General features: G+C 71.4%; 50 protein-coding genes and 4 pseudogenes (1 of these 54 running past the window's edge). 29 read left to right on the forward strand and 25 right to left on the reverse strand.

The window, feature by feature from the left end:
* The first annotated feature begins 139 nt into the window (after positions 1-139).
* The 4 genes from AB0J57_RS33625 to AB0J57_RS33640 all read left to right on the forward strand — a co-directional run bounded on the left by AB0J57_RS33625 (position 140) and on the right by AB0J57_RS33640 (position 3,668).
* The gene (locus tag AB0J57_RS33625) at positions 140-562 is read left to right on the forward strand and encodes a cobalamin B12-binding domain-containing protein (protein ID WP_366132193.1); all 423 of its coding nucleotides are present in this window, start codon (positions 140-142) and stop codon (positions 560-562) included.
* Positions 563-645: 83 nt separating this feature from the next.
* Positions 646-1,257, forward strand: coding sequence for an HD domain-containing protein (locus AB0J57_RS33630; RefSeq protein ID WP_366132194.1), 612 nt, complete (start codon positions 646-648; stop codon positions 1,255-1,257).
* Positions 1,258-1,417: 160 nt separating this feature from the next.
* Positions 1,418-3,220 carry a hypothetical protein gene (locus AB0J57_RS33635; RefSeq protein ID WP_366132195.1) on the forward strand — a complete coding sequence of 601 codons (1,803 nt, stop codon included), beginning with the start codon at positions 1,418-1,420 and terminating at the stop codon, positions 3,218-3,220.
* A 16-nt stretch (positions 3,221-3,236) separates the two neighbouring features.
* Entirely contained in the window at positions 3,237-3,668 is a 432-nt protein-coding gene (locus AB0J57_RS33640) for a hypothetical protein (protein ID WP_366132196.1), read from the forward strand.
* A 31-nt stretch (positions 3,669-3,699) separates the two neighbouring features.
* On the opposite strand, the gene AB0J57_RS33645 is transcribed toward AB0J57_RS33640, so the two are convergent.
* A complete protein-coding gene (locus AB0J57_RS33645) occupies positions 3,700-6,216 on the reverse strand; it encodes a Helicase associated domain protein (protein ID WP_366132197.1) in 2,517 nt (838 codons plus the stop codon).
* A 32-nt stretch (positions 6,217-6,248) separates the two neighbouring features.
* On the opposite strand from AB0J57_RS33645, the gene AB0J57_RS33650 reads away from it, so the two are divergent.
* The gene (locus AB0J57_RS33650; protein ID WP_366132198.1) at positions 6,249-6,509 is read left to right on the forward strand and encodes a hypothetical protein; all 261 of its coding nucleotides are present in this window, start codon (positions 6,249-6,251) and stop codon (positions 6,507-6,509) included.
* A complete protein-coding gene (locus AB0J57_RS33655; RefSeq protein ID WP_366132199.1) occupies positions 6,509-6,886 on the forward strand; it encodes a fic family toxin-antitoxin system, toxin component in 378 nt (125 codons plus the stop codon). Before AB0J57_RS33650 ends, AB0J57_RS33655 begins: the two co-directional genes overlap by 1 nt.
* Here the strand turns inward: AB0J57_RS33655 and AB0J57_RS33660 are convergent.
* The 3 genes from AB0J57_RS33660 to AB0J57_RS33670 form a co-directional block, all read right to left on the reverse strand.
* Positions 6,883-7,947, reverse strand: coding sequence for a saccharopine dehydrogenase NADP-binding domain-containing protein (locus AB0J57_RS33660; RefSeq protein WP_366132200.1), 1,065 nt, complete (start codon positions 7,945-7,947; stop codon positions 6,883-6,885). The genes AB0J57_RS33655 and AB0J57_RS33660 overlap by 4 nt on opposite strands.
* Positions 7,948-8,266: 319 nt before the next feature.
* On the reverse strand, positions 8,267-8,905 hold the full coding sequence (locus tag AB0J57_RS33665) for a response regulator transcription factor (RefSeq protein WP_366132252.1): 639 nt from the start codon (positions 8,903-8,905) through the stop codon (positions 8,267-8,269).
* Positions 8,902-10,632 (reverse strand): sensor histidine kinase, encoded by a 1,731-nt coding sequence (locus AB0J57_RS33670; protein WP_366132201.1) that lies wholly within the window; start codon positions 10,630-10,632, stop codon positions 8,902-8,904. The genes AB0J57_RS33665 and AB0J57_RS33670 overlap by 4 nt, the downstream gene beginning before the upstream one ends.
* A gap of 668 nt (positions 10,633-11,300) precedes the next feature.
* Here AB0J57_RS33670 and AB0J57_RS33675 point away from each other — a divergent pair.
* Positions 11,301-12,071, forward strand: a complete 771-nt coding sequence (locus AB0J57_RS33675) for a DUF2637 domain-containing protein (protein ID WP_366132202.1) — start codon at positions 11,301-11,303, stop codon at positions 12,069-12,071.
* A 57-nt stretch (positions 12,072-12,128) separates the two neighbouring features.
* Here the strand turns inward: AB0J57_RS33675 and AB0J57_RS33680 are convergent, their stop codons facing one another.
* Complete coding sequence (locus AB0J57_RS33680; protein WP_366132203.1) at positions 12,129-12,362, reverse strand: hypothetical protein; 234 nt, start codon at positions 12,360-12,362, stop codon at positions 12,129-12,131.
* Positions 12,363-12,661: 299 nt separating this feature from the next.
* On the opposite strand from AB0J57_RS33680, the gene AB0J57_RS33685 reads away from it, so the two are divergent.
* Positions 12,662-13,432, forward strand: a complete 771-nt coding sequence (locus tag AB0J57_RS33685; protein ID WP_366132204.1) for a polysaccharide deacetylase family protein — start codon at positions 12,662-12,664, stop codon at positions 13,430-13,432.
* A 35-nt stretch (positions 13,433-13,467) separates the two neighbouring features.
* Here AB0J57_RS33685 and AB0J57_RS33690 read toward each other — a convergent pair whose 3' ends face one another.
* From AB0J57_RS33690 to AB0J57_RS33710, 5 genes are all read right to left on the reverse strand, one after another.
* A complete protein-coding gene (locus AB0J57_RS33690) occupies positions 13,468-14,667 on the reverse strand; it encodes a geranylgeranyl reductase family protein (RefSeq protein WP_366132205.1) in 1,200 nt (399 codons plus the stop codon).
* 44 nt (positions 14,668-14,711) lie between these two features.
* On the reverse strand, positions 14,712-21,194 hold the full coding sequence (locus tag AB0J57_RS33695; RefSeq protein WP_366132206.1) for a type I polyketide synthase: 6,483 nt from the start codon (positions 21,192-21,194) through the stop codon (positions 14,712-14,714).
* Between the two features lie 267 nt (positions 21,195-21,461).
* Complete coding sequence (locus AB0J57_RS33700) at positions 21,462-22,841, reverse strand: AarF/UbiB family protein (protein ID WP_366132208.1); 1,380 nt, start codon at positions 22,839-22,841, stop codon at positions 21,462-21,464.
* A gap of 94 nt (positions 22,842-22,935) precedes the next feature.
* Positions 22,936-23,391, reverse strand: coding sequence for a hypothetical protein (locus AB0J57_RS33705; protein ID WP_366132209.1), 456 nt, complete (start codon positions 23,389-23,391; stop codon positions 22,936-22,938).
* A gap of 41 nt (positions 23,392-23,432) precedes the next feature.
* Positions 23,433-23,861 carry a hypothetical protein gene (locus tag AB0J57_RS33710; RefSeq protein WP_366132210.1) on the reverse strand — a complete coding sequence of 143 codons (429 nt, stop codon included), beginning with the start codon at positions 23,859-23,861 and terminating at the stop codon, positions 23,433-23,435.
* A 264-nt stretch (positions 23,862-24,125) separates the two neighbouring features.
* Between AB0J57_RS33710 and AB0J57_RS33715 the strand changes: the two genes are divergently transcribed.
* On the forward strand, positions 24,126-25,721 hold the full coding sequence (locus AB0J57_RS33715) for a serine/threonine-protein kinase (RefSeq protein ID WP_366132211.1): 1,596 nt from the start codon (positions 24,126-24,128) through the stop codon (positions 25,719-25,721).
* A gap of 125 nt (positions 25,722-25,846) precedes the next feature.
* On the opposite strand, the gene AB0J57_RS33720 is transcribed toward AB0J57_RS33715, so the two are convergent.
* Positions 25,847-26,293 carry a hypothetical protein gene (locus AB0J57_RS33720; RefSeq protein WP_366132212.1) on the reverse strand — a complete coding sequence of 149 codons (447 nt, stop codon included), beginning with the start codon at positions 26,291-26,293 and terminating at the stop codon, positions 25,847-25,849.
* Between the two features lie 164 nt (positions 26,294-26,457).
* Here AB0J57_RS33720 and AB0J57_RS33725 point away from each other — a divergent pair, with 164 nt between their 5' ends.
* The 5 genes from AB0J57_RS33725 to AB0J57_RS33745 all read left to right on the forward strand — a co-directional run bounded on the left by AB0J57_RS33725 (position 26,458) and on the right by AB0J57_RS33745 (position 31,711).
* Complete coding sequence (locus tag AB0J57_RS33725) at positions 26,458-27,993, forward strand: hypothetical protein (RefSeq protein ID WP_366132213.1); 1,536 nt, start codon at positions 26,458-26,460, stop codon at positions 27,991-27,993.
* Positions 27,994-28,027: 34 nt separating this feature from the next.
* The gene (locus tag AB0J57_RS33730; protein WP_366132214.1) at positions 28,028-28,702 is read left to right on the forward strand and encodes a HEAT repeat domain-containing protein; all 675 of its coding nucleotides are present in this window, start codon (positions 28,028-28,030) and stop codon (positions 28,700-28,702) included.
* Between the two features lie 6 nt (positions 28,703-28,708).
* Positions 28,709-29,713 (forward strand): MerR family transcriptional regulator, encoded by a 1,005-nt coding sequence (locus AB0J57_RS33735; RefSeq protein ID WP_366132216.1) that lies wholly within the window; start codon positions 28,709-28,711, stop codon positions 29,711-29,713.
* Positions 29,714-29,894: 181 nt separating this feature from the next.
* A complete protein-coding gene (locus AB0J57_RS33740) occupies positions 29,895-30,824 on the forward strand; it encodes an ATP-binding cassette domain-containing protein (RefSeq protein ID WP_366132218.1) in 930 nt (309 codons plus the stop codon).
* Positions 30,825-30,889: 65 nt separating this feature from the next.
* Positions 30,890-31,711, forward strand: coding sequence for an ABC transporter permease (locus AB0J57_RS33745; RefSeq protein WP_366132219.1), 822 nt, complete (start codon positions 30,890-30,892; stop codon positions 31,709-31,711).
* A gap of 50 nt (positions 31,712-31,761) precedes the next feature.
* On the opposite strand, the gene AB0J57_RS33750 is transcribed toward AB0J57_RS33745, so the two are convergent.
* On the reverse strand, positions 31,762-32,415 hold the full coding sequence (locus AB0J57_RS33750) for a response regulator transcription factor (protein WP_366132220.1): 654 nt from the start codon (positions 32,413-32,415) through the stop codon (positions 31,762-31,764).
* Positions 32,412-33,554: a histidine kinase gene (locus AB0J57_RS33755; RefSeq protein WP_366132221.1), complete on the reverse strand. Its 1,143-nt coding sequence runs from the start codon at positions 33,552-33,554 to the stop codon at positions 32,412-32,414. Before AB0J57_RS33755 ends, AB0J57_RS33750 begins: the two co-directional genes overlap by 4 nt.
* Positions 33,555-33,775: 221 nt before the next feature.
* Between AB0J57_RS33755 and AB0J57_RS33760 the strand changes: the two genes are divergently transcribed.
* Positions 33,776-34,642 (forward strand): GNAT family N-acetyltransferase, encoded by an 867-nt coding sequence (locus AB0J57_RS33760; RefSeq protein ID WP_366132222.1) that lies wholly within the window; start codon positions 33,776-33,778, stop codon positions 34,640-34,642.
* 61 nt (positions 34,643-34,703) lie between these two features.
* Here AB0J57_RS33760 and AB0J57_RS33765 read toward each other — a convergent pair whose 3' ends face one another.
* Positions 34,704-34,937: a hypothetical protein gene (locus AB0J57_RS33765; RefSeq protein ID WP_366132224.1), complete on the reverse strand. Its 234-nt coding sequence runs from the start codon at positions 34,935-34,937 to the stop codon at positions 34,704-34,706.
* Here AB0J57_RS33765 and AB0J57_RS33770 point away from each other — a divergent pair.
* Positions 34,891-35,493 (forward strand): annotated as a pseudogene (locus AB0J57_RS33770) (AfsR/SARP family transcriptional regulator); the annotation flags it as partial. The gene AB0J57_RS33765 and the pseudogene AB0J57_RS33770 overlap by 47 nt on opposite strands.
* 4 nt (positions 35,494-35,497) lie before the next feature.
* Here the strand turns inward: AB0J57_RS33770 and thpR are convergent.
* Positions 35,498-36,151, reverse strand: coding sequence for an RNA 2',3'-cyclic phosphodiesterase (gene thpR / locus AB0J57_RS33775; protein ID WP_366132225.1), 654 nt, complete (start codon positions 36,149-36,151; stop codon positions 35,498-35,500).
* A 116-nt stretch (positions 36,152-36,267) separates the two neighbouring features.
* Positions 36,268-37,566 carry a guanine deaminase gene (guaD, locus tag AB0J57_RS33780; protein ID WP_366132226.1) on the reverse strand — a complete coding sequence of 433 codons (1,299 nt, stop codon included), beginning with the start codon at positions 37,564-37,566 and terminating at the stop codon, positions 36,268-36,270.
* Between the two features lie 609 nt (positions 37,567-38,175).
* On the opposite strand from guaD, the gene AB0J57_RS33785 reads away from it, so the two are divergent.
* The gene (locus AB0J57_RS33785) at positions 38,176-38,550 is read left to right on the forward strand and encodes a subtilase-type protease inhibitor (RefSeq protein WP_366132227.1); all 375 of its coding nucleotides are present in this window, start codon (positions 38,176-38,178) and stop codon (positions 38,548-38,550) included.
* 191 nt (positions 38,551-38,741) lie between these two features.
* On the opposite strand, the gene AB0J57_RS33790 is transcribed toward AB0J57_RS33785, so the two are convergent.
* A complete protein-coding gene (locus tag AB0J57_RS33790) occupies positions 38,742-38,981 on the reverse strand; it encodes a hypothetical protein (RefSeq protein WP_366132228.1) in 240 nt (79 codons plus the stop codon).
* A gap of 451 nt (positions 38,982-39,432) precedes the next feature.
* Here AB0J57_RS33790 and AB0J57_RS33795 point away from each other — a divergent pair, with 451 nt between their 5' ends.
* Positions 39,433-40,092 (forward strand): class I SAM-dependent methyltransferase, encoded by a 660-nt coding sequence (locus tag AB0J57_RS33795; RefSeq protein ID WP_366132229.1) that lies wholly within the window; start codon positions 39,433-39,435, stop codon positions 40,090-40,092.
* Between the two features lie 279 nt (positions 40,093-40,371).
* Here the strand turns inward: AB0J57_RS33795 and AB0J57_RS33800 are convergent, their stop codons facing one another.
* Complete coding sequence (locus tag AB0J57_RS33800; RefSeq protein WP_366132230.1) at positions 40,372-41,526, reverse strand: abortive phage infection protein; 1,155 nt, start codon at positions 41,524-41,526, stop codon at positions 40,372-40,374.
* A gap of 915 nt (positions 41,527-42,441) precedes the next feature.
* Between AB0J57_RS33800 and AB0J57_RS33805 the strand changes: the two genes are divergently transcribed.
* Positions 42,442-43,560, forward strand: coding sequence for a selina-4(15),7(11)-diene synthase (locus tag AB0J57_RS33805; protein WP_366132231.1), 1,119 nt, complete (start codon positions 42,442-42,444; stop codon positions 43,558-43,560).
* Positions 43,561-43,623: 63 nt separating this feature from the next.
* On the opposite strand, the gene AB0J57_RS33810 is transcribed toward AB0J57_RS33805, so the two are convergent.
* Positions 43,624-44,985: a cytochrome P450 gene (locus AB0J57_RS33810; protein WP_366132232.1), complete on the reverse strand. Its 1,362-nt coding sequence runs from the start codon at positions 44,983-44,985 to the stop codon at positions 43,624-43,626.
* A 260-nt stretch (positions 44,986-45,245) separates the two neighbouring features.
* Here AB0J57_RS33810 and AB0J57_RS33815 point away from each other — a divergent pair, with 260 nt between their 5' ends.
* From AB0J57_RS33815 to AB0J57_RS33825, 3 genes are all read left to right on the forward strand, one after another.
* Positions 45,246-46,586 carry a cytochrome P450 gene (locus tag AB0J57_RS33815; protein WP_366132234.1) on the forward strand — a complete coding sequence of 447 codons (1,341 nt, stop codon included), beginning with the start codon at positions 45,246-45,248 and terminating at the stop codon, positions 46,584-46,586.
* A 79-nt stretch (positions 46,587-46,665) separates the two neighbouring features.
* On the forward strand, positions 46,666-46,947 hold the full coding sequence (locus tag AB0J57_RS33820) for a hypothetical protein (RefSeq protein ID WP_366132235.1): 282 nt from the start codon (positions 46,666-46,668) through the stop codon (positions 46,945-46,947).
* 556 nt (positions 46,948-47,503) lie between these two features.
* A complete protein-coding gene (locus AB0J57_RS33825) occupies positions 47,504-47,698 on the forward strand; it encodes a hypothetical protein (protein ID WP_366132236.1) in 195 nt (64 codons plus the stop codon).
* 464 nt (positions 47,699-48,162) lie between these two features.
* Here the strand turns inward: AB0J57_RS33825 and AB0J57_RS33830 are convergent, their stop codons facing one another.
* Positions 48,163-48,645, reverse strand: a complete 483-nt coding sequence (locus AB0J57_RS33830; RefSeq protein WP_366132237.1) for a VTT domain-containing protein — start codon at positions 48,643-48,645, stop codon at positions 48,163-48,165.
* 439 nt (positions 48,646-49,084) lie between these two features.
* On the opposite strand from AB0J57_RS33830, the pseudogene AB0J57_RS33835 reads away from it, so the two are divergent.
* Together AB0J57_RS33835 and AB0J57_RS33840 are read left to right on the forward strand one after the other, a co-directional pair.
* Positions 49,085-49,198 (forward strand): annotated as a pseudogene (locus AB0J57_RS33835) (dihydrofolate reductase); the annotation flags it as partial.
* Positions 49,199-49,254: 56 nt separating this feature from the next.
* On the forward strand, positions 49,255-50,097 hold the full coding sequence (locus AB0J57_RS33840) for an alpha/beta hydrolase (protein ID WP_366132238.1): 843 nt from the start codon (positions 49,255-49,257) through the stop codon (positions 50,095-50,097).
* A gap of 118 nt (positions 50,098-50,215) precedes the next feature.
* Here the strand turns inward: AB0J57_RS33840 and AB0J57_RS33845 are convergent, their stop codons facing one another.
* Positions 50,216-50,968: a hypothetical protein gene (locus tag AB0J57_RS33845; RefSeq protein ID WP_366132239.1), complete on the reverse strand. Its 753-nt coding sequence runs from the start codon at positions 50,966-50,968 to the stop codon at positions 50,216-50,218.
* A 221-nt stretch (positions 50,969-51,189) separates the two neighbouring features.
* On the opposite strand from AB0J57_RS33845, the gene AB0J57_RS33850 reads away from it, so the two are divergent.
* The 3 genes from AB0J57_RS33850 to AB0J57_RS33860 all read left to right on the forward strand — a co-directional run bounded on the left by AB0J57_RS33850 (position 51,190) and on the right by AB0J57_RS33860 (position 52,357).
* Positions 51,190-51,651, forward strand: a complete 462-nt coding sequence (locus AB0J57_RS33850) for a DUF2199 domain-containing protein (RefSeq protein ID WP_366132253.1) — start codon at positions 51,190-51,192, stop codon at positions 51,649-51,651.
* A gap of 24 nt (positions 51,652-51,675) precedes the next feature.
* A complete protein-coding gene (locus AB0J57_RS33855) occupies positions 51,676-51,936 on the forward strand; it encodes a hypothetical protein (RefSeq protein WP_366132240.1) in 261 nt (86 codons plus the stop codon).
* Positions 51,937-52,129: 193 nt separating this feature from the next.
* Positions 52,130-52,357, forward strand: a complete 228-nt coding sequence (locus AB0J57_RS33860) for a hypothetical protein (RefSeq protein ID WP_366132241.1) — start codon at positions 52,130-52,132, stop codon at positions 52,355-52,357.
* Between the two features lie 28 nt (positions 52,358-52,385).
* On the opposite strand, the gene AB0J57_RS33865 is transcribed toward AB0J57_RS33860, so the two are convergent.
* Complete coding sequence (locus AB0J57_RS33865; protein ID WP_366132243.1) at positions 52,386-53,624, reverse strand: FAD-dependent monooxygenase; 1,239 nt, start codon at positions 53,622-53,624, stop codon at positions 52,386-52,388.
* Positions 53,625-53,721: 97 nt separating this feature from the next.
* On the opposite strand from AB0J57_RS33865, the gene AB0J57_RS33870 reads away from it, so the two are divergent.
* Complete coding sequence (locus AB0J57_RS33870; RefSeq protein ID WP_366132244.1) at positions 53,722-54,738, forward strand: WYL domain-containing protein; 1,017 nt, start codon at positions 53,722-53,724, stop codon at positions 54,736-54,738.
* Between the two features lie 17 nt (positions 54,739-54,755).
* Here AB0J57_RS33870 and AB0J57_RS33875 read toward each other — a convergent pair.
* Positions 54,756-55,087: pseudogene (locus AB0J57_RS33875) on the reverse strand (hypothetical protein); the annotation flags it as partial.
* Between the two features lie 110 nt (positions 55,088-55,197).
* On the opposite strand from AB0J57_RS33875, the pseudogene AB0J57_RS33880 reads away from it, so the two are divergent.
* Positions 55,198-55,380: pseudogene (locus AB0J57_RS33880) on the forward strand (transposase); the annotation flags it as partial.
* A 136-nt stretch (positions 55,381-55,516) separates the two neighbouring features.
* On the opposite strand, the gene AB0J57_RS33885 reads toward AB0J57_RS33880, so the two are convergent.
* Both AB0J57_RS33885 and AB0J57_RS33890 read right to left on the reverse strand, forming a co-directional pair.
* The gene (locus AB0J57_RS33885; protein WP_366132245.1) at positions 55,517-55,888 is read right to left on the reverse strand and encodes a MerR family transcriptional regulator; all 372 of its coding nucleotides are present in this window, start codon (positions 55,886-55,888) and stop codon (positions 55,517-55,519) included.
* Between the two features lie 26 nt (positions 55,889-55,914).
* Positions 55,915-56,117: the final stretch of an SDR family oxidoreductase gene (locus AB0J57_RS33890; RefSeq protein WP_366132246.1), read on the reverse strand. Its footprint extends 565 nt past the window's final position; only the last 203 of its 768 coding nucleotides appear in the window; its start codon lies beyond the right edge, outside the window; the stop codon is at positions 55,915-55,917.

Here is a 56,117-nt window from a genome sequence, read left to right on the forward strand (position 1 = left end):
GAAGGCACCGACAACGTCCTCTACCCCATGAAGGACGCCCTCAAGGCGCGGGCCACCGTCGGCGAGGTCTGCAACGCCCTGCGCGAGGTGTGGGGAGTCCACACCCCCAGCGACACCTACTGAAACACGAGGACGAACCATGCCGTCAGACACCCTCCCACCGCTCCGCGTGGTGATCGCCAAGCCAGGGCTCGACGGCCACGACCGAGGAGCCAAGGTCATCGCCCGCGCCCTGCGCGACGCGGGGGTCGAAGTCATCTACACCGGCCTGCACCAGACGCCACGGCAGATCGTCGACACGGCCGTCCAGGAGGACGCCGACGGCATCGGCCTGTCCGTACTCTCCGGCGCCCACATGACCCTCTTCGCCGAGGTCCTGTCGGTCCTCGCGGAGCAGGACGCCCGGGACATCACGGTGTTCGGCGGAGGGATCATCCCCGACACGGACATCCCGCAACTCCTGGACCTCGGCGTGGCCGCCCTGTTCACCCCCGGCACCCCCACGCGCGCCATCACGGAGTGGGTACGGAGCAACGTACGCTCCCTCTCCGCCCTGCCCTAGCCCCGCCCGGGGTCGGAGAACCGTTCCCGTACGCCACTCGACGCGCTGGTCACCGGCCCCGCCGGCAGGACAGACTCGCCGGCATGGACTTCGACGAACCGAACCTCGACGACCTGAAGACGCCCGACACCCCCGCCTGCGCCGCCGCCCTGGAAGTGGCCACCGCGTACTGCTCACCCGCGATCCTGAACCACTGCGTGCGCGCGTACATATGGGCGGCGGCCCACGGCACGGCGCACGGCATCCCCTACGACCCGGAGCTGCTGTACGTGGCGGCGATGCTCCACGACATCGCGCTGATGCCGGAGTTCGACAGCCACACTGTCGGCTTCGAACAGGCCGGTGGGCACGTCGCCTGGGTGTTCGCCGCCGGGGCGGGCTGGCCGGTGGCCCGCCGCCGACAGTTGGCGGAGGTCATCGTCGCGCACATGCTGGACGACGTCGACGTGCACCGGGACCCCGAAGGCCACCTGCTGGAGCGCTCCACGAGCCTGGACATCTCGGGCCGTCACATGGACGACTTCCCCGCCGCGTTCACGGCCGAGGTCCTCGGGCGCCACCCCCGCCTCGGCATCGCCGAGGAGTTCCTCGCCTGCTTCCGCGATCAGGCGGCGCGCAAGCCGGACAGCTCACCGGCGGCCGCGCTGCGCAACGACATCGCCGGCCGGATCCTCACCAACCCGCTGGATTCCTGAGCCACCCGTCCAAGGGGGCGGCTTTTACGCCCGTGCGCGCCCCCCACGCGCTCCCGCGCCACGAGCCGTCGGGCGGGGGCCCTCCGAAGCCGTTCACGTTCCTCTCGGCGGCTGCTAGCTTCGCGCCAACGCAGCGTGCGGCATCGGGGGAGGCGGCGGCATGGCCGAAGGCACGCGGGGCGACGGGGCATACGGCAGGTCCGCCGATCCGGCGGAGGACGCGGCCGAGCACCTCGCCGCGGCGATCGGGACACCGGCCTGGCCGCAGGCCCGGGACCGGGTGCTCGGCCTCCTCCCGGAGGACGACCCCCGGGTGAACGAGCGGATCGACGCCTGGGCGGCCGACGCGGCGCGTCACGAGGGCGAGGCCCTGACGGAGTACCTCACGCAATCGCTGCCGGGATGGCGCGAGAAGATCGAGGCGTACCTCGCCGACGACCCCGACCGGGCGGAGGAGGCCCGCCGGTTCGCCGACTCCGTGCAGTCGCTCCTGCCACCGCCGGACGGCGCCACGACCCAGAACGTCACGGCGACGGGCCACGGCACCGTCAACGCCGTGCAGAACGGCAACATTTACTACCAGGTCGTGCTGGGCCTCGCCCCACGGCCCCGGATGAGTCGCGGCAAGGCGGCCGGCATCACGGTCACCACGATCGCGGCGTCCACGGGCGGCGGCCTCGCCGCCGCCGACCGTCTCGCCACCGACGCCGTGAACCAGGCCGGTGAGGGCGCGCTGCCGCAGGCGCCGCTCGCCGACCCGGTCCACGCGTCCACCGCGGCCGCGCAGACCACCGGCTCGGCGTCGACCGCCGGCTCCGCTGCCGGCTCCGCTGCCGGAGCGTCGACGACGGGCGCCGCGACCGGACTCGCCAAGGCCGGCGGCGCCGTCACCAAGGCGCTCGGCCTCGGTGGTGCCGCCGGCGTCAGTGGGCCCGTCGTGGCCGTCGTGGTCTCGGTCGTGGCGGTCGTGGTCACCACCGCGAGCGTCCTCCTGCCCCGTATCGCGAACCAGACGTCGTGCGACACGGCCGCCGAAGGGCGCTCGCCCGCCGCGGTCCTGGCGGAGGCCGCCCGGCGCGTGGAGCTGACGAGCTTCCGCTACGACGTCACCCGCGGCCGGCACCAGGTCACCGGAGCGGCGGACCCGCACGCCCGTACGGCCTGGTTCCGGCAGGGGCTCACGGGCGGCCCGGTCACGACCGGCACGATCGACCGGGGCAAGGTCGTGCTGCCCACCGGTACGGCGGCGCCGTCCGGCGCGGACCCCCGGTGGGTACGGGCCGACGGCGCCTTCACCGACGCCGTCGACCCGGCGGGCCCGGCGCGGGAGCTGCGGTCGGTGACGGGTGCCCGGCGCGACGGCTGCGCGTTCACCGGAACGCTGGCCGCCGCCGCCGAGCCCGCGGTCGCGCGGTCGGGCCCCGGCTCGGCCCGGCCGGTCGCGGCCACCTCCGCGCCGCCTCCTGCCGGCACCTCCGCCGTGGACTTCACGGCACGTATCGACGACCGGGGCAGGCTCGTCCACCTCACCACCGAAGGGTCCGCCGGCCGGCCCCCCGTCACCGCCCGCTACGGGAACTTCGGACTGGCCGTCACCCCGTCCGCGCCACCGTCCGGCGGCGCACCGGCACCGTCCGCACCGACGCGGTCCGAAACCGCCACCCTGGACGGCCGGTGGAGGGGGGAGTGGTCCACGGGTTTCGGCGTCGGCGGGTTCACGGCCACCCTGACCCAGGACGGGAACCGCATCAGCGGAGACCTGACGGTCGAAGGGGTGCCCTGCTCCCTCAGCGGGCCCCTCAGCGGCACGCTCGAGGGCGATCGCATCACCTTCGGCACCGTGAACAGCGCGCGGAAGATCACGTTCAGCGGGAGCGTGGACGGCGACACCATGCGCGGCACCTATGAGACCGACTGCTACGACGCCTCCGGCCCCTGGACCGCGCGGCGCGAAGGCCCCTGACCGAGGAGGCACGCTCGTGAACCCCGACTGGCTCACAACCCTCGCCGCGGCCGGCTCGGCGGCCCTGGTCAACGCCGCCTCCACCGACCTCTGGCAGTCCGCCCGGGACCGCTTCGCCCTGCTGCTGGGCCGCGGCGACGCCCACCGCACCGAAGCGGCGGCCCGGCGCCTGGACGCCCTGCGGCACATCGCCCAGGAACCCGCCAACGCCCGCGACCTGGCCGAGGCCCGCCGCGCCTGGCGACTGCGCCTCCAGGACCTGCTGGAGGAACACCCCGGCGCCGCCGACGAACTCCGGTCCGCCATCGCCGCCTTGCCCCCGCCCCCGCCCCGTCCGGCCCCAGCCGCGCAGCAGCACAACAGGGCGCACGACCACGCCACCGTCAACGCCGTCGTCAACGGCGACCTGACGATCCACCAGACCCTGCCGGGCCGGTCGCACGACTAGGTGCCGAGCGGTCCGGCACCGCACACCGTCCCTACGCCCACCGCATCCCGATCGCGGACAGCCGTTCCACCCGCTCCGGTGACAGGGTCGCGGCCCGGGTCCGCTGGTTGCTCACCCAGGAGCCGAGTTTGACGTGGTGTTCCCGGACGCCGCCCCCGTCGTCCTCCACGGTGACCGTCTCCACGTGTTTGCGGGGTACGCGCAGGTGCCCCTCACGCTCGTAGAACCGGGTCGCCGCCGCGAAGTTGACCGCCCACTTGTCGGCCTGGGAGCGGCGCGGCGGGGGCTTCTCGTCCTCGGCGGCCGGTTCGATGCCGAGGACCTGCTCGCACATCCACTGCTGCACCGTGCTCAGCCCGTCCCAGCCGAGCCGCTGCGCCGTGACCCACCGCCCGAGGTCCTCGCCCTGCCGGACGGCCTCGCCCGGCCGGGTGGGGAGCGTGCCGCCCGCTTCCAGGTGCTTCCAGGTCAGGTGGAAGCACCGCTGCCAGGTGACCGGCCAGGCGGGGCACCACGACGGGTCGATGTCCTCCAGTTGTTCGCGCCGCTCGGCGGACAGCACCGTGGCCCTGGTCCGCAGCGGCGGCAGCCCCGCGGCCAGCCGCTGCTCGTTCTCCATGGCCCTGCGGGCGGCGGCCCGCGCGTTCTTCAGCCAGATGCCGACCGGCGCCCCCTGGTAGGTGGCGTCCAGCGGCGCCAGCAGGTGACCCTTCTCCGCCGCCCACGCGCGGGCCGCGGCCAGCCCCTCCTCCCAGGCCACGTCGTGGTGCGACCACACCATGTCCAGCCGCTCCAGCGCCGCCACCCGCTCGTCGTCGAGGCCGCCCCGGGCGTGGGAGCGCCGTGCGTCGGCGATCCACTGCCCCAGCGGGAACCCCGCGAGGGAGCTGGGCCACCCCTCCACCTCCGCCCCCTCCCCGGTGGGCACCCGGTAGGTGAACGGCACGCGCAAGTCACCGTGCAGCCGGCGGTAGAGGTGGGCGGCCTCGATGCCGCGCCGCCAGTGCCTGCGCTCGGGGTTGAGGACGCGCAGGTTGATGAACGCGGCCAGGGCGGCCGGGTCGCGCGGCGTGGAGAACTTCAGCAACCGCCTGGCGGGCGCGCTGACGCCCGCCCACGGCCCGTGCTCCTCCTCGCCCTCGGCGCCCGTCTCCCGGCCCTTGGGGGAGCGGCTGGGGGCCTGCCGCTCGGCGAGCTGCTCCACGATGCGGGCGTCGTGGGCGCGGAGGGCCTCCAGCAACTTCGCCAGCCCGCCGTACGCGCGCGAGGTGAGCATGTTGTCCGGCGTCTCGCCCGGCCCGAGCAGTACGGGCACCACCAGCGCGGCCGTCTTGCCCTCGCCCGGCCGCATCCGCAGCGCCCGCCCCACCGCCTGCACCAGGTCCGGCATCGAACCGCGTACGTCCGCCCAGTACACCGAGTCGCAGTTGCGGGTGTCGACGCCCTCCCCGAGCACCCGCACGGACCCCAGGAAGCTCTTCTCCACCGCCGTGCCGTCCGCCGCGACGCCCTCGGCGAACTCGGCGAGCACGCGCTTGCGGTGCAGCGGCTTGTGCTCGCCGCACAGCCAGTCGACCCGGATCGTCCTCGGGTACCGCTCCGGGTCGTCGGCCCACAGCTTGGCGGCGACGTCCGGCAGGCCCGCCGCGAACGCCTCCGCCTCCTTCACCATGTGGTGGAACACCAGCGTGCGGTGGAACCCCTCCTCGGCCGACGCCTTCACCAGCGCCGTCTGGAGGGCCGCCAGCCGCGCCCCGCGCACCGCGTCCGTACGCCCCTCCGCGCCCAGCAGCACGGCGGCCTGGAACCGCGTGTCGGCCACGTCCACGCACACCACCTGGTACGGCGCGCAGATGCCCCGGTCGATCGCCTCCGACAGCGTGAGCGTGTAAGCGCGGGCGCCGAACGGCCCGTCGGGGTCGTCCTCCATGCTCGCCACCAGCTCACCCGGCACGCCCGGCTCCTGGCCCTCCTCCTCACCGAGCTGCCAGAGCCGGGGTGTCGCGGTCATGTAGAGGCGCCGCAGCGAGGGGATGCGGGTGTTGTCGTGCACGACCGCCCACGGCTTGCCGATCCGGCCCGAGGTCCGGTGCGCCTCGTCCACCACGATGAGGTCCCAGCCGGCGAGGCCGGCCCGGTGCGCCCGCTCCAGCGTCCCGAGGCCGAGCGAGGCGTACGTGGCGAACACGGTGTACCCGTCCAGGTACCGCGTCCACTCCACCAGCTCCTCGGCGCTCGTGGTGTTCGGGAAGGGCACGTCCTCGCCGCGCAGCGAGGAGACCCCGATCACCGGCCCCGGGCGCCCGCCCTCGCGCCAGGCGGCCTCCGTCTGGGCGAGCAGGTCCAGCGACGGCACCAGGACCAGCACCCGGCCCGCCCGAAGCTCCTCCGCGCACCGCACGGCGACGAGGGTCTTGCCCGACCCGGTCGCCATGATCACCTGCGTACGCAGCCCCCGCTCCGGCACGAGCGGCGCGGGTGACTCGAAGGCCCGCAGCACCGCGTCGACGGCTTCCTTCTGATGGGGCCGGAGCGTCTTCCTCGTCACGGCCTCATGGTAACACCTGTTACCATGAGGGTATGGCCAAGACACAGCTCGGAGCACGAGTCGACCAGGACGTCGCGGAGCTCGCCAAGAAGCGCGCCGCGGACCTCGGACTGAGCATCGGGGACTACCTCGCCCGCCTCGTCCAGGACGACGCCAGCGGCCTGCGCGCCCGCGCCGTCGAGGCGGCCTCCCGCTTCCTCGCCGAGCACCGGGACGTCTTCGACGAGGCCGAGGACGCCCAGCGCGCGGCCGAGGATGCCCAGCAGCCGCGCCCGGGAGCGCACGCCGCCTGATGGACCTGCACATCGACGTCCCCTGGATCCTGCAAGTCGCCGAGGCGGCAGGGGTCGACGACCCCGCCCCTGACGACTACGGCGTCCCCGTCGCCGCGGTCGCGCGCCACCGGGCCGAGCTGTTCGAGCAGCCGGTCTACGACGGCCCCTACGCCAAAGCGGCCGCCCTCGTCCACACCCTGGGCCGCTGCCGCTGGCTGGAACGCTCCAACCTCGCCGTCGCCGCCGCCACGGGCGTCATGTACCTGGAGGCCGCCGGCATCCCCGTCAAACCCACCCGCGACGACGCCATCGCCCTGCGCGACCTCCTCCTCGCCCCCACCTGCACCGCCGCCCGCATCGCCACCCTGCTGCGCTCCTGGCCCACGGCCACCTAGCACAAAGCCCGGCCGGCCCCCTCGCGTGCCCGGTCACTTGGACGCCACAGGGCGACACCGTGCTCCGCCAGCGCCTCGGGGAGCGAGGCCAGGGCGGGGAGTTGCTCGATGTGGTGGACCCCCGGCGGCGGGCCGCCGGTCAGCAACTCCCGGGCGACGTGGGCCGTGACCAGCCCGGTGACCCGGCTCTGCGCCCGTCCGGTGAGCGCGAACACCGCATGCCGGACCCCGCGCCGCGCGTCGGCCCGCACGGCGAACCCGTCGTCCCCCACGTGGACCCGCCCGAAGGCGGCCGTCAACGCCCGCCGCACCGCGGGCCGGTGGACGCCCCGCAGCAGCCCGGCGCGCCGCGACCCGAACAGCATGGCGGTGAGCGGCCGGGAGTCCAGGCACAGACGGGTCGTCACCCCGGCGACGCCGAGGGTGCGGGGCAGGGTGTGCTGGTCGGAGAACGGGAACCAGTGCGCGGTGCGCGTGCCGTACCCGGGCAGGCCCGTCCTCGCCGGCCCGGCCTCCGGGGCCCGGGCCAGCCCCTCGACCGTCCAGCGGACCGCGTCGCCGCCGTGCCGGTCGCCGGTCCCCAGGAGGACCGTGAGGTCGACGTGCTCGGCGCCGCCGACGGCCTCGTGCGCCCGGCGGGCGAGGAGGTTGGTCAGGCCGGGCGCGACACCGACGCTCAGCACGGCGGTGGCGCCCGAACCGGCCGCGAGGCCGTGCAGGTCCGCCACGTCGTCGAGCAGCCGGGGCGTCGCGGAGATGTCGACGAGGTGGACACCGCTGCCCAGGCACACCCGCGCCACGCCGGCGTCGGGCGGCTCGGCGCACAGCACCACCGCCGCCACGTCGCCCAGTTCCTCCAGCGTCCGCCTGAAGCCGCCCGGGTCGGTGAGGTCCACCCGCACCCCGCCGAGCCGCCGCGCCCTGTCCGGGTCGCGCCCCGCGACCACCACCCGGCCGGGGAACCAGTCGCCGAGCGTCGCGGTCACCGTCGCGCCGACGGCGCCGTAGCCACCGACGACCAGGACGCGCCCGCCGTCCCCGCCCCGTTTCGCTGTAGTCATCCTCCAATGAAATACCGCCGTGCCCGGCAGCGGACGCTCGACCCCGCCTTCCGGCTGTCCACGCGCCGTGGCGCGATGCGTTCTCAGGGGCTGCCCCGATGCCCCGCGCCCCGCCCGGTCCTACCGTCGGGACGCGACGGCCGACGCCGGCCCTGACGCACTCCGGCCCGGGAACTCAGGGTCAGCCCCGATGCGGGCCGCCCTCCGGCTCCCTACTGTGGGCCGTACGGGGCAGGACACGGGGGAAAGCGGGGGAAAACGGGGGAGTTGTCCTGCTGGATGTGACCGGCTTCCGCCTGCCGAGGGCGGGAGCCGGTCCTCATGCCCGGAGGTAGGTGAGCACGGCGAGAACCCTGCGGTTGTCCATCAGGCCCGGTTCCAGGCGCAGCTTGGTGAACACGCTGCGGATGTGGGTCTCCAGCGTCTTCGCGCTGACGCCCAGCCGTCCGCTGATCGCCTCGTTCGAGCGGCCCTCCGCCATCAGGGCGAGCACCTGGCGCTCGCGCGCGGTCAGCCCGTCCAGCAGGCTGTCGGCGCGCCGGCGCGCCAGCAGCCGGGCGACGATCTCCGGGTCGATGGCGGACTCCCCGGCGGCCACCCGTTTCAGGGCGTCGTACAGCTCGTCCGCGTCGGCCACCCGCTCCTTGAGGAGGTACCCGAAACCCCGGGGCTCGCGCGCCAGGACCTCGACGGCCGCGCTCGTCTCGACGTACTGGGACAGCAGCAGCACACCGGTGCCGGGGTGCCGTGCCAGGACCGCCCCGGCGGCCCGTACGCCTTCGTCGGTGTGGGTCGGCGGCATACGGATGTCGAGGAGCACCGCGTCCGGCTGCTCCCGGGCCACCAGCGTCAGCACGTCTTCCGCGTCACCGGTCTGCCCCACCACCTCCACGCCGCAGTCCTCCAGCAGGCGGACCAGCCCCTGCCGCAACAGGGGGGCGTCCTCGGCCACGATCACGCGCACGGCAGCTCCGCCCGGATCCGGGTGCCTTCCCCGCGCGGGCTGTCCACCGCCAGCGTGCCGCCCACCGCGGCCACCCGGTCGGCCAGCCCCGACAGACCGGTGCCGTGCGACGGCTGGTCGTCGGACGGCATCCGTACGCCGCCGACGCCGTCGTCCGCCACCTCCACCACGAGCCGCGCACCGCTGCGCCGCACGCCCACCCGGATGCGCCGCGCGGCCGCGTGCTTGACGGCGTTGGCCATGGCCTCGCACACCAGGAAGTACGCGGTGGTCTCCACGAGCGGCGCCCAGCGGCCGGGTTCGGCGTCGACCGTGACCGGCACCGGGCACTGCTCGGCGAGCGCCGTCAGGGCCGGGCCAAGTCCCGCGCGGCCGAGGACCGCCGGGTGGATGCCCCGGGCCAGGTCCCGCAGCTCCTCCAGCGCCTGGCGCAAGCTCTCCTCCGCCTCGGCGACGGTCCGCCGCAGCGCCGGATCGGCGCCCTGCGCGAGCCCGGCGTCGAGCCGGCGCAGCGTCATCAGGGTGTACAGCATCCGGGTCTGAGCACCGTCGTGCAGGTCCCTCTCCAGTTTCTTCCGCTCGTCATAGGCGGCTTGGAGAATACGCCGGGGACTGAGCCCCGCGCGCGGCCGCAAGTCCCGTGACCAGAGCCGGACGACCGCACCGGCCGCGTCGAGCAGGTCCGGGTCCTCCCCGAGCGCCCGGTCGTGCTCCAGGACGGCATCGGCGCCCTCGTCCTCGCCCACCGCCACCCGCGTGACGTCCCTGCCCTCGTCCTCGCCTCCCGCGCCCGGCGCGGGCAGGCGCACGGGACGGCCGTCCGGATCGGTGTAACCGCCGTCCTCCGCCCGTACGCCCAGCACCAGGGACGGATCGCCCAGCGTCCTGCGCAGCATCTTCTGCATGTCGGCCTGGGTGGGCGCACGGCCCGCGCTCGTCACCAGGTCGCCCACCGACGCCCGCCGCAGACGCATCCTCAGCAGGCTCACCAGGAACACGACCGGCACGGCCACCTGACTGGCGTCCGACAGGGCGGTCATGACGGCGTCGGCCGCGCCGAGGGCCTCCGGGTTCAGCAGGTACAGCACCTCCCAGGCCACGAACGTGAAGGTCAGCCCGACGGCGACCCAGGCGGGCAGCAGGACCCTGCGCCGCGCGGGGCTGCCCGTGCGCCACCGCCGGACCAGGGTCAGGGCGACCAGCACGGTCAGGACCACACCGGCCCAGCGGTAGGCGAGGTCCACCGCGTCGAAGGCCTCGGGGGAGTGGAGGACGAGCAGGGCGTTCGGACCGCAGTCCGCGCACGACAGGTAACTGGTCGAGGCGTCCGCCGCCGGGTCGTACAGCATGGCCCGTACGAGCCCCCCGACGGCCACCAGCGCGTACCCCGCGACGATCAGCCGGCGCTCGTGCGCGGTGGCGGCGCGCCCGTCGGGGAACACCAGCAGCAGGTGGGCGAGGACGGCCAGATTGAGCGCCTCGCCCCAGGCCCCGGCCGCGAAGAGCACCGGCACCGGGAAGCCCTGGAGGTTGCCCAGGAACCAGGTGAGCCCCTCGGCGAGCAGCAGCCGCCCGGTGCGGTTGGCCGGGCGCCGCACCCACGCCACCAGCCCGGACACGGCGAACGCCCAACCGACCGCCAGGTCGCGCACCAGGTCGGCCGGCTCGCCCCCCGCCCTGCGGTACGCCCACGCGCCCAGCCCGCCCGCGACGAGGGCCACGGCTCCCCACGGCACGACCACCCGCCACACAGCGGCACCCCGAAGGGCGCCTCCACGCGCCGTCTCCCCCTGCATGCTCCTCCTCGCCAAGCGGTGCCCGCCCCATTCTCACCCGCGCGGGACCCGCGCCCCCCGTCCGGCGAAGGTCCGGCGAAGGTCCGGCGCACTTCCGCCGGGCGTCCGGCGAAGGAGAATTCCTTTCAATCTCATTTCTCGCCCTTCCAAAGAAATGATCCCCGGCCGGATACGAGCGGTCGCCCGCTTGGTTACTGCCGTGTCTTATACACGCCACAGGAGCGATAAAAGGCCCGCGGATACACCCAAATGACCTGCTGAAGTCACCCTATTGCCGCGCATCGGGCTCAAGATCCACGGCGTTAGGGCGAACGTGACTACAGAACAGGTACCTGGATCGTTTCCCAACGGCCTCGCCGCGACCATCCGGGCGGGAAAGTGGACATTCACGCCCCGATTTGCCGCTTTGCCCCTGGGGAAACACGCCACTTTGCACGATGAACGTCATTGCATCCCCCTGGAGTACACCTCCGCGGTCCTGGAGGACTTCCTGTTGACGATGAACAGAATCCAGACAGAGTTCCACCGGCTGGCGTCGCGGGCCCGCGGCCCCTTCGCTGCACACGGCGGTGAACAGCCGGGGCAGCCCCGCCATGTATGAGTCCCACGGCCGCCACGTCAAGCCCCCCGTCGACGTCCCGCACGTCGAGCCGCTGTTCCCCTCCTGGGACCCGGCGGAGGAGCTGGCCAGCATGCTCCAGGGCACCATCCCCCACCAGCACGGCGGCATCCCGCCCCTGATGACGGACGCCACCGACATCCACACCGCCGGCGGTGGCGGCCCGATGGCCGGACTGGAACAGATCACCGCCGAACTGCCCCCCGTACGGCCTCCCATAGCGAGCCACCGCCGCACGGCGGCCAACAAGCGCGTCCTGAGCCTGCTGCAGACGTGCAGCGTCCTCACCGCCGCCATCGCCGCGGCCATTGTCTCGATGGTCAGCCTCTACGGCGGCATGGTCACCTACGACCCCCTGCGCCACATCGCCGAACCCCGCACCTCCGACGCCGTCGTCCAGTGGTGGCCCCTGCTGGTCTACGGCCCCTGGATGGTCGCCTCGCTCTCCATCCTCCGAGCGGCCCTCCACCGCCGCCGCGCGGCCCACTCCTGGTTCGTCGTCCTGCTCTTCTCGACGATCGCCATGCTGCTGTGCGTCTCCCAGGCCCCCAGGACGCTCTCCGACGCCGCGGCGGCCGCCCTGCCCTCGATCGCCGCACTGGCCTGCTTCCAGCAGTTGGTCCGCCAGATCACCCTGACGCGCCCGCCCCGCCAAACCGCCCCCCGCCACCGCAGCGCCCCCACCCCGCCACCGCCCAGACCCACACCGGAGGAACCGACCCGAGCGGGTCCGGCCCCCGAGTAGACAGCGGCGCTCCCCGTACCCGGGCGCGGAGGTCTCAGCGCTCCGGGTCAGCCGTACTCACTCGTCATCGAGGCGCGCCGGGGCGGTCCTCGCCGCCGCCGGCCTGCTCTCGGGCTGCGACGAGGAAAAGGCGGGCCGGCTGGTCTCGCTGAGTACGCGCACAAACTCCTGACGCGCCTTCAGCTCCACGGCGTCGACCTTCCAGGGCCGCAACATCGCCGGTCCAGCCAGGGCTGACATGACCGTGCACGCGGACGCACAGGCGACAAGCAGCCACAGAGTCGTGCTCATCTGCATGACACTCCCTCTCCACGCTCAGGACGCGAAACCTCTGTGACGGGATTTGTGTCGCAGGGGTCGCACGCATAACTTCTGCGCATATTCCGGAGTCACGGAAAGGATTGGCGAATACTCGCCACGAGTGTTTGGAGTAGCAACTGAGAAGCTATGGGCCTATTTTCGCGCACAGTGGAGCCGGATCACCAATGCTGACGATCAATGGAAACGCCAACACGGTGACGCAGAGTTGTCGGTGGGTGAAGATGATCATTCCGTTAAAGGGCCGGCCCGGGCCGGCCGATGACGGCGGTGTGACTCTTCCCTTCCACCGCCTGCGCATGACGGCCGCCGGATTGCTCGCCGCCTTGTGCCTGATGGCGCCGGGCACACCGGCCGTACCGGCCGGGACCGAGGGCCTCCGGGCGCTGTTCGGGTCGGAGAACCGCGCGATCCGCACCGGCGAGCAGGTCGTCGCCGTGACGTTCAACGCGGCGTGGAACGACGCCGGCCTGGACCGCATCCTCGGCGAGCTGGCCCGCCGTCGGACGCCTGCCACCTTCTTCCTGACCGGCGACTTCGCCGGCCGGCACCCCGAAGTGGTCCGGAGCATCGCGGCCGCCGGGCACGGCCTGGGCAACCACTCCTACAGCCACCCCTACTTCAAGGACCTGACGGCGGCGGAACGTACCCGCGAAGTCCTGGCGGCGGACCAGGCCCTGCGCGCGGCCGGCGCGGGAGCGGCCCGTACCCCGTTCTTCCGCTTCCCCTACAGCGAGACCAGCCCCGCACACATCCGGGAGGTCAACGCCCTGGGATTCGCGGACATCGAGTTCACCACCGACACCAACGGATGGAAGGGCACCGACGGCGGCATGACCGTGGACCAGGCGGTACGCAGAGCACTGGACGCCCTCCGCCCCGGAGCCATCCTCCAGATGCACCTCGGCGCCCCCGAGGGCCGCACCGAGGTGCTCGACGCGCACGCCCTGCCGCTCATCCTCGACGCCTTCGCCGCCCGCGGCTACCGCGTCATCGATCTCCGGACCCTCCTCGACCGGCAGCGGCGGCCGGGGCGCACCTGAGGTGTACGCCGCGCGCCGGCCGGTGAGTCCTGTTCCTACGCAGGCCTGGCCGGCAGCCGTGTGCCCAGTGCGGCGGCGGTGCGGGCGAGGGGCGTGGTCATGATCTCCGCGACGCTGGAGCGGCCGGCGATATAGGCATCAAGGCGGTGCCATGCCGTGGGCAGGCGGGTCAGGGCGGCGTGGACGAGGGCCGGGTTCCGTGCGAAGACGCTCATCAGGGTGGCACTGGCCCGCATTTCGGGGCCGAGGACATCGCTGATCCGCTGTTCGTAGTGGCCGGTGGCGGCCCTCGCCGCCTCCTCACCGGAGGCGGCGACGATACGGGCGGCCGCGCGGCCGGCGAGGGCTCCCGAGCGCAGGGCGTAGGAGATGCCTTCCCGGGACCAGTGATCGACCAGAGCCGCGGCGTCCCCGGCGACCAGCACGCGACCCCGGGCCAGCGGGGAGTCGGGACGGCGGCAGCGGGTCAGATGGCCCGTGTCATGAAGGGGAGGAGACGTGTGCAGGCCGTGACGCTTGAGGAAGTCGTCCTTGTACGCGCGCAGAGCCGTGGGGTTGCCGCGGGCGGCCACCACTCCGGCGGTGCAGATGTCCCCTTTGGGGAACACCCAGCCGAAGGAGCCCGGCAGGGGCCCCCACTCGAGCAGGACACGGCCTCGCCACCGGTCCGCGGTCCGCGCGTCCACGGGAGCCTCCACCTCCAGGGCGAGGTCGACTTGAGCACAGCGCACCCCTACGTACCGGGCGACTCTGCTGGCACTGCCGTCGGCGCCGATCAGAACCCGCGTGCGCAGGGTGTCGCCGCGGTTGGTCCGCAGGGTCACCGTGTCGCCTTCTTGGCACAGGGTGGTCAGTGCGGTGGTATCGCGGACCGTGGCGCCCGCGGCGGCCGCGGCTTCGGTCAGTGCCGCGTCGAGTTCACTGCGGAAGACCAGGGCGCAGGTGGGGTCGCTGGACGTACGGGTCCGTTTCCTGCGCCCGTTGAGGGTGAAGGTGAACAGGCGGGCCGTGTCGAGGACGTTCAGGGGCAGGCCGGGAGGCAGGGCGGCGAGGGACGCTCCGATGAGGCCTCCGCCGCAGGTCTTGTAACGGGGGATGGCGGCGCGTTCCAGCAGCAGCGCCTCGCAGCCGTTCTCGGCGGCGACACGGGCGGCGGTGGCGCCGGCCGGGCCGGCGCCGACAACGATCACGTCCCATGTTCCGGGGGCGCGGGAGGGGAAGGAAGGGGCTGGCATGCGACGCTCACCTCGCGGATTGGGAAGCGGTGGGGCCGGGTCCGTCAGCTTTCGGTGCTCGGCGGGGTGACGGTCTCCGCCCGGTCCGGCCGCAGCCGGTCCAAGAGGTAGTGGGTGAGAGCGGAGGCGGTGGGGTGCGTCCACATCACGGTGGTGGGGATGTCCAGCGCCAGTTCGCGTTGCAGGCGGTTGCGCAGGGCGATCGCCATGAGCGAGTCCAGGCCGAGGCTGACCAAGGACGTGTTGGCGTCGAGCCGGTCGGCCCCCACCCGGAGCACCGCCGCGATGTGTTCGATGACATGCGGTTGCAGCGTCCGGTGACGCTCCTGGGCACTGTCGGCCTTCCTCAGCGACTCCAGGAGGGCACTGCGGGCACAGGAGGCGTCCGTGTCCGCCGCCGGGCCGGTCAGGCCGCTGAAGAAGGCGGTACGGCCGGTGGCGGGATAGGACTCCAGCCACCGTGGAAGGTCGGCGGGGGTGTAGGCGGTGCGGACGCGGTCGTGGCGGAGGATGCGCTCCAGGGCGGCGATGCCCTCCTCGGGCGTGATCATTGTGTAGCCGCGCTGTTCCATCCCGGCGCCCCGGCCGACCTGCGCCCAAGGGCCCCAGTTGACGCAGGTGGCCGGCAGGCCCTGAGCACGGCGCCAGGAGGTGAACTCGTCCAGCCAGGCGTTGGCGGCCGCGTAGGCGCCTTGCCCGGGGTTGCCCAGCAGGGAGGCGGCGGAGGAGAAGGTGACCCACCAGTCCAGGCTCTGGTCCCGGACGGCCTGGTGGAGCAGCCAGGCGCCGGTCGCCTTCGGCCGCCAGACCTTCTCCAGAAGGGCGGGCGTGAGGTTGGCGACGGTGGCGTCCTCGACGACGGCCGCGGCATGGACGACGCCGCGCAGCCGGTGGCCGGTGGCCAGAGCGCCGCGCACCAGGGCGTCGGCCACGCCCGGTTCCGCGATGTCACCGTTGACGACATCGATCCGTACGCCGAAGGAGGCGGTGAGGGCGTCGAGGGCGGCATGGGTGGCGGCGGTGGGTGCGGTACGGGATGCCAGCACCACGGCCCCGGCACCTCGTTCTGCCAGCCACCGGGCGACCAGGAGCCCCAGCCCGCCGAGCCCCCCGGTGATGACGTAACTGCCGTCGGAGCGGACGACGGTGACGTCCTCGGGCCGCACCGGCAGGGTGTCGGCGCCTTCGGCGGGCCAGGTGAGGACGAGTTTGCCGATGTGCCGGGCGGAGGCCATGGTGTGGAAGGCCGACGGAGCCTCGGCGACGGGGTACTCGGTGAGGGGCAGCAGCGGCAGGGTGCCGTCCGCGAGCATCCCGGCGAGTTCGCGGTAGCCGACGGCGAGCGTTCGCGGGCTCTCCCTCATCATCATCAGCACGTCGACACCGGCGAAGGTGACGTTGCGGCGGAAGGGCAGCAGGCCCAGCCGGGTGTTGGCGTAGATGTCCCGCTTGCCGAGCTCCACGAACCGGCCCTGACGTGCCAGCAGGTCCAGGCTCGCGGACTGGGCGGCCCCGGCGAGGGAGTTGAGCACCACATCGACGCCGCGGCCCCCGGTCAGCTCGCGTACCCGGTCGGCGAAGTCCAGGGTGCGGGAGTCCATCACATGGGAGACGCCCAGTTCCCGCAGATAGGCCCGTTTGGCCTCGCTGCCGGCGGTGGCCAGGACCTCCGCCCCGCAGGCCCGTGCGAGGTGCAGCGCGGCCAGGCCGGTGCCGCCGCTCGCCGAGTGGATGAGGACCCGCTCCCCGGGCCGCAGCCGGGCCAGGTGCCGCAGCCCGTACCAGGCGGTCAGATAGGCGCACGGCAGGCCGGCCGCCTCCTGCGCACTTACTTCGGCCGGGACCGGGAGGACACAGTCGGCGCGGACGGTCGCGAAGGACGTCATGACGGCGGACTCGGTGGCGTCCACGAACATCGCGGCCACGCGGTCGCCCTCCCGCACTCCGCGGACGCCCTCTCCGACGGCGGTGACGACGCCCGCGCCGTCGAAGGCACAGACGTCCGGCTGCTCCTCTCCCGTGCTGAAGCGCCGGTAGACGCCCATGGCCTGCAGCACGTTGATGAAGTTGACGCTGGTGGCTTCGACCCGGACCTCGACCTCGCCCGGTCCGGGCCGGCGGCGGGACTGGGCGACGAACTCGAAGGAGTCCAGGTCGCCGACGCGGGCGAGATGGAGCGCCACCCGGTCACGCCGCCGGTCGACGGTGCTCCGGTGCCGCTCCCGCTCTTCCATCGGGGTGTTGCGCAGCCGGGCCAGGTGGCGCGTCCCGCTCCGGTACGCGACCTCGTCCTCGTCGTCGGGGCACGACAGCAGTTCGGCGGCCACCTGCCGGACCGGCGTCCCCGGATCGACGTCCAGGACGCCGGGACGCAGTTCGGGATGCTCGTAGCTCAGGACTCGCACCAGCCCGCGCAGGCCGGCCTGTCCCAGGTCCGGCAGGTCGTCGGGCGCCACCTGCTGTGCGGTGCCGGTGACCGTCCACAGACGGGGCGCCGGCCCGCCGTCGGCGGCCTTCGCCAGGCCGCGGGCCGTCCCCAGCAGGCCGGCGACCCGGTCCCGCGCCTCGCCGTCGGGTGAGGCACCGCCGCATGCCGTGCCGGAAGCCGGCAGGTACACCACCGCCTGCGGTGTGTCGTCGCCGGACCGGGTGAGCGCGAGCGGAGCGGGACCGCCCTCGACGTCCTCGGCCGGGGCGGGCGTCAGGACCCGTACCACCGCGCCCTGCTCTTCCAGGGCCTCTCCCAGGGCGGTCGCGTACGCCTCCCGCCCGGGCTCCGCCACCAGCGTCCACGCTCCGTTCGCCGCCTTCGGCGCGGGGCGCTCGCCGGGCTCCCAGACGGCCTGGAGCAGACGCCGGTCGAAACGCTCGTCCGCGCTCTCGGCGGGCATGTGGCGGAACTCCACCCCGGTGGCGTCCGCGACCACGGTGCCGTCGTCCGCCCATAGCCGGAAGTCCGCCGTGTACCGGCTGCCCTCCGCCCGCCCGAGCGTCACCAGGCAGTACCCGCTGAGCGGGACCGCACGGTACAGCCGCAGTTCCTCGATCCGCCGGGGCAGGATGCCCCCGGCGGGTACGCACCCGGTGCGCAGCACGGCACCGGCCACCGTCTGGAGGCAGGCGTCCAGCGCGACGGGATGCCAGTGGAGCACCTGTGCGCCCGCCCGGCCTTCGTCGGGCACCTGAACGCGGGCCAGCAGGCGATCGCCCCCGGAGCGCTCCGCGGACGGCTGCTGCGGTGCGTCGGCGTACAGCGCCCGGAGCCCGAGGAACGGCGGCCCGTGGTGTACGCCCCGCTCCTCGCGCATCTGCCGGTAGATCTCCGACGCCGCCACGGCGTGGGGGAACTCCTCCAGGAGCCGTTGCGGGTCGCAGCCCTCGGGGGCGGGCTCCCCTTCGGGGGTCAGGTGGAGCCACGCCTGCGCGTGCTGGACGGCGGTGCCGTCGGATGCCGCGCTGACCACCCGCCAGCGGGCGCGGTCCGGGCCGGACGCCTCGGCGGTGGCGGTGACGGTGGTGCCGTCCGCCGCCGGCAGCAGCAGCCGTTGCAGGTCGATGCCGGTGACGCGCAGGCGCTCCGGGCCGGTGGCGTACAGGTCGGCCGCTGCGGCGACCGCCATCTCGCACAGGGCGGCGCCGGGCACCACCACGACGTCGTTGACGCGGTGTTCGGCCAGCCAGGGCAGCGTCGTGGGTGTGAGGCGGGCCTGCCACAAGTGGCGGCCATCGCCGTCGGGGTCCACCGTGTGCGGCCCGGTGAGCGGGTGCGAGGCGGGGGAGAGGCGGGGGCCCAGTGGCCGGCGCAGCGGGGAAGGGGCGACGACGTACCGCCTCCGTTCCCAGGTCGTGGGCGGTACGTCGGCCAGGGAGCCGCTCCCGTAGCGCTCGGCCCAGTCCAGCGGGTGGCCGGCGCAGTGCAGCGCCGCCACGTGGGTGTGGAACGCCAGCGCGTCGTCGGTGTCCCGCAGCAGGGAGGGCACGACCGCGGTGCCGGTGTGGCCGTGCGCGGCGAGTGTGGCCTGGACGGGCTGGAGCAGGACGGGGTGGGGACCGATCTCCACGAACAGCCGGTGCCCGTCCTCGGCCGCGGCCTGTACCGCGTCGGCGAAGCACACCACCCGGCGGAGGTTGTCCGACCAGTAGGCGGCGTCGAAGGCGGCAGGTGCGCGCGGGTCGTCGGTGACCGTGCTGTAGAACGCGGCCGTCGGCGTCCTGCCGGTGACGCCGGCCAGCGCGTCGGAGAGGTCGGGCAGGATGGGGTCCATATGGGCGGTGTGCGATGCCACGTCCACCTCGACCACGCGGATCCCGATGCCGCGCGCGTCCCATTCCCGGGCGAGACGGCGGATGTGGTCGGCGTCTCCGCCGATGACGGTGTTCTGCGGAGACGCGAGGACCGCGACGGTCACCTCCGGCACGTCCTGTTCCGCCAGGAGCTGTGCGACCTCGGCCCGCCCCAGGGCGACCGAGGCCATCAGACCCCGCCCGGCGGTCCGCAGGATCAGGCGCGACCGGCGGCAGATGACTCGTACCCCGTCCTGGACGCTCAGTCCCCCGGCAGCCACCGCGGCGGCCACTTCGCCCATGGAGTGTCCGATCACGGCTGCCGGTTCGACGCCGTGGGCCCGCCACATCGCGGTCAGACCCAACTGGATGGCGAAGATCACCGGCTGTACGCGGTCGAAGCCGGTCACCACCTCCGGCCGGGACAGCGTCTCGCGGACGGAGAATCCGGACTCGCCGAGGATCAGCGGATCGAGTTCGTCGACGACCCGCGTGAAGTCCGCGTCGCGGTCCAGCAGTCGCCGGCACATCCCCGCCCATTGTGAGCCGTGTCCGGAGAACACCCACACCACGCCGGGGCCGGGGTCCGGCACCGCCCGGCCGGTCGCCACTCCGGTGGGGGACGCGGTCCCGGACGCCAGCTCCTCCAGCCGGGCCACCAGTTGGGTCCGGTCGGCGGCGACGATCCCGGCCCTCTCCCGTGCGTACGAGCGCCGCACGGCCAGCGTGTGCGCCACATCGCCCAGCGGGACGTGGGAACCCTCCCCCCGCAACCACCGCGCCAGGCGTGCGGCCGCGGACCGCAGGGCCACCGGTGTGCCCGCGGAGAGCGGGAACACGCGCGGCGCGTCACCGTCCCCCGGGAGGCCGGCCCCGTCACCGTTCCCCGGGAGGCCGGACCCGGCGGACGGGCGTGACCGGACGGGGCGACGGACGGAAGCTGGGGGCTGTTCGAGGACGACATGGGCGTTGGTCCCGCTGATCCCGAAGGAAGAGACCGCCGCCAGCCGCGTGCCTCCCCGTACCGGCCACTCGGTGGTGTCCGTGGGTACGAACAGCCGGGTGCCACGGGGATCGATCTGCGGGTTCCAGCGGCGGAAGTGCAGACTGGCCGGCACCAGGCCGTGCCGCAGCGAGGCGATGGCCTTCAGCAGTCCGGCCACACCCGAAACGGGTTCGGTGTGCCCGATGTTCGTCTTCACCGAGCCGAGCGCGCACCGGTCCCGGCCCTTGCCGTACACCGCGGCCACCGCGGCGAACTCGATCGGGTCACCCACGGCCGTGCCCGGACCGTGCCCCTCCACCATGCCGACATCGGCGGCCTCGACACCGGCGCGCTCCAACGCCAGCCGGTAGAGGTCGATCTGCGCGGGCTCCGACGGAGCGCTGAGCCGGGTGCCGCGGCCGTTCTGGTTGACCGCCGTGCCGCGCAGCACCGCCAGCACCCGGTCACCGGCCCGTACCGCGTCCGCCAGCCGCTTGAGCACCACCACTCCGCAGCCTTCTCCGCGTACGTAGCCGTCGGCGGCGGCGTCGAACGCGTGGCAGCGGCCGGTGGGGGAGAACACGCCCCACAGCGCGGGGGCGGTGACCCCCTCCGGGCCGAGGGCCAGCATGACCGCGCCGGCCAGGGCGACGTCCGACTCGCCGGCCCGCAGGCTCTGGCAGGCGGTGTGCACGGCGACGAGACCGGACGCGCAGGCGCTCTCCAGGACGACTTGAGGGCCCTTCAGGTCCAGCATGAACCCCACACGGCCGGGACCGATGCTGTCGAAGCCGGTGTACATCGCGTACGCGTCGACCTCTTCCAGAGGTCGCTGCACCCGCAGCATGTAGTCCCTCTGATACAGCCCGAAGAACATGCCCGTCGGCGTGCCCGAGAGCCTGTGCACCGGAATGCCGGCGTGTTCGACGGCCTCCCAGACCACTTCCGCCAGCAACCGGTGCTCCGGATCCACCCAGGGCGCCTCTTGCGCGTTGATCCCGAAGAACTCCGGTTCGTAGGCGTAGACGTCGTCCTCCAGGAAACAGCCATAGCGCAGCCGGGCCGACACCTGGGTCGGCAGTCCGGCCAGTTCCTCCTGCTCCCAACGCTCCGCGGGCACTTCCCGTACGGTGTCCCTGCGTGCCAGCAGCAGCCGCCACAGCGAGGTCACGGAATCGGCTTTTCCGGGGAACCGGCAGGCAGCTCCGACCACCGCGATCGGCTCCTCCTGGCCCGCGAGTCCAGACTGTGCGCTCATGTGGTGTCCGCCCTTCCCTCCCGGAAAATCCGGAGAGGCGGCCGGACCGCTCTCCGCCGTGCTTCCGGACTTCTCAAGACCCCTCCCATTCCGCCATACGGTCAGTGGCGGTTGAAGGGCGCACAATCCACGGGAAGCAGCACACGCGGAGAGTCCGGGATTTTCGTGCGCCACATTCAGCCGATCAGGCACGTTTGTACGTCAGCAGGCCGATCCGGGCGTCCGCCGGGTCATCCGGCGGGATTTCCCAGCGACGGGGAGCAAGGCTCAGGTTCCTGTACCGAGAGTGAGCGGGCGGTTCCGGATCAGGCTGCGCATTCGTTCGGCGACCGATTCGAGGTCCAGCATCATTTCCAGCGCGGTGCGGGCCATCTGTTCCTGTGAGACGGCCTCCGCCGCCAGGGAAAGCATGACGTTGCGCATCTCGCCCTTGAAGACGTCGACCAGGGACAGTTCCGGTGCCAGACAGCGCACGGAACCTTCGACGTTCGCGAACGCCTTGCCCAGGACGGCGATCATGGGACTGGTCCGGATGCCCCGCCGGGTGGAACACGTCAGCACGCGCGTGAGCGTCACACCGAAGCTGAGGTCCTCCAGGGACGCGTCGGCGACCTGCGGCACCAGGAGGGCCATGTCGGAGGCGAAGGCGTCGGGGCGCGCCCGGGCCGTCGCACGTCCCATCTCCATCCACGCCTTGGCCAGGCCATGGCCGTCCCGCTGGGCGAGGGCAAGGAGGACGAGCACGAGGAGCATGCCGGTCCGCCGGTCCGTGCGTCCCACCATGCCCCAGTCGATCAGCGTGGCCTTCTCCCCCGGCGCGACGAAGACGTTGCCCGGGTGGAGGTCGGCGTGGAAGAACCGGTCGGTGAAGAAGCCGCGGAAGACGAACGTCAGCAGATCACGCCCGATCGCCAGCCGCTCCAGCGGGTCGAAGGCGTCGGGGACGGCGTGCCGGATGGACAGACCCGGGGCCAGACTCTGCACCAGCACGCGCGGGGTGGCCAGCAGCACCTCCGGTACCGCGAGGTTCTCGAAGGGGGCGATGAGCTGGGCGGCCCGGCGCATGTTGCGCGCCTCGTTGACGAAGTCCAGCTCCGGGCGCATCGCTTCGAAGAGCACATCCAGCATGGCCTCGATGTCGATCACTTCGGTGAAGCGCGGGGCGAGCCTGCCGGTGGTCCGGGCGGCCTTGCGCAGGAACGCCATGTCCTGGCTCACCGTCTCGCGCACTCCCGGGCGCTGGATCTTGACCACCGCGGGCCGCCCGTCCGGGAGCACGACGCGGTACGCCTGCGCCAGGGAGGCGGCGCCCAAGGGCTTCTCGGTGTCGATGTCCCGCAGGTCCCTGGCCCATTGCGCACCGAGTTCCGCCCGCAATACCGGCTGTAGTGCGGAGAAGGGCAGGACGGACGCGCTGTCGTGCAGCTTCTCCAGTTCCCCGATCACATGGTCGGGAACGATGTCGGGGCGGGTGGAGAGCATCTGCCCGACCTTGATGTAGAACGGGCCCAGCCGTTCGAAGGCCCGGCGGATGTTCTGTGCCCGCTCCGTGTCGCGCCGTGCCCGTGCGTCCGGGGACCGGGCTGCTCCGTAACGACGGTTGCGGAGGGTCCTCGACGCCTCTTCGACAGCGAGCTCCTTGAACACCTGCGCAACAAGGCCAAGGCGGCCACCGCTCATCATGTGACCGCCTCGCTGGCAGATCAGTGGGGTAACAGCGAATGTCGAAGCGTGCGGAGGGTCAGGTACGCGGCGGCGAGTCCGAATTCGCGCCGCCGCGCGCCGCTGACACTTCCCTCAGGGCTCCCACCAGTGCGGTGAGTTCGGACCTGAGTGCCCGCACCGTTTCGTTGAGCTCCTCCTGATCGGCTTGCGCGGCGCCCCGCCGGCCCTGGCGGGGGACGTCGGCCTCCGTACGGCGGTACGGTCGCTCGTCGTCATAGTCGTCATGGTCGTCATGGTCGTCGTACCGGGGGCGGCGGCCGTCCTCGCGGCGCCGTCGGCGGTCGTCGTCCCGGTCCCACCACCGGCCATCGTCCTCGCGGTGCCGCCAGCCGTCGTCCCTGCGACGTTCCCGGCGGCTGGGGCGGCGCCTGTCACGCCCGTCGTAGTCGATGATGTCGTCGAACGCCTCCTTGATGTCGTCCGTGATGCCACCGACCAGATCCCTGAAGGTGTCACTGGTGCTCTTGCCCATTCATCAGCCGCCTTTCAGCGATGTGTTGAGCGGATTCGACGCTACCGCTCGCGTTCCAGATGCAGTACGTCCCCATGGCGAATGCCCAGCCACAGGGAGCGGCCCCGGCCGTCGAGCAAGCGGCGACCGTAACGGTCGGTGGAACCGTCGGAGCACACGCGGACCCAGACGTTCTCCAGCAACCAGGCGTCACTCTCCACTTGGGCGTCCAGACGCAGGTACACCGGATACTGGTCGATGTCGTCGAATGTCAGCGGCGGGGTGCGCGGGTCGTTGGTGGACGGGTGCGTGACGGTGCTGCCACGTCCCAGTGTGAAGAAATTCCTGTCCCCGCGCCGGAAGTCGTCCTCACCGCGGTTGTCGAGCAGGAACTCACGCCCTCCGATGCCCAGGTAGACAAGGGCGTCGGTGCCCGCGTCCGGCTCGTCACCGGTCAGTACCTCCACTTCGATACTCTCGATGTCGGCCATGCCCCTCCCCTTGCTTATTTCCGGTGTCGACTCAGACAGCGAAGCAAGCATTCCCCGTTTCGGTCCACAACTCACCACTGCCCAGGTGCTACCTTTACGGTCGACTCGGCAAATGAATTACTCATATTGAGATATGAGCGGGAAATATCATCGGCGGCGTCCTCGGCCGGTCGCCGGAGGCGGCGGACGGGGAAGGCGGACCGACCGGGGACCGAGCCGGGGGCCCGCCCACCGGGAGGGCCATGGCCTGTGCATCATGGGCGCATGAGAAACAGCGGGGGACGGCAGGAAGAGCCGACGAGCTATGGGCTCCAGCCGCCGGTTGCGGCGGCGCGGGAACAGCACAGCGACAACAAGAGCGTGGAACACTCCCGTCCGGAGGCCGGTGCGGGACGCCTCGTCGGCGACCGCTACCGGCTGCTGGAGCGACTGGGGGCCGGCGGGATGGGGACCGTCTGGCGGGCCCGTGACGAGGTCGTGGACCGGGATGTGGCGATCAAGGAGCCCAGTGTTCCGGACCACTTCACGTCTGCCGAGCGCCACACCGCGTACCAGCGTATGCAGCGTGAGGCCCGCGCCGCCGCACGCATCGATCACCCTTCGGTGGTCGCCATCCACGACGTGGTGACCGAGGGAGACCGCCCGTGGATCGTGATGGAGCTGCTGCGCGGGGAGTCCCTCGCCGAGCTGCTGGACGAGGGAACTCTGCCACCGCAGGAGGCCGCCCGGATCGGGCTCGCGGTGCTCGGCGCGCTGACCGCCGCGCACGAGGCCGGTGTGCTGCACCGTGACGTGAAGCCCGGCAATGTGATGGTGGGCCGTCACGACCGGGTCGTCCTCACGGACTTCGGCATCGCGCAGATGGAGGGCGAACAGAAGCTCACCGAGACCGGGTCCTTCGTCGGCTCCCCCGAGTACATCGCCCCGGAGCGGGTGCTGGGGCGCCGCCCCGGTCCGGAGTCCGACCTGTGGTCCCTGGGCGTGATGCTCTACCAGGCCGTCGAGGGTGTGTCACCGTTCCGCCGCCAGACCACGCCGTCCACGCTCCAGGCCATCCTCCTCGCCGAGCTGCCGCCGCCGCGGAACTCCGCCGAGCTGACGACCGTCATCACCGGCCTGCTGCGCAAGGAGCCGGAGAACCGGCTCACCGCCCAGGCGGCCCTGCCGATGCTGCGGGACGCGGCGAACCCCCTCGCCCGGCAGCCGGTGTCCATACCCGCGCCGGGCGCGCCGGAAGGCCCCCGGGGACCGCGGCCCGGCTCCCTCAAGCACCGTTTCCTCAGGCCGGTGCCCCTCGGCACCGTCACCGCCCTGGTGCTGGCACTGATCGTCACCCTGCTCCTCCTGCCCGGAGGCGATGACGTCCCGGAGGGCTGGAAGCGTTACGAGGAGTACCGCATGCGGGTCACCGTCGCCGCCCCGGCCGACTGGACCATCACGACCGGGGACGACCTGGCCAGTTCGGACGGCGCCTACCTCGCCACCCGGTACACGTCGCCGAAGGGCGACATGTCGCTGCTCGTGGACAAGAAGGAGAAGACCACCGAGACCGCCGTGGCAACGGCCCAGCGCTGGAAGCAGGAACACGAGACGGCCACCCCGCCGACCGGAGGCTCCGCCGCCGTCGCGTCCGTGCGGCCCACCACGGAACAGGGCCGTGACGCCGCCCTGATCACCGTGACGTACAGCAGGGAAGGGGAAGGCACACCGCGCCGCCTGTCCAAGACGCTCGTCGTGGTCAACTCCCGGCAGGAACGTCTCACGGTGAACGTCGACGTGCCCGCCGGCAAGTCGGCCGAGGCCACCGCCGACGACCTGCTGAACAAGGCCCGCTCCCAGTACCGGATCGGCGACCTGTAACCGGCGCGACTGCCCGTGGGGCCCCGGCTTCGACGGCCGCGGAGCCGGGCACCCACCCACACGTGTCCATCAAGTGGCCTCGCCGGTCGCTGCTCTCGCCCTCACCGCTGCCGGACGCCGCTGATTCACAGTGACCACCAGCAATAAAGCCGCAGCCCGGAGGCCCGAGCGCGCTGAGCCAGTCCTGCCAGGCTCTTCAGAACACCAGCCGCGGTCTCCGCGCTGACCGGTATCTGACGGAGCTCATCGGTCAGCGACCACGGCACGGCGAAGCGAACGAGGTCGTCCTCCGTTGCCGAGGCGAGCGCATCGAACAGGGCGTCCGACACGCCGACCACGAACGGAGGCCCGTCCTCCGCCGATGACAACAGGCGCCCGGACCGTGGGTGCCCACTGACCTCCTCGTAACCCCGGCCCGTCATGACGGCCTCGAGCTGCGCGATGGCGACGACCGGATCGACGTTCTTGAGGAAGACCACGTCGAGCTCCGCCTGCCCCGGGCCTCCCGGAGTCCGGAGGACCGCGACGGCGGCCTGGTCGTCAGCGGCGGAGAAGTAGTCGCACAGCGTCATGCGGCCGATTCTGACACCCACGACTGACAGCCACGGCTGACAGCCCTGCCGGCCTGACCAGGCACTCGACGACCAACGCATGGGGCCCTCTGCGAAGAATCGCCAGGAGGCGGCCGCAGCGTTGTCGGCCACCGCACCCTCCTCGCCTCCGGCAGGATGCCCCCGTGAACCATGTCCTGTGCGGTCTCGCGACCAACCCCGCCCTGCCGTCCGAGCTGGTCGACCGGCTGATCGAGATCGCCGACGGCGACCTCGCCGAAGCCCTCGCCGACCGCGAGGACCTCAGCCATGCCCAGTCCGTCGCGCTCGCGGCGCGGGGCGAGGGGGCAGCCGTGCGGCTTGCCCACAGGGGCGGGCTGACCGTCGCCGACGTCGATCCGGTCACACAGCCGCGCGTCGCGCTCGCCCTGCTCGACGAGGGTATTGGCAGCCCTGAGTGGGCTCGCCTCCTGGCCGTGGACCCGGATGTGCGGCACCGGGAACAGCTCGCCGCCTGCCCCGGCCTTCCACCCGATGTCATGGAGACGCTGGCCGCCGACGCGGACATACGTGTCGTCGCCGAGCTCGCGCTGTGGACGACGCCGCAGATGGCGGCCCGGCTCGCGCGGCACCCGCACGCCGAAGTCCGCAGCGCCGTGGCGGCCAACGACAGGACGCCACCGGCCGTGCTGGCGATGCTGATCACGGGCGAGGGGCTGCCGCCGGCCCAGCGGTGCCTGGTCTGCGACCGCGAGGCGACGCCTTTCGTGCACGACCCCTCCTGCCCGCGGCCCGACTGCGATCTGCGACCGGGCGCCGCCTGCGACGGCTCCCACCAGTCCACCGTTCACGACCTGCACGAGCGGGCGCTGCGCAACCCGGCCACGCCCACCGAAGCCGTCGTCGGCTTCGCCGACCACCCCTCCATGCTGCTGCGCTGGCAGCTCGCCGCCCGCCCCGACCTGCCGCCGCAGGTCTGCGAACGGCTCGCCGAAGACCCGTCTCCCGGCGTCCGGGCCGACCTCGCCGAGAATCCCGCGATCGGCGAGGCGCTGATGCGCCTGCTGGCCACGGACCACGACTCCGAGGTGCGGCGCAGCCTCGCGTTCAACCCCCGGTTGCCGCTCGACGTACTCGCCCAGGTTGCCGGTACGGCCAGGATCGGCCCGACCCTCCTGCCCCGGATCGCCGCCGCCGGCGCCGCCGAGGTCGAGGAGCTGGCCGCATCACCCCATCCGGCCGTACGGATGCTCCTGGCCGAACGGCGCGACCTGCCGGCCGGCATCCGCGACGCGCTGGCCGCCGACCCGGACGCGAAGGTGGTCAAGTCCATCGCGGGGCATCCGGGCCTGTCCGAAGCCCGGTTGCGCGCCATGGTCGACCGGCACGGCGTCCGGGTCGTCGCCAGGGTCGCGGCCAACCCGGACGCGTCACCGGCGCTGCTGGAGGACCTGGCACACCACGAACCGCCGGTACGCAAGGCACTGCGCGAAGTCGCCCGGCACCCCCACGCGACGCCCCTGTCCCTGCTCGCCTGCCTGGCGGACTCGCGGGCCAGGCGCACAGCCGCCGGGCACCCGGCCGTGCCGCCCCAGGTCGTGACCGGCCTGCTCGCCGACGACGACTGCGACGTGGCGCAAGCGGCGGCCGCCAACCCCGCACTGCCGCTCGCCGGGATGTCACGGTGCCTGGCCGCCCTCTCACAGCGCGGCCCGGCTTGACCTTGACACGGTGACAAGGTCTTCACTTCAGGCCATGCCGAAAGAGGAAACGAACACGACGCGAGCCTTCCAGGAGCCGGAGAAGGGGCTGGAGAACAGCAGCTCGTCGGTGCGCCTGAAGGCGGCGCTGGCGGTCGGCACGGCCCCGGACCCGCGGTTCATCGACAAGCTCATCGAACGGTGCGCGATCGAGCCCGAGTTCTACGTCCGCGAAATGCTGACGTGGGCACTCACCCGCCACTCCCCGTCAACGACCGTCCCGAGACTCATCGGTGAACTCCGCTCGCGGCGTGCCCAGGCACGTAGCCAGGCGTTGCACACGCTGTCCAAGATCCAGGATCGGCAGGCGTGGCCCGCCATCACCCGGGCACTTCTGACCGACGCCGACGACGAGGTGGCGCGGAGCGCCTGGCGGGCAGCGGTCGTCCTCGCACCCGAAGGCGAAGAACCGCGGTTGGCGGAAGTGCTGGCGGCACAACTCGGGCGCGGCGAGCGCGAGACGCAGTTGAGCCTCAGCCGGGCGCTGATCGCGCTCGGTGAGGTGATCATGCCGCCCCTGCGCGCCGCGATGACCGATCCCGACCCCCGCGTGCGCCGGCACGCGATCGCCACGGAACGACTGTTGCGCGACCCGGATGCCGGGTTCGAGTTCGCGATCGAGGAGGCGAAGCGCATCGTAGTCCTCGGCACGACGAGCAAGGAGGGCTGACAGGCAGTGTTGATCGGTGATGTGGCACGGCGGTCCGGGGTCAGCGCCCGCATGCTCAGACATTACGACGCGCTCGGCCTGGTGCGGCCGACGGGTCGTACCGGGGCCGGATATCGGGAGTACTCCAGCGAGGACATCCGGCGAATCTTCCACATCGAGAGCCTGCGGTCACTGGGGCTGTCACTGCGTGAGGTTGGGCGCGCGCTGGATGATCCCGGCTTCAAGCCCTCACAGCTCGTCGACGACCTCATCCGCCAGACGCGAGAACGCATCGCGCGCGAGACGGAGCTGCTCACGCGACTCCGTCGCATCGGTGCCGCGGAACCCGCCGGCTGGGAGGACGTCCTCCAGACCGTCGCACTCCTCCACGCCCTGGGGTCGGAGAGCGCCGGGAAGCGCCAGCGCGCTGCCCTGGCCTCCGTCGAGGAGGTCGCGGTGCCGGTGGAAGCCCTGGTCGAGGCGGCGCTGAGCGAGACGGACCCGAACGTCGCCGGAGCCCTCCGGTGGGCTCTGGCGCAATCGGGCGACGGTGGACTGGCCCTGCTGGCACAGGGACTTCGCTCACCCGTGGCCGACGTGCGCGAACGAGCCGTCCAGTCCATCGCCGAGATCCCGGCCGATGAGGCGACCGCACTGCTGCGGGACGCCCTCACGGACGCCGACCTCGCGGTCCGCGGATGCGCGGCTCTGGTACTCGGGTCACGTGGAGTGTCCGACGCGGTCCCGACGCTCATCGACATGATCGTCGAGGGCATGAACGACGTCGACGCGGCCGACGCACTGCACGCGCTGGCGAGTGATCCCGCGTCGGCGGATCGGATCGCCACCAGCCTCGTTGACCGCCTGGCCAACGGCACCATCGAAACGCCCGCACGTCGACGGCTGACACAGGCGCTCGCGGATATCCCGGGGAGCACCACGTCACGGGCTCTCGCGGATCTGTCACATGACGAGGACCGTGGCGTCGCGCTGACCGCGGCATACCTTCTGGAGCTGCGCAGCGCACGATGACGGATCTTTCCCGGGGCCCGCCCGCACGAAGACCGGCTGCGCCACATCCGCCGATCGTATGACGGCGGGCGTCCGGAACAGCGACTTTCGGCGCGGCAGCGCCATCCGCTCGGGGGTCCCGGAGGGGCGGGCGCGATTCCTACGGTGTCGAGGACGTAGACATCTTCGGGAAGGAGCCTCGATGGACGCGGGTGCGCTGGAGGTCAGGGAGCTGACAAAACGCTACGGCGGAAAGGCCGCGGTGGACGGGTTGTCGTTCACGGTGCGCGCGGGCCGGGTCACGGGGTTCCTGGGGCCGAACGGCGCGGGCAAGACCACGACCATGCGGATGCTTCTCGGCCTGGCCGCCCCGGATGCCGGCCACGCGTGGGTGGGCGGCAGGCCGTACTCCCGCCTGGCCCATCCGATGCGGGAGGTCGGGGCGGTGCTCGATGTCAGGGCCGCCCATCCCGGCCGGACGGCCCGTGGGCACCTGTGGGCCCTGGCGAGCAGCAACCGGATCGCTCGCCGCCGGGTGGACGAGGTACTGGAGATCACCGGCCTCGCCGGCGTGGCCCACAAGCGGGTGGGCGGCTTCTCGCTGGGGATGAGCCAGCGGCTGACGGTCGCCGCCGCGCTGCTCGGCGACCCGGGGGTGCTCCTGCTCGACGAGCCGGTCAACGGGCTGGACCCGGAAGGCGTGCGCTGGATCCGCGACCTGATGAAGGGCCTTGCCGCCGAAGGGCGGACGGTGTTCGTGTCCAGCCACCTGATGAGCGAGATGGAGATGACCGCCGACCACCTGGTGGTCGTCGGCCGCGGCAGGCTGATCGCGGACGTGAGCATGCGGGACTTCATCGCGCGCAGCTCGCGCAACGCGGTCCGGGTGCGTTCCCCGCACGCCGTCGAACTCGTCGGAGCGCTTGGCCGCGCCGGCGGACACGTCACCGCCGACGACGCGGGAACCCTTCTGGTCACCGGCCTGGACCCGGAACGCATCGCCGAGGCCGCCGCCGCGTGCGGAGCCCTGCTGCACGAGCTGACCGTCCGGCGCGCCTCGCTGGAGGACGCCTTCATGGAACTGACCGGCCAGAGCGTGGACTACCGGGGCACCATGCCCCCGCCGCGCTGACCGGCGGGCGTGCCGCGACGCGAACCCCCACCCCACCACCACACCCCACAGGAGACAGACAGCGCATGACCAGCACCGCTGCCACGCCCCACCCCGGCCGGACGACTCGCCCCCAGCCGTCCTTCACCGACCTGGTCCGTTCCGAGTGGATCAAACTCCGCACCGTCGGCTCGACCGTGTGGTGCCTGGCCCTCTTCGCCCTCGTCACCGTCGGCATCGCCACCCTGGTCGCGCTGGACCGCAACGGCGACGCCGCGGCGCCGGACGTCCCGGTGGCGATCGACCGGGTCGTCATGCACAGCACCATCGGTGTGGCCGCCGGACAACTCGCCATCGTGGTGCTCGCCGCATCGGCGATCGGCAGCGAGTACGGCACCGGAATGATCCGCACCTCCCTGACGGCCGTGCCCCGGCGCAGGCGATGGCTCGCCGCCAAGGCACTGGTCGTGTCGGCGATCGCCCTGGTCACCGGCGCGGTGGTGAACGCGGTCGCGTTCGCCGTCGGCTACGCCCTGGCGCCCGAGGTCTCCGGCTCGCTCACGGACCCCGGCATCGTGCGGACGGTTCTGGGAGGCGGGCTCTACCTGAGCGCACTCGCCCTGCTCACCTTCGCCGTGGCCACCGTCGCGCGCAGCACGGCCGGCGGCATCATCACCATGGCCGCGCTGGTCTACGTGGTCCCGTTCTTCCTGCTCGGCCCGGCCTTCGGCGGCGTGCAGCGGTTCCTGCCGGCCGGCCTCGGCCCGGGCAACGCGGGCTGGGCCATCATGCAGCCCGGCCCGATGCTGGACGGCCTGCACCCGTGGACCGGTTTCGCCGTGCTGTGCGCATGGGTCGTCGCGTGCATGGGCGGTGCCGTGTACGCGGTGGGCAAACGCGACATCTGACAGGCGGCCCGCCGACCCGCCCGCCTCCCGCCGCCCTCCGCAACGGAGTGCTACCGCAGCAGGCCCGCGTCGTGGGCGACGATCGCCGCCTGGACGCGGTTGGCGCACTTCAGCTTGGCCAGCACCCTGCTGACGTGAGTCTTCACCGTGGCCTCACTCATGAAGAGGCACGTGCCGATGTCGGCGTTGGACTTCCCTTCCGCCAGCAGCCGCAGGACCTCGGTCTCGCGTTCGGTCAGTCCGGCCAGCCGGCTGCGGGCCTTCGCCTGGCGAGAGGTGTCACGACCGACGAAGTCCTGGATGAGGCGGCGGGTCACCGACGGGGCGAGCATCGCGTCGCCGTCGTACACGGCCTTGACCGCGCGAGCCAGCTCACGGGGCGGAGTGTTCTTCAGCAGGAAGCCCGTCGCCCCGGCCTGCAACGCGGCGTGCACGTATTCGTCGAGGTCGAACGTCGTGAGAACCACGACCCTGGGCGCGTCGGGCAGCCTGGTGATCTCGGTGGTGGCGGTGAGCCCGTCCACGACCGGCATCCGGATGTCCATCAGCACCACATCCGGCCGGTGGGCGCGCACCAGTTGGACCGCCTCCGCGCCGTCGGCGGCCTCGGCCACCACCTCGATGTCCGGGTCCGCCTGCAAGATCATGCTCATGCCGGACCTGACCAGGTCCTCGTCGTCCGCCAGCAGTACGCGAACCCTCATGGTGTGGTCTCTTTCGTCGGAAGCGCGGCGGACACCCGGAAGCCGCCGTCGGCTCGTGGGCCGGCGTCGAAGACGCCGCCCAGGACGGTAACGCGTTCGCGCAGACCGGTGAGGCCGTGGCCGCCGCTCGGCAGCGGCGCGTACGCGGGCCCGGTGGGGGCGTCGTTCTCCACGGCGACGTGCAGCGTGTCCGGCTCGTAGCGCACGTGGACCCGGGCGGTGGCACCTTCCCCCGCGTGCTTGTGGATGTTGGTCAGCGCCTCCTGGACCAGGCGGTACGCCGTGCGCTCGCAGCCCGGATCCAGCGGGCGACGGGCACCGGAGAACGTCACGTCGACGTTCATCCCCGCGGTACGGGACTGCTCGACCAGCACGGAAAGATCATCCAGCGTGGGCTGGGGACTGCGGGGCGCCGCTTCCTCCGCCTGCTCCTTGTCCGGCCGCAGCACGGCCAGGACCTCGCGCAGCTCTTCCACCGCCTGCCGCCCGATCTCGCCCACCAGCCGCGCGCTCCGCGTGGCCTGCTCGGGAACCCCCTCGGTGACCTCGATCGCACCGGCGTGGATCACCATGAGGCTCACCCGGTGCGCGACCACGTCGTGCATCTCGCGTGCGATCCGGGTCCTCTCCTCCATACGGGCCCGCCATGCCATCAGGTGCTGCTCGCGCTCCAGCCGCTCGGCCTTGTCCCGAAGGTTCTCCAGCACCATCACCCGCGCCCTGGTGTACAGGCCCAGAACCACCGGCGCGGCAAGGAAAAGGGCCTCACCCGGGATGTGCCACAGCATGCCGCTGACGGCATCCGACTCGAACAGGACGGCTCGCGCGGCGGCCAGCCGCACCACGATCGCCACCGACAGCAGGGCCAGTACGAGGCGGCTGCGGCCATACCGTGCGACGGCGTACAGGCATACGCCGGGCAACAGGTACGTCAGCAGCGTGGGCATGAGCAGATGCACAGGAGCGCCCACCACAACCGCCGCACCCAACACCGCCGGCCAACGCCGGCGCACCACCGTCGCCAGACACAGCACGAGGTACACCGCCAGCCACGCGAGCGTCGACGGCTCCGCGGAGGCCTCCAGTGTCATCGCCGGAACGAGCGCACAGCCCAGGGCGATGCCAAGGTCGAACAGCATGCTGCGCGGGCTCCCCCACCACAGCGGCCCGGCCCCCGTCCGCTCACCCACGCGGGAGTCGCCGGATGGTGCACTCTTCCCGGACGGCATGCTTCCCCTCATTCGCAGGCGGCACCCCTGGTCAGGCACCGGCCCGAAACCCTACCCGCCCACACCCACCGTGCAGTGGCTGGTCGGAAACCGGGTGCGGACTGCCGGTGCGGTGGTGTGTGATCGGGCGCATGGCCATTGTGTTGGGCAAGCCGGGGGTCGAGGGGCTGAGCGAGGCTGTGGGCGTGCTGCGGGAGTGGCAGTCCGACGGGGCGCCGATGCAACTGCATCCGGGGGACCTGGGCTGGTTCTGGCGGTCGGGTGCGGAAGCGACCGCGGCGGCGGTCAGGACGTGGAGCCGGGACGGACGGGTTCTCGCCGTCGGGCTGCTGGACGGTCCCGGGCTGCTGCGGCTGACGATCGCGCCGGACGCTCAGCGGGACGAGGAGCTGGCGCGGCGGTTGGTCGAGGACGTGACCGAGCCGGAACGCGGCGTGTTGCCGGAGGGGAAGGTGAACGTCGAGGCGCCGATGGGTGCACGGGTGCGAGATCTGCTGTTCGAGGGCGGCTGGAACGTCGATGAGCCGTGGACGCCGCTGCGCCGCGACCTCACGGAGCCGGTGAAGGACCTAGGCGTGCGGATCGAGCTGGTCGGGCCGGAGCGGGCGCACGTGTTCGCCGCCGTACAGCGGGCGGCGTTCGACGGGTCGAGGTTCACGGACGAACGCTGGCTCGCGATGGCGGCCGGATTGCCGTACGCCGACGCCCGGTGTCTGGTCGCCTACGACGGCCAGGGCAACGCGGTGGCGGCCGTGACGGTGTGGTCGGCCGGTCCGGGCAGGCCCGGGTTGCTCGAACCGATGGGCGTGCACCGGGAACATCGCCGTCACGGCCACGGCAGGGCGATCACCCTCGCCGCGGCCGCCGCGCTCCGGGAGCTGGGCTCGTCGAGCGCGATCGTCTGCACCCCGAGCTCCAATGCCGGCGCCGTCGCCACCTACAGGTCCGCCGGCTTCCACCAATGCCCCGAAGTCCGCGACCAATACCGGAACGCATAGTGCTCGCCCGGCGAATGACGGCCGCCTCGACCCGGCGCGGGCCTGGCCGAGCAGCTCCGGTTCACGCCGGCCGGGACACGGGACGGAGGGACTCGATCGTGCGGGACAGGCTGGCCGCCGCGTGGCCCTGGGCGATCTGCTGCTGGAAGAGAGCGTGCAGCGGGGCCAGGAGACCGGTGCTGACGCCCTGGGCGCGTGACGCGCCGAGGATGTGGGCCAGTCCGGTGGCGTTGCGGACGAATTCACGGCGCTGGGGGAGGGCCGCGGCGTTGAGCGTGCGCGCGCGGCACGCCATGGCCCGCGGTGACCTGGCGGCCGTCCGGCGCGACGGCGCGTAGAGCGCGAGGCTGTTCCGTGCGGCCGGTGACCGCTGGGGGTGGCTCCAGACCGTCTTCCCCCTGGCGGCGCTCGGCGAAATCCGCGGCGACTACGAGGCGGCCGGCCGGCTGCACCGCGAGGGGCTGGCCGTCGCGGAGGAACTCGGCTTCGTCGCCGAACACCGGGGCGACGCCGCCACGGCCCGCGCGCTTCACCTCCATGGCCTGGAGGCGGCCGACGACCTGGGCGACCCACGCGCGCGTGCGCTCGCCCTGGAGGGCCTGGCCGGTGCCTTCACCCTCGCCGGCCACCACCGCCGGGCGGCACTCCTGCTGGGCGCGGCCGAAGCCGCCCGCACGTCGGTCGGCGCCCCGCTGCCTCCCGCGGAACGCGCTGACGTGAACCGCGCCATGACCGCCGCCCGCACCGCGCTCGGCCCGCAGGCCTACGCCGCCGCCCACACCGAGGGCACAACGCTGGACCGGGCGGGTATCCACGCCGTGGCGTACACCGACGTGACGGCGACCCCTTGAGGCGTCAGCAGGAACACCCCGTCATCCACCCGCCTGGTGCCGTCACGGCGTGGCCCACGTCCTTGCCCTGCCCGCATCCGGCGCTGCCGAAGGGCCAGGCCTCGATGTCGCGGTAGTGGATCGGACCGGGGCCGCGGCCGAAGTTGCTGCCGACCAGGTGCAGCCGTTCGGCCCGCCAGGTGCGGCCGCTGAACCCGCAGAGTTCCGTGGCGGCCCGTACCACGCTGGAATCATCGTCACGGCGCGAACGGGCCAGCGTCAGGTGGGGGTTCAGCGGCCGGTCCGAGAAGGTGACCCCGTGCTCCTTGACCAGCGTACGCACCTCTCCCGCGAGAAGCCGCAGCCCCTCGAGGTCCCCGCCGATCCCGCTCCACAGCACACGCTCGTCGAAGTGTCCGCTGCCGCGCAAGGCCAGGCGCAGGGGTTGGCGCCTCGCCGCGAGTTCCGCGAGCGGCTGCCGCAGGAGGGAAACAGCCGGCTTCGGCAGCTCACCGAGGAACGCCAGGGTGATGTGCCAGTCCTCGACGCGGTTCCACCGCATGCGCGGGTAGGCGTCATAGGCGGGCCGCAGCGCCTGCGCCAGTTCCTCCTTGGCGTCGTCGGGCGGTGCGAGGGCTATGAAGACGCGGACGGTCGCGGCCTGGTTCTGTTCGCGCATGAAGTACTTCGTACACCATCAGCGGCAGCGGCTGCCGTGCAGGCCGGAGTGCATCCGGCCGCCCGCCGCCCGCCGCAGTGCGGCGGCGGCGCCGTGGACGTTCGTGGACGTCGGGCTCAGGGCTGCCGCTCGTAGACGCGGTTGCCCAGGACGTAGGTGGCGGCGACGGCCTGTTCGCCTCCGAGGATCATCAGGGCGAAGAGCCGTTCGTCGAAGGTCTTGGCCATGTCCGTGCGGCGGGCCAGCGTGGGGTCGGCGGCCCAGTCCAGGACGGTGAAGTCGGCCTCCTTGCCGGGGGCGAAGTTGCCGATCACATGGTCGAGGTCGAGCGCCCGGGCGCCGCCGAGGGTGGCGAGGTAGAAGCCTCGGTAGGCGGACAGCCCCCGTCCGCGCAGGGCGGTGACCTTGTACGCCTCGTTGAGGGTTTGCAGCATGGAGTAGCTGGTGCCCGCTCCGATGTCGGTCCCCATGCCGACGTTCACCTTCTGCCTGCGGGCGGAGTGCAGGTCGAAGAGGCCACTGCCGAGGAAAAGGTTGGACGTGGGGCAGAACGCGATGGCCGACCCGGCGTCGGCCAGCCGGGAGCGGTCGGTGTCGTCGATGTGGATGCCGTGGGCGAACAGCGACTTGCTGGTCACCAGCCCGTACCGGTCGTAGACGTCCACGTACGAGCGGCCGCCGAACAGCTTCTTGACCAGGGCGACCTCGTCCTTGTTCTCGGACACGTGCGTCTGGAGCCACAGATCGGGATGGTCCCGGTGGAGCCGGCCGACCATGGTCAGCAGCCGCTCGGTGGAGGTGGGGGCGAACCTCGGGGTGAGGCTGTAGCCCAGTCGGCCCCTGCCGTGCCAGCGGTCGATCAACTCGCGTGTCTCCCGCTCCGCCTGGTCGGTGCTGGAGTCCCGCAGGTACGCGGGCGCGTAGGGCTCACGGTCCATCAGGACCTTCCCGCACAGCATGCGCAGATTGCGCTCGGCGGCCTGCTCGAAGAAGGCGTCGACCGATACCGGATGCACGGTGGGGAAGACACTCGCGGTCGTGGTCCCGGCCGCCAGCAGCCGGTCCAGGAAGAAGCCGCTCACCGCACGCGCGTGTGCCCGGTCACCGAACTTCGCCTCGGCGGGAAAGACGTACTTCTCCAGCCACTGCAGCAGTTGCTCGCCGTACGAGGCGATGATGTCGACCTGGCTGGCGTGCACATGGGTGTCGACGAAGCCCGGCACGATCAGCTTCCCGCGGTGGTCCTCGTGCCTCGCGCCTTCGCGCAGCCGGTACGGAAGCCGGCCGGCCGGACCGGCCCAGGCCACCTTGCCCTCCGCGTCGACGGCCAGCACCCCGTCCTCGAACACCTCCCACGCCCGCGGGTCGGACGTCTCCCCAGGGTCCTTGAGGAAGTGCAGAATCGTGCCGCGCACCAGAACCGGCCGACCACGGCCGCCCGCTCGCGCCGCCGTGGCAGCAGACGCGCCCGCGCCTACAAGGGCGGACGCCGCTGTCGCCGCGCCCATGCCCGCCATGACGCTGCGCCGTGACACTCCAGGGGCCGTGTGGGGGTTATCAGTCACCGGGCGAGTATCGAAGCCGTGGCACACACACCCGGCCGACCCGCCCAGCACCGGCACTACAGGCCACCCGGACAGGTGAGCCGCATGACCCAACGCGGCCCTTGTGCGCGGTTCGGCACTATCCGGCCAGCTTGGATGGACGTTGGATGAACCGGGCGCGACGGATGGCTGGTCAGGGCGCCCCGGTACGGGCGGCCCGTCGGCGTCACCCTCCGTCCACACGTCGTCGCGCAGGGCGCACTGCCCCTCTGAGCTGCCTGAACGGCCATGTGGTCGCCGATATTCGAACGGGATGTCTGTAAATCGGTCACCGATGTGCACTCAACCTTCACACCCGACAAACTCATCGACGTTCAACCCATCAAGCGCAGGCAACTAACAGGTTTACCCTTCAATTTGAAAGCGAGTCACCTCGTGCGTCGAAACGTCGCTGCTGCTTCCCTCGCCACCCTTCTCGCCATGGCCTCCGCCACCGGCGTCGCGGAAGCCCGACCCGCCTCCCTGTACGCCCCGTCCGCCGTGGTCCTCGCCGTCGCCCAGGGCGAGGACGGCGCCACCGTCCTGAAGGCGTCCACCCTGAGCTGCGCCCCGACCGCCCAGGGAACGCACCCCAACCCCCAGGCCGCCTGCGCGGCGCTCGCCGCCACCTCCGGCAACCTCGACACCCTCCTTGCCACGCCGGACCCGAACCGCGCGTGCCCGATGCACTACGACCCCGTCACCGTCACCGCGGACGGCGTGTGGCAGGGCAGCCGCATCTCGTGGAAGCACACCTTCTCCAACGCCTGCGCCATGTCCGCAACGTTGAACGGCAACGCGGCCTTCGCCTTCTGACCACCCGCCCCCGCCCCGGTGGCCCTGGGGCGCCGTGACAGTCCAGCGGCCCACCGCGGCGTTCCCACGTCCGGCGGCGGCGCTGGGCTGCCACCGCCGGGCCGTCGTGCCGCTCGGCTGTCGCCCCCATGAAGCCGACACCGGGCTGCGCCCCCCGCTTTGCGTGCCGCCCGCGCAAGCAGGCTCGCCGCCTACCGCGCTCGCGCAACGTAACGCGACAGCAGCGCCTCGGCTCTCCGGTCGGCCTCGGCCTCCGGCACCAGGGGCCGGAGATCGGGACCGAAGAACTCCAGCAGACCGCGTGACTCCGGCAGGGGGATCCCGAATGCCTCGTCGAGCACCCTCAGCAGGTGCAACGGGGTCAGATGGAACGTGTCGTCACGCCTGAGTGCTTCGATCAGCGCGAGGAGACCGGCACCGTCCGTCGCCATCCTCCGAAGATCTCCCACTGCGCTTTCCACGGTTGGATCCGTTCCATCTCCTGAGAGGCAACCGGCGTTCGAACCGAGATTCAACCAGGAGCGGAACACCGTCGAGCCCGAAACGACGTGCCATGCCTACCGGGCGGCTCCGCCGTCCCCCAAGCGGGATCAGCGAGCCCGGACTTGATGACCCGGATCCTGGGCGGTCGCCGGCGGAGTCGGCTGGGCGGTCGGCTGCCCGGCGTACGGCCCTTACCGCCGGGCAGTTCCGCGGCCCGCCGGTGGCCTCGGTCTGCGCGGGAAGGTTTCCTCGGAGGCAACCCGTAGCGACTCCCGCTCGGTCTTCTCCATCCCGTCCTGCACGGCGTATACGACTGCGCCGGCCGCGATGTCTGCTGTCCCCTTTCCGGACCAAGAAAGTGATCACCTTGGCATGCGGGCCCTCACTAGAGTCGCCCGCATGCCCGACCTCTCCTACCTAGCCGCCGTCCGTGAGTCGTACGACACGGTCGCCGCCGACTACTTCGCACAGGTCAAGCCCCCGGCGGAGCTGGATCCGCTGTCACGAGGGATGCTGGACGTGTTCGCGGAGGTGGTGCGAACGGCCGACCTCGGACCCGTCGCCGACCTGGGATGCGGGCCCGGCAAAGTCACGGCCTACCTTGCCGAGCGGCACGTGCCTGCGTTCGGCATGGACCTATCGCCCGCCATGGTCGAGCTGGCCCGTAATGCCTACCCGGATCTGCCTTTCAGCGTCGGCTCGATGACCTCGCTCCCGATCGAGGACGACGGCCTCGGCGGCATCCTCGCGTACTACTCCACCCACCACACACCGCCGGCGCTGCTGCCCGTGGTGTTCGGCGAGTTCTACCGCACTCTCGCGCCCGGCGGCTGTTTGATGCTGGCCGGCCACGTAGGGGCCGGCCAGCATCTACGTCCCACACAGGCATACGGTGGTCATCCGGTTTCCTACGAGTCCTACCTGTTGCCGCCTGATCGGATTGCCGAACTCCTGAAGCAGGCCGGGCTCGTCCTCACCGCGCGTCTGGTCGAGGAACCCAGTGAAGGGGGCAAGAGGACCTTCGCCACCTTTCTTGCTCGCAAACCCGAACGGTCTTGATGTCCGCCTTCCTTGGTCTCGCGGAGCCAGCGGAGGCCGATAGCGTCCCCCTCGTAGAGGTACGCTCGGATCTCGAACTCACCGCTGGTCTCGTCGTGGTCCCTTGGACGACTTCGACTTCCGGTCGGACGCCCCCTACCACTTGTTGGCGGCCCTGTCCCGGCGACCACCGAGGCCGTATCGCCGTCCTGAACTCCATTGACGCCAAGCCGAAGATCGTCGCTGAGCGGCCGGAGGGCACCGAGGAGCTCGACGCCCACCGCCCGCCCGGCAGGCACGTCACGGTGCCGGCCGGCAACGTGCCCGGTCGTAGTGCCGGGCCAGTGCGTGGAATGCCTGCTTGGGCTCCCAGTGCCAGTCGGATTCGGGATCGTGGGGCCTGTCCTTGATCGCCTTGACGATGCTGTAGCTGGCCATGTCAAGGTCGTAGCGCGGCTCGGGCGAGTGGGGGGCGTCGGGTGTGACGAAGGTGTACGCCATGGCCGCATACAGGCCCATCGACTCGAACACCTCAAGCATATCGGCGAGGTACGCGGCCTGGGTCCGCTCGCTGCGCACCAGTTTGCCGGTGATCTCAGGCGGCTGCTTGTCGTAGTCGACGTTGTTCCACCCCATGCCGCCCTGCTGGGGAGCGCCCTTGAACGTGCACGTGCCGAACTCGGAGATGGCCACCGGCTTCCCCCAGCGCTGGTACGTCGTGAGCTCGCGGACATAGTCGGCCCGGCACGGGAAGAACGAGTAGTAGTCGATGCCCACGATGTCGAAGAGGCTCCAGTCGACTTCATCATCCTGCGCCGCGGCGTAGGACATCTCCCCGCGGAAGACGGACCTGCCCGTCTTTGCGGCCCGCGCGGTGAAGCTGTGCAGCCGCCGCCTCATCCGATCCGGGTCGAAGTTCCCGGCGAGCAGGTTCTTGATCCGCTCCGTGACATCGTCGCCGGGCACGATGCCCGGCACGTACAGCCAGAACTCGCAGCCGACGCTGAGCAGAACGCGGGCGCCTTGCCGCCGCAGCCGCTCGGCATGCCTCCCCGCCTCCGCCAGGTGGTCGAGGATCTCCCGCTCCGGGCGGTCACCCAGCGTCGGCTCGAGCCAGACATGCAGCCCACGCTCCGCCGCTTCCGACGACGTGGCCGTGAGCCGGTCGACGCCGTCACCGGTGACCTTGACGGAGCTGGCATGCAGTTCCTCTTTGATCACCCGTAAGTCCTTGCGCATCCTCGCCGCGCTCCACGCCGTTCCCGGCGTCTCGCCTTCTGCGACCTCGTAGCACACGCCCCGGTAGGTCAGCCCCCGCCGACGCGCTTCCCGGCCCGCCGTCCCAGCCGCCTCGGCCCGCTCAGCAGGCAGGACAGACCCCGCCGCCGCCGCGACCCCGGCCGCACCTGCCCCCACCAGAAACTGCGCCCGGCTGATTCCCTCGCTGCGCACCATGGCTCCTCACGTGTCCGCCTGTCGCAGCCTCCATGACCTCGCCCCGCTGCGACGTGGTCCCCACACTGGCGAGCGGCGGCACACCTTGTCGTCAGCCATTGGTCTGCACGCCTGCGACCGAAGTATGAAATCCTCCGGCACGGCTTGGACGTCCGGCTTCGTCCACGTCCTCTCCTGGACGAAGCCACCTTGGTTTCGGGCTGGTGCCCGCGCTATGTAGGGGATCCGACCGTCACCGTCCGACGGCCATCCGCTGGAGCATCCCGGACAAGGCCGACCAGCCGCGCAACCGCCGGAAGCCCAGCTCCCATCGCGGTCGGCCGCCGCATTGCGACCCGGCCGACTACCGCAGGCGCCACGCGGTCGAGTGCGGGATCAGCCGCCTCAAAGGACACCGCGCCGTCGCCACTTGGTATGACAAGCTCGCGGTCCGCTACGAGGCAACCGTCCTCATCGCGCACGGGCGCGGTGACCGCCGACCGCTGCCCCGTCCACGTCGACTGGTCCCGGCAAACGATGAGAAGACTTACTGGTCTGAGCAGGGGCTGCCCGACGACCAGGACATGGCGGTGGTCTACGCCCTCACCGGGGAGTAGCTGACTGCCGCCCGGCAGGACGAGCCCGCTGACCGGCGGCGCCCCGTGTCCCCAGGGCGCGCGGGATCCTCAGAGCGTGACGTGAGGTAGTCCTGTCCCCATGGCGGCCCTTCACGCACCCGAGGCAGGAGCGGGACCGACCCCACCACCTCCCTCGTAGCCGCGTGGACGCTCGGTGGGACCCTTGAGCGGCATAGTGCATATGGGACGGTTAGTCATACTGGATCAAGCCATGTGTGTGCCGGATGATCACGGTTGAGGTGCAGGAACGGGTGTACGAGGCGCGTCGAGTTGACGGCAGCCGCGTCACCCGCAACAGATGGAGACCCCGCCCGTGATAGTCCCGCCGCTCTTCTCCCCCATCCCGCCGGCCATCCACCCGCAGCACGCCGAGTTCGACGTGCGCACGGCGCTGTGGGCCCAGTCCCACAAGATAGGCTCCGATGAGCTACGCCGACGGCTGGTCCAGCACGAGATCGGCACCTTCGCCGCGCGCGTCATGCCGCACGGCCGCGAGGAAGTAGTGAGCCTGATGGCCGACTTCGTGCTGTGGCTGTTCGGCGTGGACGACGGCTGCTGCGAGGAGGGTGACCTGGGTCGGCGCCCGGGGGAGCTTGCCGAAACGCTTCAGCGCCTCCTGCGTGTCGGGCAGAACCCGGAAGCGCCTCTGCTGCTGGACGACCCGCTGGCCGGTGGTCTGCGCGACCTGCGGGAACGGGTCGACATGTACGGCACCGCAAGCCAGGCCGCGCGGTGGGTCGGCCATCTCCGTGAGTACTTCTTCTCAGTGGTGTGGGAGGCGTCCCACCGCAGTGCCGGCACGGTGCCCAGCCTCACCGACTACACCCTGATGCGGCTGTACGACGGAGCCACGACGGTGGTGTTCCCCCTGCTGGAGATGGCCCACGGCTACGAGCTCCAGCCGTACGAGCGTGACTACCGGGCCGTACGAGCAGCCGAGGAGATGGCGTCCTTCGTCATCACGTGGGACAACGACATCCTCAGCGACCACAAGGAGCGGGCCGGGCACGGCTATTACCTGAACGTTCTCAGGGTCCTGGAGGCCGGCGGCCTCACTCCCCAGGAGGCGATGGCCACGGCCATCGCACAGCGGGACCGCGTACTGGTGGCGTTCGTCCGCCTTGCCGACCACCTCTCGGCCGTGGGCAGCCCGCAGATGCGGCAGTACATGGCGGGTCTACGTCACTTCATCCGCGGCTCGCAGGACTGGGGTGTCAGCTCCATCCGGTACACCACGCCCGAGGACCCGGCCGGGCTCCCCACGGTCTTCACGGACAAGCCCACCGACGACAGCGCCGAGCCGCTGGGGATCGACTCGGTCTCGTGGTGGTGGGAGGTGGTGCCGCCCGGGCCGACTCCCATGGAGCCCCTGGTGGCACCCCGGCCCCGGCGGGAGCGGCTTATCAGTGCCCGCTGACTGACGTGGGCCCGGCGGACTCGGCCTCGCCGTGTGAGACGGGGGCGCGCCGGGCCGGAACGGCTACGGCCGGGCGACGAGGGTCATGGGGATGCGATCGGCGTGCGCGACCGCCGAGGCGACCTCGCGCGGCGTGTGCCCGGGCACGGGGACGAGCTTCCACTGGCGGAGGATGGTCGCGATGGCGATGGTCGCCTCGGTCCAGACGAAGAGGTCACCGATGCACCGGCGGTTGCCCGCCCCGAAGGGAATGTAGGCTCGCCGGCCCGGTCCTTGAGCCTGCCGTTCGGGCAGCCACCGGTCCGGGTCGAACGCGTCGGCGTTCTCGTACAGACGGGCGTCCCGGTGCAGGGCGTACAGGCTGAAGGCGACCTCGGTGCCGGTCGGCATCTCGACCCCGCCCAGGTTCACGGGCACGGTGGTCCGCCGCATCAGGAGCGTGACGCCGTGCAGCCGGATAACCTCATCGATCACCCGGCGTATGCCCTTCAGTTCGGGGACGTGCAGGGCGGTGACCGGCCCGTCGCCGACGACCTCGCGGATCTCGGCGATCAGCCCTTCCTCCACGTCGGGGCGGGCGGCCAACTCGTGGAAGGTCCAGGCCAGGGTCGCGGCCGTGGTCTCCGCGCCGGCGAACAGGATCGTCGAGAGCTCGTCACGGACATTCTCGTCCGACAGATGGGTGCCGCTCTCGGGATCTTGGGCGGCCAGGAGCAGGGAGAGCAGATCGTCATGGTCTGTGGGGCCGGCCGCACGGGAGGTGGCTATCACCTCGTCGATGACCGCGCGGAGGTTGGCCGCCGCCTTGTCGAAACGGCGGTTGGCGGGGATCGGCAGCCGGTCCAGCACCTTCGGGGACGCCGCGCGTACGAGCAGGTTCGTCAGCAGTACCGGCAGGTTCTTGCGGACGGCGTCGACGGCGGGCAGGCCGATGTCGGTGGAGAACAGGGTGCGCGCCAGGGTCTCGACCGCGTATCCGGCCATGGCCGGTTCCAGGTCGATGACGTCGCCCGGCTCCCACGAGTCGGCAAGGGCACGGGCGTTGCTGCTCATGATCTCGGAGTAACCGGTGATGCGGTCCCGGGAGAACATGGGCTGGATCATCCGGCGGTGCTTCATGTGCAGCTCGCCGTCCGAGTTGGCGAGCCCGTTGCCCGCCAAGGGCCGCAGCCGGTCGAAGAAGCGGCCCTTCTCGAAGCTGCCGGCCTGCCGGACTGTGACCTCGTGGACGAGGTCGGGCGTGGTCACCACGTACATCGGCAGGGTGCCCAGGTCAACGCGTATCAGGTCGTCGCCCTGCTGGTGCAGTGATGACAAGAAACCGAGTGGATCACGCCACAGGGCAAGGGCGTGGCCCAGGAGCGGTATGGCTCCCGGCGCGCGGGGGACGGACGTGATGGGCCGCAGCTCAGTAACTGACGACATACAGAGAGTCCTCTCTGACGGGTACACGGGGCAGGTCTTGTCCGGTGCGCAGTGGGCGGGGGGCGGCGGTCTCATTGATCGCGGCGTCGAGCCACGAGCAAGATCCTCGCTACCCAAGTCTGCGACTGCTCTACCCCAGTTCAGACAGGGGGCCGCTCTCCTGGCAGGCGCACGGCACCAGTAGGCTGCGCCCTGCTGACCCATCGTCACTCTCGGTACGGCTCCTCTCCAGGTGAGCCCTGCCGCTGCTCGGAGGCCCCGTGACTACCCCGCCCCCCGCCCCGTCCGGACCCACCGCGTCGATGGCCCCTGCCGGCTGTCCCGCGCACGCCCAGGCCTCCCGTGGCCTGCGTCCGCTGTACGGCCCCGAGGCCGAGGCTCAGCCATACGCGCTGTACGAGCAGCTTCGCACCGAACACGGGGCTGTGGCGCCCGTCCTGCTGTACGGGGATGTGCCGGCCTGGCTGGTGCTGGGGCACCGGGAGAACCTGGAGGTGATGCGTTCCAGCCGCTTCTCCTCCGACTCCCGCCACTGGCGCGCCATCCGGGAAGGATCCCTCGCACCGGACTCGCCTCTGCTCCCCATCACCGCATGGCAGCCACTCGTGGCGCTGACCGACGGGGCGGAGCACGCCCGTCTGCGCCATGCGGTCACGGAAAGCCTGGCGCGCGTGAACCGCCACCGGCTGCGCCGGTACATCACCCGCTACACGACCCGCCTCATCGGCGACTTCGCTCCGGCCGGGCGGGCCGACCTCGTGGCCGACTTCGCGAGGAAACTGCCGGCACTGGTCATCTGCCAGCAGCTCGGGATACGGGAGGACGACGCCCTCACCGTGGGCGCGGCGGTGACGGACATGATCAGCGGCGGCGAGACCGCCCTGGCGAGCAACCAGCTCGTGGTCGAGCTGGTGCGCGAGCTGGTGGAACGCAAGAAGCAGCACCCCGGTGACGACCTCGCCAGTCACCTGCTGGACCACCCGGCCGCACTCACCGACGAGGAAGTCCGCGAGCATCTGCGTCTGGTGCTGGTCGCCGCGCTGGAGCCGACGGCCAACCTCATCGCCAGCGCGCTGCGCATGGTCCTGACCGACGGGCGCTTCCGCGGCCACCTCTCGGGCGGCCAGATGACCCTCCCAGACGCGCTGGAGCAGGTCCTGTGGGACCACCCGCCCCTCGCCGTGGTGCCGACCCGCTGGGCCACGGGCGACACACAGCTCGGCGGCACCCGGATCATGGCCGGTGACATGGTGATGCTCGGCCTGGCGGCCGGCAACGTCGACCCGGCCATACGCCCCGACCTGACGGTCCCGATGCAGGGCAACCGCTCCCACCTCGCCTTCGGCGCGGGCGTGCACGAATGCCCTGGCCAGGACCTCGGCCGCTCCATCGCGGAAACGGGCATCGACCTGCTCCTGGAGCGCATCCCAGACCTGCGCCTCGCCGTCGAAGACGATCACGTGCGGGTCGTGGGCACCTGGATGGCGCGCCGCCTGACGAGCCTGCCGGTGGCCTTCGCCCCGCAGCGTCAGGAGAAGCCGGTTGGCACACAGCAGCGTCCCGAGCCACCGGTTCGTCACAGTGCCGCACCGAGTTGGTGATTCCGGTCGACCGGCTGCCGGAGTTCAACTCGCTCACCGTGCGTCGTGAGTGCCTGAAAGGGGGGAAAGGGTAACGGTGATGGATTTCCTTCTGCACCATGAAGTCGAGGTGACCGTGGTCGCTGTGCGGGCCTGGGGGCTGGAAGTCGAGTCGCGGGACGGCTCCCGTGGGTTCGTCGACAACACGAAGAGCCCGACGTGGCCGTCGGGTGACCAAGGCGCCCTTGTCGGCACGGTGCTGCGTGTCGTCGTCATTGACGACCGGCGAAATCCGGTCCGGTTGAGCGCCCTGGACGCGGATCTGGAAATCGCGCGTGAAAAGAGGCTCCCGGGTTTCGGACATCGTGATCGCACAGAGTAGATCAGAAAGAGGCTAACCGAAACTCAGGGTGGGGGACATGGGATGTGGCCTGACGGGACTCACCCCACCCGTTCACACTTGTCCGGTCGATCATGTTCGGAGCCAATGGTGAGGGCCGCCGCGGTGGCGGTGTCGAGGTAGACGTAGCAACGCTTGTCGTATCGGGTGGCCACCGCCCGGTGCTGTGCCGCTCGCCTGGTCGGCCGCCGGCCGAACCTCGCCGCCGTCCGCGTCTGCGGTCGCCCGGTGTCCGGCCCGGCATGTCGCTGCTCTCCTGCCATGCCGCACGCTGTTTGCCTACGGTGTCGACGGCGATCCATCATCGCCCCGGCTGTCAGCAGCTCCGCGGTTCCGATAAGCGTTCTCCGTGCACGCGGGTGAAGGTCGATTCCCCCTGCCGCGAGCTGCACTGAGATCTGCGCGGGCGTCAGGTGGACGCCGGCCTGGTCCAGCGCGTCCGTGATCGCCGCGCACTCCTCGCGGACCGTACTCAAGACGTACCCGAACGCCCGGCCTGGCCGTCGTCACTGGGCGGTGAGGGCCAGGACGAGGAGGAGTGGTTCCGCTACACCTGATCGACGTGCGCACGGGCACGCTCAGCGGCGAGATCACCGTCGAGGTGACCAACCTGTACGAACTGGTGCCCCTGGGCCAGGACTCCTGGCTCACTGACGGTCCCGACGGCAACCCCCTTCCCCCTTCGCTGGTCGCTCACTCCGGTGTCCCCTACACCGCCCCACCGCGCGGTTGAAGGACCAGGACGGCACCTGAACGGCCTCGCCCAACCTGGTGGCGTGACAGTGATCTATGTACTGGATGGCAGGCGGATTCGGCACTCCGGAGGACGATGACTTCGCAGTGGAGTGGCACGATCATGCCCACTCCCGGCGGGCCCCCGGATATGCGGAGACGGCCCGCCGTCTGGAGATCCGGCTGGGGCGCTGCCACCACACGAACCACCCCAGGGTGGCCAGGGAGCTCGCCGCGGCGCGTGCCGGTCAGAATAGCGCCATAGGAACTGGTCCGATGTCGGGTTTGCCGTTCCGTGGCTGGCCTGAACGTTCCTGGGAAATCGTGATGCGCTTCGTCGAAGTGGCCACCAGCCGCTCCCGCACTGCCTCGGAGTTCGACCGGTGCCCCAGGGAGCTCGTCCGAGGAGAGCTGGTGTCGTGCGTACGTCTCGTCCGCCGCCGCACCTGCCCTCGCGGCACGGGCTCACGCTTCGTCGGTCGCGGCGTCGCCGGAGGGCAGGGCCGCCCTTCTTCTGCGGTGCACGACCACCCCGCACACCGCGACGAGCAGGACGGCCACAGCTGACACCCCGAGGGCCGTCCGCTGGGCGAAAAGCCTCTCCAGCACTTCGAGCACGCCGACCCCCGCAGTTGCGTAGATCAGCGCCCAGGCCGCTCCGCCCACGAACAGGGCAGGGAGGTAGCGCGTCAACGGCATGCGCATGCTGCCCGCGAGGAAGTTGGCGGCGGTCTGGAGGCCAACGGTCAGGAACGAGACGGCCACCACCGGCGCGCCCCACCGCTGGATCGCCCGCTCGGCGCGCCGGAACTTCGCCGAGGAGGTCCGCCCGGCGAACCTGCTGCGCCGGGCACCGGCGCCGGCGAGCCACCCGACGGCGAACGTCCCTCCGGCGCGGAGCAGAACGATGACGTACAGGGCTCCGGCCGTGAGCGCGATCCTATCCACGATGCCTCGCCCCGGGAACGGGGCCGGAACCCGCGTCCCCCGTCCTCATGGGCGTGCCGCCCGAGCGGCCGCACGACGCGCACAACCCCGATCACCGTCTCTCACCTGCGACCCACCTCTGCCCGTTCCGTCCTCCGGCCTCCCACCTGTGGCACCGGAACCCGAACCCGCACGCCAGGGTCCGCATGCCAGGCAAGGCCAGCCTAACCGAACGTGCATACGACGCATACGGGCACTTGGATACCCGAGGACGGCAGGCGCGGTCAGTGAATCGGGCCGGCTCACCAACAGCGTAGGCCCCTGCCGGTGCGGCAGGGACCTCGCTCTGGCTGATCGCCCCCTCGCTGACCCATCGGCGCGACTTCTTTGCATCGAACGTGTGGGAGACCCGCTGCAGCGTGAGCGATGAGTTTAGACGGCGGGTCGGGTCTGTCCTGGCATGACTCGAATCATCGCTCACACCTTGGTCTCTCTCGACGGCTTCGTCACCGGGCCCGAACCCGGCCCGGACAACGGTCTGGGCACCGGCGGCGAGGCCCTGCGGCAGTGGAGCGTGATGTCGGCGTCGACCGCGACGCACCTGACCTACGACGTCCTGAGGGTGATCCGATGACCACTGTCAACGCCAATGAGATCGCCTTGGGCATCGAGTCGTTCGGTGACGAGGACGCGCCACTGGTCCTGCTCGCGGGCGGGACGACGATGCTTTCCTGGCCCGATGCGCTGTGCGAGCGCCTCGCCGCCGGAGGGCGCCGTGTGGTGCGCTATGACCTGCGCGACAGCGGGGAGTCGACGACGACGGATCCGGAGGCGCCCGCCTACACCCTGCGCGGCCTCGCCGCCGACGCTGCGGCCCTTGCTGACGCGCTCGGCGGGGGGCCTGCGCACCTCGCGGGGATCGGCGTCGGCGGGATGGTCGCCCAGGTGGCCGTGCTCGACCATCCGGGCGCGTTCTCGGCGCTCACCCTGGTCGGCACCCGCGCGGTTGCCCCTGGTCCGCCCGACGATGACCTCCCCGACCATGACCAGGCGACGATGAGCCGGCTGTTCGCGCGTCCGATGCCCGATTGGACTGACCGCGAGGCGGTTGCGGAGTTCGCCGCCGCCGGCGCGGAAATCCTCGGCGACGACCCCGTCGCCGCACGCGCGATCGCTGCGCGCATCTGGGACCGCACGCCTGGCACCGCACCCCCGGTCCAGATGGCCAACCAGATGGGCATGGTGTTTTCCAGGCTCGACTGCAAACCCCGCTGGCGCGAGCGCCTGACCGAGATCAAGGTCCCCACGCTCGTTGTCCACGGCCGCCGCAACCGGTTCTTCCCCGTCGGCAACGGCGAGGCGATCGCGCGCGAGATCCCCGGGGCACGGCTGCTGGTCCTCAAGGAGGCCGCCACTGCGATCCCCGATGCGGCAGTCGGCGAGGTCACCGAGGCGATGCTCACACTCGGATAGAGGACGGCGGAAAGCAGGACCGTCATCTCTCCCCTCACCGCCGCTGCCCGCCACTTTGCCCAGGAAGTTCCTGACCGAATCCAGACAAATTGCCGTGCGCGTCGAAGCGGTAGCCGAATCATCCCAGCGCGTTAGGCCAGTTGGCACTGATCTGAGCAGCCACTGAGAAGTCTGCTTCGCAGTCCGGGCAGGTCGCATCGCCGAAGACGTAGGTCAACATGTGGGCGACCTCTTCCTGACCGTCGGCGAGCGCGACGTCGTGGAGACGGCGACCGACGCCGGTCAGGCCGGTGGGGTCGGCGGGGCGCAGAGGCTTCATCTCCACGTCGTCGTCCGACAGCGCGTAATCACCACTGGTTGAAAAGAACCCACGCTCACCGAGGACAATGAACAGGCCCGCTGCACAGCCAGGGCAGGAGACCTCGTACTCCTCGTTCGTGAGCCCCCACGCCAAGTCCTCGCTCCAGCCGGTGACGCCCTCCAAGCTCAGTACGTCTTCCAGAAGGTAGGCGTACTCACTGCGATCGGCAGCCGTCCGAAGGTGCTCATTCGCCAGCGAAAGCAAGATCGCCACGTGGGCCGACTGCTTCGCGCGGACATCGCCGGCCCCATGCGGCTGGTCGGCACCCGCCATGATCGCGCCCGCCAGGTTCAGCGCACGAAGTGCTTGCTCGCGGTCGGCCGTGCTGGCTACGCCGACCAGCCAGGGCAGTGCTGCGAAGCTGGCCGAGTACACACTGCCCTGATGGCACAGGGCCGACCAGAGGTCATTCCAGCGCTCCGAGGTCGGATCCGATGCGATCCGCTCCAGCAGAGCAGGTATGTCCTCCGCAGAGCCGTACGCATGGCCGAGCCTCGACCAATCCGTCATACGGGAATCCAACCAGGCTCACAGAAAGCGAAGCCCAGCGCCGTCTCCCTCAATCTGATCAACTGCTGGCCAGGGCACTCCGGCGCCCGTCTGCACTGCGGCAGGGTCACGACCGGCGGCCCGGACGCGGCGGCCTCCTGGGCCCGACTACGATCCCGGCCATGACCAGCGATCTCGGTTTCACGTGCTCCTGCTGCGGGGCGCAGCACCCGGAGCTCCCGATGAGCTACTCAACCACCGCCCCTTACGTGTGGGATGAGAGCTTCTCGGATCGTTCGGACAGCCTGCTCAGCTCGGACCAGTGCGTCATCCAGGCCCAGCACTACTTCGTCAAGGGCTTGATCGAGATACCGGTCATTGGCAGCGACGACGTGTTCTCTTGGGCGGTCTGGGTTTCATTGAGCCGTGAGAACTTCGCTCGCGCCGCGGACAGATGGGACACCCCGGGCCGCGAAGCCGAGAAGCCGTACTTCGGCTGGCTGAGCACCGATCTCTCCCTTTACTCACCCACCACCATCAACCTGAAGACCCACATCCATACCCGCCCAGTCGGCCAGCGTCCTCTCATCGAGCTGGAGCCCACAGACCACCCCCTCGCGGTCGAACAACGAACCGGTATCACCCTGGACCGGGTCCGCGAGATCGCCGAAGCCGTTCTCCACCCCACCGCCGACAACGCCTGATCCAGACGGCGCGAGGAGGACCTGATGAAGCAGCTTTCGGAGATGAGTGAACGCGAGTACTTCGCCTGTGTCGGCCGGCGGCCGGGCATGTTCGTCGGAGGAACGTCCTTCCACGCGCTGACCGCATTCGTCACCGGCTACGACCAGCACGCGATCCGCCACGGCGCCCCCGGACTCGCCGGCTGGCATGAGTGGCTCGTCACTCGACGAGGCGAGGACTGCAATCACGCCTGGCCTGGCCAGGTTTTGCACATCGCGCTCCCTGGCGGCTGGGACAGCCAGTGAGAACTACCGCCCGAGGACGATAGGCACGCGATCACCGTCCTCTTCCAGCTCCTGGACGAGTTCGCCGCCGAACAGGAAGCCACGAAGACGACCTCCACGAACCAGGTCGGTTGAGACGAAGGCGCCGGCCCTGTCTCAATATTTCGCTGGTTCACCGCACCGAGACAGGACACCCCGAGACCCTGCCAGGGCGATGTCCGGCAGCCGTACGGCGGAGGAGACACGGGACAAACGCGAGGGGAAGGGCAGCAGCTCTGCCATTCTCTGGGACTTCGCCCGGCTGCCCCGGCTCAGGCACCGCAGCCTCAACGTGCTGGGCCGGTGCAGCTTCACCGCGTCCGTCCCGAGTGAGGGCCTGCGGTCTGTGCGTGACCCGGAGGCGGTAGAGCTGCACGACGATGACGACGGCGGCGAGGACTGAGCCGCGCGGCTTGCACCGACACTCGTCGTCAATGACGCAGCCGGGCGACTGCAGCCAGGGTCGGGGTAATCACGGCGGTAGCGGCGGCGCCGAGTGTGGTGTCGGTGGCCAGGACCAAGCGGACCGTTCTCATGGCCAGGGTGAGGATCTCGCTGCCGCGCCGGCGCATGCCCGCCTCGAATCGGTTCACGGCCTCGGTCAACGTGGTACCGCCGTCAGTGACGTCGCCCAGGTGCTGAAGCAGCGAGGCAGCATCGCGGATGGCCGCGCCGGCCCCCATTCCGGCAGTGGGTGGTGTGGCGTGGACGGCATCACCGAGCGCGGTGATACGGCCTGTGGGCCATGGTGCGAGATCGCCGGCTCGGGTCGAGGCGGCGTTGAAGCGGTACGCGGCCAGGCTGTGCGGGTCGGCGCGGGCGATGACCTCAAGGGTGTGCTCGGCCCAGCCCCGCTCGCGGAAATGTCTCACGAGCTCGGCCTGCAACGCGCCGTCGTGCAGGTCGCGCAGGGAGTCGGTCGCGGCGGATTCGGGGAACATGGCGCCCCAGATGTAGGTGGGGCCGGTGGTGAGGGACATCCTCAGTTCGGGCGCGTCGAGCGCGGCGTTGCCAACCGGGTCGAGGAAGCCGACGTAGAGTGCCGCCCCGCGCGGGCCGATCGCCAGCCCTGATCGTGGCCCGAGCCGTTGCTGTTCACTGGGGCTCAGGTCGGTGCGCAGCGTGCGGCCGGAGAACCCGATGATGCCGGCCGGGCTGTTTGTCGGGCCTCCCGCCAGGTGTTGGGCAACCAGGGAGTGGGTACCGTCCGCGCCCACCACCAGATCCGCCGAGACATCTGTGGCGTCGGTGAACAGCACTCGGGGCGCACCGTCGTCGCCTTGGCCGACGCCGGACACGGTCCGCCCCAAATGCAGGTCGTCGCCGGCCGCCTCGGCCAACAGCATGCGCAGGGTGATCCGGTCGATGTCGACGCCGGCAGCGCCGCTGAGATCCGGCCCGCGGCCGAGTAGCCGGCCGCGACGGTCCCAGAACGCCTCGCGGTCGCGCAGCCGCAGCGCCGAGGCCGACGCCAGCAGCCGCCGCATGATCTGCGGCGCCACCAACTCCCGCAGCGCTGACTGGGCCCGCTCGTCCAGGGTGATGTGGTAACCGCCTGTCGCCGCCACGTCGGTGTCGCGGTCGAACACCGCCACCTCGTACCCCCGGCGGCGCAATCCCGCCCCCAGCGCGAGTCCACCGATCCCGCCGCCGACCACGACAACACGCATACCGAACCGTCCTCTTCCGCCACTGCTTGCCTCAACGGGACCCCACCGTGACACCGGTAGTGGACACCGAGTGGCCACCACCGGTCATGATGGGACGATGGCGAGCACCTCACGACGGGCACTGCGGCTCCTGTCCCTCTTCGGATCGCGCCAACTGTGGCCACTGCGCGAGCTCGCCACCAGGCTCGGAGTCAGTGAGCGCACTGCCCGCCGGGACATCGAGACGCTGCGCCGGCTCGGATACCCGATCACCACCGTCCACGGGCCCGATGGCGGATACCGGCTCGGCGCAGGGCACCCCCTCCCGCCACTCGTGTTCGACCACGATCAGGCCCTCGCGGTCGCGGTGGCCCTGCAGACCGCGCCCAGCACGGTGTTCGGCCTGGGAGACGACGCGGCGCGGACGCTGGTCACCCTGGAACAGGCCATGCCCGCGGCGTTACGGGCATCCCTGAAGTCCCTACGTTTGACCAGGCTGCACAACTACTGGGAGTTCCTCGCGCCCCCCATCGACCCGACCACGCTCACCGCCGTGGGATCCGCGGTGCGCCACCGCCACGTCCTCGTCACCGAAACCCTCCGTGCCGATGGCTCACGCCCCGAAGCCGGCGACGACGACTTCCTGCCCGCCCGCCGCATCGAGCCCCACCATCTGGTCGTCTGGGCCGGCCGGTGGTACCTGGTCGCCTACGACCTCGAAGACGACCAGTGGCGAGTGCACCGTGTCGACCGGCTCCGCCCCCGCCCCACGACACATCCCTTCAGCGCACGCGAGCTCCCCCACGGCGACCTCGCCCGCTTCGTCATGAGCAGTCACGACCGCGGCGACACCCTCGCCGCCTGGCAGTGCACCGGCACCGCGCGACTCAACCTGCCGGCCGACGTCGTCGCCCGCTGGGCGCCTGGTGGCTCGGTCGTCGAACACCTCGACACCGAGCACTGCCGGCTCACCCTGGGCGCCTGGTCCTGGGCCGGCGTCGCCGGAATCCTCGCCACCTTCGACACCGAACTCACCGACCTCCACCCGCCCCAACTCGCACAGGCATGCCGACGCATTGCCCGCCGATTGGCCACCAGTGCGGACACCGAAAGAGAACGTGGCCATCTCTCCTAAGCCTGTTCTTTAACCTTTCAGCCGTTGTAGGGCGATGAGGGTCTTCTCGCGGCGGACGGTTTGCCCATGTCGTAGCGGGGTGCCCGGCGTCTGTTCGCGGTGCCGGGTGGTCGTCCGGGGCCGAGCCGGTGGGGTTTCGGTGCTCTGGCGGGACAGGGCATGTGCTGGCGGAGGTTCCGAAATGGCCGCCGGACTCGCGCGGGTATGAGCCGGTTCGGGGTGGTCGGCTTCTCCGCAGGTGTGCTCAACCCCCCCAGCCGGATCAACGTGCCTTCCACCAGGGGGGTTCGCCCTGGTGGTCCAGCCAGGCGGCCCGGTGGGTCAGACGCGGGTGCACCCGGTCCCACGCCTGGGTGACGGCCTTGCCGTAATTGGCGGTGGCCGTGCGGATGGTGACGGTGGGCTCGGGGCATGTCTCGGGTTTGGCGCAGCGGGAACTCCGGCACGGTTGGTCCCGCCGCTCCGGAACAACCGCAGGGCGGGGGACGGCGCCGGCGCGGTGACCGCGAGGTGTTGGCCGCGATCATCTTCGTGGCCACCTCGGGATGCACCTGGAACCAACTGCCTCCGGGCTTCGGGCTGCCGGGGGTGACCGCCTTTCGCCGGTTCACCGAGTGGACCGAGGCCCGCGTGTGGGCCAAGCACACGTTCCCATGCGCAGGCCTCGGGCCGCATCACTCGCTCAGGTGACCTTCGACGCGGCCGGTGGCCACCGTGAATGGCCGTTGGGAGCGGTAGCGACGCTGGGTTCATCCGGCTGATGCGACGAGGCGGGCGGTCAGGCCACTGGACGGATTGCGGCCCCGGTTGCCCGTTGCAAGGCGGCTTCCAGCCGGTCGCGGGCCTCGGTCTGGGCGGCGATCCGTTGGTTGAGGACCGCCAGCCGCTCCGCTGCGACCTGGAGGCCCTTGTCCGAGGGCGGCGCCGCAGCCACATCCCCATCCAGGCACGGCAGGAACACCCGTACGTCGTCCAGAGTGAGCCCGGCGGCCAGCAGGTGGCGGATGTTGCGGACTCGCACCACGGCCCGCTCGGCGTAGACGCGGTAGCCGTTGGAGGCCCGCTCGGACGAGATCAGTCCAGCCTGCTCGTAGTGCCGCAGCGCGCGAGCGGTCGTCCCAGTTACCTTGGCCAGCTCACCGATCCGCACTCGTCCCACCTCCCGGGTCACTCCTATCACGCCACGACCGCTCCGCCGTCGACCGGGAGCACCACTCCGGTGACGAACGATGCGCCCGGAGCGGCGAGCTGGGTGATCGCCCAGGCCACCTCCTCGGGGCGACCGATCCGGGCCAGGGGGGTGTGGGCCAGTTGCCACTCCCGCACTGCGGCCATCCGCTCCGGCGTCAGGCCCTGGTGCTCGCCGATGGGGGTGTCGA

Source organism: Streptomyces sp. NPDC049837 (assembly GCF_040674455.1).
Taxonomy (GTDB): domain Bacteria; phylum Actinomycetota; class Actinomycetes; order Streptomycetales; family Streptomycetaceae; genus Streptomyces.

Bases quoted from the DNA above. Each gene is read 5' to 3' on its own strand.
- AB0J57_RS33785 (WP_366132227.1), top strand. From the start codon at position 38,176: ATGGCCTCCGCCACCGGCGTCGCGGAAGCCCGACCCGCCTCCCTGTAC.
- AB0J57_RS33850 (WP_366132253.1), top strand. From the start codon at position 51,190: ATGAGCTACTCAACCACCGCCCCTTACGTGTGGGATGAGAGCTTCTCG.
- AB0J57_RS33690 (WP_366132205.1), bottom strand. From the start codon at position 14,667: ATGCCAGCCCCTTCCTTCCCCTCCCGCGCCCCCGGAACATGGGACGTG.
- AB0J57_RS33870 (WP_366132244.1), top strand. From the start codon at position 53,722: ATGGCGAGCACCTCACGACGGGCACTGCGGCTCCTGTCCCTCTTCGGA.
- AB0J57_RS33715 (WP_366132211.1), top strand. From the start codon at position 24,126: ATGAGAAACAGCGGGGGACGGCAGGAAGAGCCGACGAGCTATGGGCTC.
- thpR (WP_366132225.1), bottom strand. From the start codon at position 36,151: ATGCGCGAACAGAACCAGGCCGCGACCGTCCGCGTCTTCATAGCCCTC.
- AB0J57_RS33755 (WP_366132221.1), bottom strand. From the start codon at position 33,554: ATGCTGTTCGACCTTGGCATCGCCCTGGGCTGTGCGCTCGTTCCGGCG.
- AB0J57_RS33655 (WP_366132199.1), top strand. From the start codon at position 6,509: ATGGACCTGCACATCGACGTCCCCTGGATCCTGCAAGTCGCCGAGGCG.
- AB0J57_RS33760 (WP_366132222.1), top strand. From the start codon at position 33,776: ATGGCCATTGTGTTGGGCAAGCCGGGGGTCGAGGGGCTGAGCGAGGCT.
- AB0J57_RS33840 (WP_366132238.1), top strand. From the start codon at position 49,255: ATGACCACTGTCAACGCCAATGAGATCGCCTTGGGCATCGAGTCGTTC.
- AB0J57_RS33625 (WP_366132193.1), top strand. From the start codon at position 140: ATGCCGTCAGACACCCTCCCACCGCTCCGCGTGGTGATCGCCAAGCCA.
- AB0J57_RS33695 (WP_366132206.1), bottom strand. From the start codon at position 21,194: ATGAGCGCACAGTCTGGACTCGCGGGCCAGGAGGAGCCGATCGCGGTG.
- AB0J57_RS33845 (WP_366132239.1), bottom strand. From the start codon at position 50,968: ATGACGGATTGGTCGAGGCTCGGCCATGCGTACGGCTCTGCGGAGGAC.
- AB0J57_RS33795 (WP_366132229.1), top strand. From the start codon at position 39,433: ATGCCCGACCTCTCCTACCTAGCCGCCGTCCGTGAGTCGTACGACACG.
- AB0J57_RS33745 (WP_366132219.1), top strand. From the start codon at position 30,890: ATGACCAGCACCGCTGCCACGCCCCACCCCGGCCGGACGACTCGCCCC.
- AB0J57_RS33790 (WP_366132228.1), bottom strand. From the start codon at position 38,981: ATGGCGACGGACGGTGCCGGTCTCCTCGCGCTGATCGAAGCACTCAGG.
- AB0J57_RS33750 (WP_366132220.1), bottom strand. From the start codon at position 32,415: ATGAGGGTTCGCGTACTGCTGGCGGACGACGAGGACCTGGTCAGGTCC.
- AB0J57_RS33635 (WP_366132195.1), top strand. From the start codon at position 1,418: ATGGCCGAAGGCACGCGGGGCGACGGGGCATACGGCAGGTCCGCCGAT.
- AB0J57_RS33720 (WP_366132212.1), bottom strand. From the start codon at position 26,293: ATGACGCTGTGCGACTACTTCTCCGCCGCTGACGACCAGGCCGCCGTC.
- AB0J57_RS33820 (WP_366132235.1), top strand. From the start codon at position 46,666: ATGGATTTCCTTCTGCACCATGAAGTCGAGGTGACCGTGGTCGCTGTG.
- AB0J57_RS33800 (WP_366132230.1), bottom strand. From the start codon at position 41,526: ATGGTGCGCAGCGAGGGAATCAGCCGGGCGCAGTTTCTGGTGGGGGCA.
- AB0J57_RS33675 (WP_366132202.1), top strand. From the start codon at position 11,301: ATGTATGAGTCCCACGGCCGCCACGTCAAGCCCCCCGTCGACGTCCCG.
- AB0J57_RS33650 (WP_366132198.1), top strand. From the start codon at position 6,249: ATGGCCAAGACACAGCTCGGAGCACGAGTCGACCAGGACGTCGCGGAG.
- AB0J57_RS33865 (WP_366132243.1), bottom strand. From the start codon at position 53,624: ATGCGTGTTGTCGTGGTCGGCGGCGGGATCGGTGGACTCGCGCTGGGG.
- AB0J57_RS33705 (WP_366132209.1), bottom strand. From the start codon at position 23,391: ATGGGCAAGAGCACCAGTGACACCTTCAGGGATCTGGTCGGTGGCATC.
- AB0J57_RS33805 (WP_366132231.1), top strand. From the start codon at position 42,442: ATGGAGACCCCGCCCGTGATAGTCCCGCCGCTCTTCTCCCCCATCCCG.
- AB0J57_RS33730 (WP_366132214.1), top strand. From the start codon at position 28,028: ATGCCGAAAGAGGAAACGAACACGACGCGAGCCTTCCAGGAGCCGGAG.
- AB0J57_RS33660 (WP_366132200.1), bottom strand. From the start codon at position 7,947: ATGACTACAGCGAAACGGGGCGGGGACGGCGGGCGCGTCCTGGTCGTC.
- AB0J57_RS33810 (WP_366132232.1), bottom strand. From the start codon at position 44,985: ATGTCGTCAGTTACTGAGCTGCGGCCCATCACGTCCGTCCCCCGCGCG.
- AB0J57_RS33860 (WP_366132241.1), top strand. From the start codon at position 52,130: ATGTCCGGCAGCCGTACGGCGGAGGAGACACGGGACAAACGCGAGGGG.
- AB0J57_RS33680 (WP_366132203.1), bottom strand. From the start codon at position 12,362: ATGAGCACGACTCTGTGGCTGCTTGTCGCCTGTGCGTCCGCGTGCACG.
- AB0J57_RS33765 (WP_366132224.1), bottom strand. From the start codon at position 34,937: ATGGCGTGCCGCGCGCGCACGCTCAACGCCGCGGCCCTCCCCCAGCGC.
- AB0J57_RS33740 (WP_366132218.1), top strand. From the start codon at position 29,895: ATGGACGCGGGTGCGCTGGAGGTCAGGGAGCTGACAAAACGCTACGGC.
- AB0J57_RS33855 (WP_366132240.1), top strand. From the start codon at position 51,676: ATGAAGCAGCTTTCGGAGATGAGTGAACGCGAGTACTTCGCCTGTGTC.
- AB0J57_RS33630 (WP_366132194.1), top strand. From the start codon at position 646: ATGGACTTCGACGAACCGAACCTCGACGACCTGAAGACGCCCGACACC.
- AB0J57_RS33710 (WP_366132210.1), bottom strand. From the start codon at position 23,861: ATGGCCGACATCGAGAGTATCGAAGTGGAGGTACTGACCGGTGACGAG.